We start from the raw sequence: 50490 nt of genomic DNA on the forward strand, positions 1-50490 counted from the left end.
CTGATGGTCCTGCCCCGGGGGCAGGGCGCGGTGGCCCTGGACGCGCTGGCGGTGTGCCGATGAGCGAGGTCGTGCACACCGTCTCGGACCAGGTCGCGTACCTCACCCTCAACCGCCCCGAGGCCATGAACGCGATCACCCCGCCCCAACGGGACCACCTGATCGCCCTGTTGACCGAGGCCTCGGCCGACCCTTCCGTACGGGCGGTGGTCCTCACCGGCACCGGACGCGGCTTCTGCGCGGGCGCGGACCTGAGGGGCGGCGGGGCGGCGAACGGCGAACGGGTGGCCGGAGACGTCGCCCGCACGATCCGCCTGGGTGCGCAACGCCTGATCGCCGCCGTCCTGGACTGCGAGAAACCGGTGATCGCGGCGGTGAACGGCACGGCGGCGGGCCTGGGCGCGCACCTGGCGCTCGCCTGCGATCTCGTACTGGCTGCGGAGTCGGCCCGGTTCATCGAGGTGTTCGTACGCCGGGGCCTGGTCCCGGACGGCGGCGGCGCCTACCTGCTCCCCCGCCTGATCGGACCGCAACGTGCGAAGGAGCTGATGTTCTTCGGCGACGCCCTGACCGCCACGGACGCGGAACGCCTCGGCCTCGTCAACCGGGTGGTGCCGGACGGGGAGTTGGAGAAGACGGCCCGCGAGTGGGCCCAACGCCTGGCCACCGGCCCGACCCGCGCCCTCGCCCTCACCAAGCAGCTCGTCAACGCCTCCCTGGACAGCGACCGCGCGACCGCGTTCGCGGCGGAGGCGGCGGCCCAGGAGATCAACATGACGACGGAGGACGCACAGGAGGGCGTGGCGAGCTTCGTGGAGCGGCGGAGTCCGGAGTACCGGGGACGCTGACGCCCGCGCCGCGGGCCTTGGTCTCTACGCTGTGTCGATGCTGTCGTACGAGGAAATGACCCCGCCCGAACGGGAGTTGTGGAACGCCTTCCCCGAAGGCCGCCTGGTGGACCTGCGCGTGGGCGCACCGGACGAGAACGATCCGGCGGAGGGGGCGGGCTGGGGACCCGAGTGCACGCTTCGGGCCGCTGTCGTGACGGCACTGGCGCGGGGAGCCAACGCCGCACCACCGGGGGCGGTCACCGCGCTGCGGGTCATCGGTGCGCGGATCACCGGTCGACTCGACCTGGCCGACGCGGAGATCGGGCACACGCTGCGGTTCGAGGGCTGCTGGTTCGAGGAGGGGCCGAGTCTCTACGGAGCCGCCACCCGGTCGATCGGGTTCGTCGGCTGCCAAGTGCCGGGCATCGACGCCGCGTTGGCCTCCGTCGAGGGCACCCTCGACCTGAGGCGTTCGGTCGTGCACGGCAGGGTTTCGCTCATGCGGGCGCGGATCGCGGGTGAACTACAGCTGGGCGGGGCGGCGTTGTCGGACCCGGAGGGCTGGGCGCTGTTCGCCGGCGGTCTGGTCATGGAGGGCGGGGTCTTCTGCCGTCGGGGATTCACGGCCCACGGAGGGATCAGGCTGCTGGGGGCCCACCTGCCCGGCGGCCTGTTCATGGAGGGCGCCCGACTCGACAATCCCGACGGCCCGGTGCTCGTCGCGGACAACGCCGTGGCCCAGACCCTGGTCTTCTCCCAGGGCTTCACCGCCACGGGGGCCGTGCAGCTGCGCGGCGCGCAGATATCCGATCAACTCACGTTCGACGGCGCCTTCTTGAACGGCGCGGACGTGGCGCTGGACTGCTCACGGATGCAGGCGGGCGAGCTCCACCTCACGCCCGCCGCACCCCCTTCCGGTGCGGTGGACCTGCGCGGGGCGCACGTCTCGGTGCTGCACGACGGCGAGGACAGCTGGCCGGGCGTCGTACGGCTCCAGGGGTTCGACTACGCCTCCATCCGGTCCGAGGACGGTCTGCGGGGGTACGACGTGACCCGCCGCGTCGAGTGGGTCCGCCGCGAGCCCGGCTACGCCCCGCAGCCCTACGAGCAGTTGGCGGGCTGGTACCGGCAGGTCGGCCACGAGGACGACGCCCGCAAGGTGCTGTTGGCCAAGCAGCGCCATCGCCGTAGCACCCTGCGTCCGGCCGGCCGGGTGTGGGGGCACGTGCTCGATGCCATGGTCGGCTACGGCTACCGGCCCTGGCTGGCCGGGGTGTGGATCGTGGCCCTGGCCGTCCTCGGCACGGCCGTCTTCGGCCACCAGAAGCCGATCCGGGTCCAGGCCGGGCAAGGACCGCCGTTCAACGCCCTCGTCTACACCCTCGACCTGCTGATCCCCTTCGGCGGCCTCGGTCAGCGCACCGCCTGGTACTGGGCGGACGGAAGCTCCGCGCAATGGCTCTCCTACGCCCTGATCGCGGCCGGCTGGCTGCTGACGACGGCGGTCGTCGCGGGCGTGACGCGGTCGCTGAACAAGAACTGAGACCCCCGCCGACGTGGTCGGCGGGGGTCCGCGCGTGCCGGGTGTGCGGCGCTCGTCAGTCCAACAGGCCGTCGTAGTCCGGGAGTTTGTACGTCGTGTCGGCGTAGCCGCCCGTCAGGTCGGTCGTGTTGTTGCCGATGTTGGCGATGATGTCGTAGCCGCTCGCCTCGATCGCCTTGCGCTGGGAGGTCTTGAAGTCGGCGACGCTCTCGCTCGCGATGTCGATGAGCGTGCGGGTGTAGAGGCCGTCGACGGTGTAACCGACGTTCGTCAGGTTGTACTTGGTGGCCACGTCGATCAGGTTGGTGCGGGCGCTGACGAAGAAGACGCTGACACCCTTGGCGTGCGCGTCCTTGGCCAGGGCGAGTACCGGTGCGGTGGCCGGGGTGGGGTAGCCGCCCTCGAAGTAGGACGCCAGCGAGGTGTTGTCGATGTCGAGGACGATCGCCTGCTTGGCGCCCGAGGTGTTGGCCGCGGCTCGGGAGTCGATGTAGGTCTGCGCGGGTCCGGTGACGGCGGCGACGTCGGTCAGCCACTGGGACTCGGTGACGGTCGAGTCGGCGGCCTGCGCGGGCAGGGCTGCGGCGAGGGTCAGGGCGAGGCCGGCCACGGCGGCAACTGCAAAGCCGCGTGCGGTGAGACGGTTCATCGGGTGGATGCTCCTCGGGGGTCGCGGCGGCCACCGGTTCCGTACCGGCGGCGGTCGTTGCGGAACTCTGCTGCGGGCGGGTGTGCGGGGAGTGACTCAGGGGGGTCCGTGCGGCGTCGTAACTCCCATGTTCTTCCCGGGAGTCTGTGAACCAGCCGTCAGAACCCCCGCCGCCCCGCGCCCCTTCCTATCTGATGACCCGTCAGCTTCAATGGGTGTGTGATGGGACACGCAGGAGCGGCTGCCGCCGCCGTCCGCTACCTCAGGTCGTCCGGAAGCGCTCCGGCCGCGCAGCCTGTCGAGGCGCTGCCGCGGCCGGAGCTCCGGTGCGTCGCGGACGACGAGCGCGCACCGGTCGGACAGGGCGAATTCCGGCACGTACTGGGCCACTTCGCGACCGGCGTGACGGTGATCACCGCCCCCGCGGTGGCCGACGGACCCGGCCCGGCCGGCTTCGCCTGCCAGTCGTTCTCCGCGCTCTCCCTCGACCCGCCGCTCGTCGTCTTCATGGTCGGCCGTACGTCCACGACCTGGCCCCGCATCGCCCGCGCCGGCGTCTTCTGCGTCAACGTACTCGGCGCCCACCAGGGCGAGTTGTGCCGCGGCTTCGCGGTCAGCGGCACCGACAAGTTCGCGGGCGTGTCCTACGACGCGTCCCCGGTCTCCGGTTCCCCCCGCCTCACCGGCGCCGCCGCGTGGATCGACTGCACGATCCACGCGGTGCACACCGGGGGCGACCATCTGATCGTGGTGGGGCGGGTGGACGCGCTGGGGACGCCGGACGACGGGGAAGACGGGGCGCCACTGCTGTTCCACCGGGGCCGGTTCCTCTGATTGTTCCTCAGTTCCCCTGAGTAACCCGCGCTCCGGTTCTGAGCCCCCGTACTCATGAAGGTCCGCCGCTCCTTCGACAGCCTTGCTCTCAGACAGATTCGAGCAACTGACCGGGGGACCTCAACCATGAGCAAGCACACGCGAGTCGCCGTTCTCGCCTCCGTCCTGATATCCACCGCCGGGCTGCTGTCCGCCTGCTCGTTCTCCATGGCGGACGCCATGTGCAGCTCGGGCGAGTACCCGGTCCTGGCCGTGGGCAGCACCTCGGGCGGCGCCTGCGTGAAGAACGGCGACACCCCGCCGAGCGGCTATGCGCGGTACCCGAAGGGGAAGGTGCCGCAGCACGTCGGGGACAAGTGGGACACCTACTGGGAGACCCACACCGTGGACGCGAAGGGGAACGTCACCTCGGCCCCGTAGCCGTCACGCCACCGCCACCGACCGCATCCCCACGACCGGCCGCCGCCGGATCACCAGCGCCATCAGCGCCGCCACCGCGCAGAGCGCCCCGGACACGTACCAGACCATGTCGTACGAGCCGAACGCGTCCCGTGCGACCCCGCCGAGGAAGGCCACCAGGGCCGCACCGATCTGGTGCGAGGCGAGGACCCAGCCGAAGACGATCGCGCTGTCCTCGCCGTACTGCTCGCGGCACAGGGCGAGGGTCGGGGGGACCGTGGCGACCCAGTCGAGGCCGTAGAAGACGATGAAGAAGAGCATCGGCGGGTGGACCGTCGGCGCCAGCAGCATGGGGAGGAACAGGAGGGAGATGCCGCGCAGGGCGTAGTAGACGGCGAGCAGGCGGCGGGGTTCGAAGCGGTCGGTGAACCAGCCGGAGGCGATCGTGCCGACGACGTCGAAGACACCGATCACCGCGAGCAGCGAGGCCGCCGCCGTGATGGGCATGCCGTGGTCGTGGGCGGCGGGCACGAAGTGGGTCTGGATCAGGCCGTTCGTGGACGCGCCGCAGATCGCGAAGGTGCCGGCCAGCAGCCAGAAGGGGCCGGTGCGGACCGCCTTGAACAGGACACCGATCGTGCGGCGGGCCGCGCCCTGCACGGGTTCCGGCTTCGGCACGAACTCGGTCGCGCCGTACGGCTTCGCGCCCACGTCGGCCGGGTGGTCGCGCAGCAGCAGCCACACGAAGGGGACGACGGCGAGGGCCGCGAGGGACACGGTCACGGCCGCCGGACGCCAGCTGTGCTCCTCGACTATCCAGGACAGCAGCGGCAGAAAGATCAGCTGGCCGGACGCCGAGGCGGCGGTGAGGATGCCGGTGACCAGGCCCTTCCGCGCGGTGAACCAGCGGTTGGTGACGGTCGCGGCGAACGCCAGGGCCATCGAACCGCTGCCCAGCCCCACCAACAGGCCCCAGCACAGCAGGAGTTGCCAGGGCGCGGTCATCCACACCGTCAGACCGGAGCCGAGCGCGATCACGGTCAGCGCGACGGCGACGACGCGCCGGATGCCGAAGCGGTCCATCAGCGCCGCCGCGAAGGGGGCCGTGAGTCCGTAGAGCGCGAGGTTGATGGAGGCCGCGGCCCCGATCGTGCCGCGCGACCAGCCGAACTCCTGGTGCAGCGGATCGATCAGCAGCCCGGGCAGCGAACGGAAGGCCGCCGCGCCGATGATCGTCACGAAGGTGACGGCAGCGACGAACCAGGCGCGGTGGATGCGAGCGGATCGGATGGGCCGGGCTTCGTTCACCGCGGTCGTCGGTTCGGTTGTCTGGGTCACGCCATACAGCTTCCGGCCTGCGGCGGATCCAATCCATTGGCCCGAAGGACAGCATTCGCTAGGATCGGGCCATACAATCGAGTCATGGCCACAGTCACCGCCACCACGACCGCCACCGACGGTTTCCGCCCGCACCGTGTCGTCGTGCTCGCCCTCGACGGTCTGCTCCCCTTCGAGCTGGGCATTCCGCACCGGATCTTCGGGCGCCCCAGGGACGCCGAGGGGCGGCTGCTGTACGAGGTCGTCACCTGCTCGGTCCGGCCGCCCGGGCCGGTCGACACCGACGCCGACTTCGCCATCCAGGTCCCGAACGGCCCGGAGGCCCTGGCCACCGCCGACACGGTGATCGTCCCGGCGTCGTACGAACTCGGCCCGGTCTTCGAGGAGGGCGTCCTCACCCCCGAACTCACCGCCGCCTTCGCCCACATCCGCCCCGGCACCCGCCTCGCGTCGATCTGCACGGGCGTCTACGTCCTCGCCGCCGCCGGTCTCCTCGACGGCCGCCCGGCGACCACGCACTGGGCGGACGCCGAGCGCTTCCAGCAGCTCTTCCCACGGATCGAGGTCGACGCGGACGTGCTGTTCATCGACGACGGCGACGTCCTGACCTCGGCGGGTGTCGCGGCCGGCATCGACCTGTGCCTGCACATGGTCCGCCGGGACTTCGGCACGGCGGTCGCCAACGACGTGGCCCGTCGCACGGTCGTACCGCCGCACCGCGACGGCGGGCAGGCACAGTACATCCACCGCCCGGTCCCCGACCCGCAGTTGGCGACCACGACCGCCGCCCGCGCCTGGGCGCTGGGCCGGCTGCACGAGCCGATCCAGCTGCGCGACATGGCGGAGCAGGAGGCGATGTCCGTGCGCACCTTCACCCGCCGCTTCCGCGAGGAGGTCGGCGTCAGCCCCGGCCAGTGGCTCACCCAGCAGCGCGTCGAACGCGCCCGGCACCTCCTGGAGTCCACCGACCTGTCCATGGACCAGGTGGCCACGGACGCGGGCTTCGGCACCGCCCAGTCGATGCGCCAGCATCTGCAGGCGGCGCTCGGCGTGACCCCGACGACGTATCGCCGCACGTTCCGCACAGGCACGGGCACGAGCACGGGCACGGGCCACGGGTCCGAGAGTTACGGCGATGTCGGCGCCGCACCCTGAACCCGTGCCCCGGGCGTCTCGCCCCCTGGCCGGTCAGCCCGCGACGATGCCCTCCCCGCCGACGGCACCCGGCACCACGACCGAGCCGATCGCGGTGAGCGACCCGCTCTTGTTGACCCGGAACTCGTCCACGATGCCCTTGATTCCGGTCTGGACGTAGAGGTATCGGCCGTCCGAGGAGGCCGCCGCGTCCACCGTGCCGGCGTCGGTGGCCGTGTTGCCCAGCGCGGTCAACTTGCCCTGGGGGCCCACCCGGTAGCCGGACACCGTGCCGCTGGCGGCGTTGGAGACGTACACGTTGCCACCCGCGGTGACCGCCCAGCAGGTGGCGGTCTGGCCGGTCGGGACCGTGCCCTTCGCCGTCAGTCCGCCGTCACGGGCGACGGTGAAGGTGCCCACCGAGTTCGTCCCGGCCTCCGTCACGTGTATCCGCCCGGCGGAGTCGAAGTCGAAGCCGAACGGCACGGCCCCCGGCAGCGTGGTCACCACGGGCCGCGCGGACGGCCCGCCGTGCCGGCCGACGGGGAAGACGTCGATGCTCTGCCCGGCGGCCTTGGTGGTGACCACGAGCTTGGAACCGTCGGGCGTGAAGGAGATCTGTCCTACGGCCGAAGCGGTCGCGCCCAGGCCGAGTTCGCGGTGCCAGGCGGGGACCTTGACCAGCCGCTCGCCGGTCCGCACGAAGCCCTGCACGGAACCGCCGCCGAGCGCGTTGGCGACGTAGACGCGGTCGCCGTGGAAGGTGACACCGACCGGGAACGTCCCGCCGCTGGAGATCTCCTGGACGCGGCGCAGGTGGGTGCCGTGCACGGCGAAGACGGTGACGGTGTCGCTGCCCGCGTTGACGGCGTAGAGCAGCTGGTTGTGCCGGTCGTAGGCGAGCGACCCCTGCGAGGCCAGGTGGTCGGCGACGGTGCCGGCCACGACGCCGCCCTTGCCCCCGGTGCGGTAGACGCCCTTCTGGCCGAGGGTGCCGTCGGCGGCGCGCTCGTAGGCGACCACGGAGTTGGCGGTCGTGTCGTCGGTCTGTACGAAGACGGCCGAACTGCCGTGGTGGGCGCGGGAGTCGGAGCCGCGGTGCCCGTCGGCGGCACTGGCGGCGGGCGCGGCGAAGAAGGCCGCGGCGGCGAGCGCGACGGCGCCCGTACCCGCCGTGCGGGCGATCCGGACGGTGCGGGAGACGCGGGAGGCGCGGGCCTTGGCGAGAGCCATGTGTGGGTACTCCTCTTGCGGAAAACGGCGCGCGGAAACGAAGCGCGGAACGCGGGATCAGGAGCCGGCGGAGCGACTCGCGCTCACCACCGGACGGCTGTAACGCTAGCCCGCAACCGAGGCGCATAAGCGGACAAAAAGCGCACCAAGACCCGACGTCCGAGCTTCGTAAGAATCACCGCCGACTGACCGCAGACGGACCACCGACCCATCGCCGACTCACTGCCAACTCCGCTTCGAGGCACCTGACTTCGCCGACCGCACTACGGCGACATCGACATCCCGCGCCGCCCGGCCCGCGCGCCGCACCTCGCCCCACCACCCGGTCACCGTCAGCAGCGCGGTCAGGCCCACCCCCGCCAGGATCGCCGTCGACGGCGCCGTCACCTTGAGCAGGGCACCGGCCAGCGACCCCGTCGCTGCGTAACCCGCGCCCGCCGCCGCGTACATGACCGAGTAACCGGCGGCCAGGGCGCCGGGCGGCAGCACCTCGCGCAGGGACAGGTTGCGGGTGATCATCGCGCCGGACTGGAGCATGCCGCCCACGACGAGCGCGACCGCGATCCCGGGCATCCTCGGTATCAGCGCGGCGAGCGTCACACAGACCGAGGTCCCGGCCGTCAGCACCAGGCTGCGGGTGCGCAGCAGCCCCGGCCAGCCGCGTAGGCCGTAGAGGAAGGCGCCGAGGCCGCCGCCCACCGCCATCCCGGCCAGCAGCGGACCGGACCAGCCGACACCGATGCCGCGCTGTTCGAGCAGGGCGGGCAGGACGAGTTCGGACAGTCCGAGCAGAGTCAGGCTGGCCGCGCCCGTGACATAGACCGGCCAGGCACCGACCAACACCCGGAGCAGCGGAGCGCCGGTCCCGCCCGCCCCGTCCGGGCCGCCCGCGTCCCACCCCGCCGGCAGCAGCCACAACCCCCCGACCGAGGACGCCATCAGACCGGCCGCGAGCAGCAGCGGTACGTGCGACGCGACGCCGAGCGCCAGCCCGGCCACGGCGGCCGGGGAGAGCGCCCAGACCCCGGCCATGAGTATCGACTCGGCGGACAGTGCCTGTGCCACGGACCGCTCCGGCACCAGCGAACTGAGCAGGGTGCGCAGCGCACCGGTCGCGGCCGACGGTGCGGCCCCGGCGAGGCAGGCGAACCCGACGAGGACGACGGGATGCGCGCCCGGAAACACCCCGAGCCCCAGGAAACCCGCCGAGCCGAGCGCGAGCCCGGCCGCCAACTGCCGCCGGGCCCGCTCCGGTCGCAGCCGCATCCCGAGCACCGGGGCGCCGACGATCTCCCCGAGGACGTACGCCGCCGCGATGATCGCGCCCAGCGAGTAGCCGCCGGGCCGCTCGCGCACCAGGAAGACCAGGGCGAGCGGCGCCATGGCCACGGGCATGCGGGCGCCGATGGTGGTGCAGGCCCAGGTCAGGACCTGTCGGGAGACGACATCGCGGTAGGTCATGCCGGCACGCTACGGGCCGTCACCGACAACGCCCCACGGGATTTTCCCCACCTGTGGACAACTCCCGTCATGCCACCGTCATGCACGGTCACGCCACCGCCGTGGGACCGTCAGAACGTCAGAACCCCCCGCGCGACCCGCCCCGCCTCCAGGTCCCCCACTGCCTTCTCGAAGTCCTCCACCGGATACGTCCTGGTGACCAACTCGTCGAGCAGCAGCAGCCCTTGGCGGTAGAGCTGGGTGTACAGCGGGATGTCCCGCTGGGGTCGTGACGATCCGTACCGGCAGCCGAGGATCGACTTGTCCAGGAACATCGACGAGACGAGGAAGGACGCCTCCGCCGTCGCCGGTGCCGTGCCGAGCAGGATCGCCTGGCCGTGGCGGTCGAGGAGGTCGACGGCCTGCCGGACCAGTTCGACCCGCCCGACGCACTCGAAGGCGTGGTCCGCCCCCGTGGGCAGCAGGTCACGCACCCCTTCCGTGGACTTCAGGAAGTCGGTCGCGCCGAACTTCCGCGCCGCCTCCTCCTTCGCCGGGTTCGCGTCGACCGCAACGATCCGCGACGCCCCCGCGATCCGGGCCCCTTGGATCACATTGAGCCCGATCCCCCCGGTCCCGATCACCACCACGCTGTCCCCACGGTCGACCCGCGCGCGATTGAGCACGGCGCCGACCCCCGTCAGCACCCCGCACCCGATGAGCGCGGCGGACGGCATCGGAATGTCCTTGGGAATCCGCACGGCCTGCACGGCCTTGACCACGGTCCGCTCGGCGAAGGCGGAGTTGGAGGCGAACTGGTAGACCGACTGCCCGCCCCGCGTGAACGGCTTCCCCGGCCGCCCGATGGCCTGCCGGCACATGGTCGGCCGCCCCCGGTCGCACTCGGCGCAGGTCCCGCAGTTGGCGAGCGTGGACAGGGCCACATGATCTCCGGGCACCACATGGGTCACGCCCACACCCACGGCCTCCACCACCCCCGCACCCTCATGCCCCAGAACCACAGGAACGGGAAAAGGTATGGTCCCGTCCACCACAGACAGATCGCTGTGGCACAACCCGGCCGCCGAAATGGCGACCAGCACTTCCCCCGCCCCCGGCTCCCGCACCTCCAGATCGTCCACGACCTGGATCTGCTTGCCGTCGAAGACCACACCGCGCATCAGACGACCCCCTTGGGTTCCCTGGGCAGACCGAGCACCCGCTCGGCGATGATCGTGCGCTGAACCTGGTCCGAGCCGCCGTAGATCGTGTCGGCCCGCGAGAAGAGGAACAGGTGCTGGAGCATGTCGAGTTCGTACGAGACGCTCGGCGACCAGTCCACCGGCCCCACCGCCGCAGCGGCCCCCCGCACCGACATCGCCAGCTCCCCGAGCCGCTGATGCCACCCGCCCCACAACAGCTTGGCCACACTGGGCGCCCCGGCGTCCCCGGCCCGCCCCAGCGTCCGCAGGGCGTTCCACCGCATGGTCCGCAACTCGGCCCACTGCCGCACGATTCGATCGCGTACGACGGGATCGAGCACCGCACCCGAAGCGACGGCGGCCTCGACAACCCGCCCCAACTCCCGTGCGAACCCCACCTGTTGGGCAAGGGTGGACACCCCCCGCTCAAACCCGAGCAGGCTCATGGCCACACTCCAACCGCCCCCCTCACCCCCCACAAGATGCTCGCCCCGCGCCAACGCCCCGTCGAAGAACACCTCGTTGAACTCACTGGTCCCGGTCAACTGCCGGATGGGCCGCACCTCGACCCGCCCCGGCTGATCCATCGGCACCAGCAGAAAACTCAACCCGTGGTGCCGCCGCGACCCCGCCTCGGTCCGCGCCAGCACAAAACACCAGTCGGCCTCGTGCGCGAGCGAGGTCCAGATCTTCTGCCCGGTGATCCGATATCCGTCCGCCTCCCGTACGGCGACGGTCCGCACCCCGGCCAGATCGGACCCGGCCCCCGGCTCGCTGTACCCCTGACACCACAACTCGTCCCCGGCGGCGATGGCAGGCAGAAAACGGGACTTCTGCGTGTCGGTGCCGTGCGCGATGAGAGTGGGCGCGAGCAAGTTCTCCCCGATGTGCCCGGACCGCGGAGGAGCGGAAGACCGGGCATATTCCTCAGCCCAGGCGACCTGCTGAGTGAGAGTCCCGGTGCGATTTCCATAGCCACCCTCGGGCCAACCCAGCCCGATCCAGCCGCTCTTGCCGAGAGTGCGTTCCCACACACGACGATCCTGTCCGTTTTCGGCATGCGCAGACAGCCAAGCCCGAGCTTCGACCCGGAACTCTTCATCCTCATCAGCGAATCCAAAATCCACAGGGGTCTCCTCAAAACACCGCTCAGACCAGCTCCGTCAGGGGCGCGGGGAACTGCGCGACCAGCCACAACGCACCCGCACCCGCCACACAACGCACCGCCCCACCCCCTTAGGCGTTGGGCCGATTCCCATCCCGCGCAGCCCTCTCCATCTCCTGCAACCGAGAAAGCATCGGCATCGGATCCACCCCCACAGACCCCGGCAAAAACTCCGCGATCTTTTCAGCCGTCCACCCGCCGGAGGCGTACCCCGCCCGCAATTCCCGAGGCTGCGCCCACACCGCGATCTTCGGCCCGGCAACGGTATAGACCTGCCCGGTGATCCCGACCTCCCGAGCCGAATCCGACAGCAGATAAACGACCATCGCCGCCACATCCTCCGGCGACCCGATCTCCGCCAACTCCATGGGAACGTTCGCCGACATCCGCGTACGAGCAACAGGCGCCACCGCGTTGGCGGTCACCCCGTACTTGTTCAGGCCCAGCGCAGCGCTCCGTACCAGCGAGATGATCCCGCCCTTCGCCGCGCTGTAATTGGCCTGCGAAACCGACCCTTGATGATTCCCACTGGTGAACCCGATCAACGTCCCACCCCGCTGCTTCCGCATGACGGCCGATGCAGCCCGAAAAACGGTGAACGTCCCCTTCAAATGCGTGGCGAGAACGGGATCCCACTCCTCCTCGGACATGTTGAAGAGCATCCGCTCCCGCAGAATCCCGGCAACGCACACCACACCGTCGAGCCGCCCGTACGAGGACAACGCGACGTCGACGACCCGCTGCCCACCCGCCATCGTGGAAATGTCATCGGCGACGGCGACGGCCTCGCCCCCCGCCGCCTCGATCTCCTTGACGACACCCTCGGCGATCTCGCTCGTCGGTGACGCGCCGTCCATGGAGACGCCGTAGTCGTTGACGACGACCCGCGCGCCCTCGGCCGCCGCCGCGAGCGCGACCGCCCGGCCGATGCCCCGGCCCGCGCCCGTGACGGCGACGACCTTGCCTGCCAAGAAGTTCCCCATGTCCGGCCCCTCCCGCAGTTTCTGACGGTCCGTTAGATTCGACTCAGATTCTACGACCCGTCAGATGCCTGAGGACAAGCCCCGGGGAGGCTCCGATGTCACTGCCGCCGTCACCACCGCCACCGCCGTCACTCGGTCCGGAGTTCCACGACATCGCCAAGCGCGTGAACAACTGGGGGCGTTGGGGGCCGGACGACGAGATCGGCACGCTGAACCTGATCACCGACGAGGTGGTCCGCGAGGCAGCCGCCGAGATCCGGACCGGCCGCCGTATCCCGCTCGCCCTCCCCCTCCAGGCAGACGGCGTCCAGACGGGGATGATCCCCGGCCGGGTCAACCCGCTGCACGCGATGGTTCAGATCAACCAGGAGCTCTTCGGTCCGGGCACGGTCGCGTGCAGCGACGACGCGGTGACCATGGGACTGCAGGCGGGCACGCACTGGGACGCGCTGACCCATGTCTCGCACTCGGGGAGGCTCTACAACGGCCGCCCGGCCGGCACCGTGACGCCGCACGGGGGCGCCGAGTTCAGCGGTATCGACAAGGCACGGCACATCGTCTCGCGCGGGGTGCTGCTGGACGTGGCGCGCGCGCGTGGCGTCGACCGGCTCGAAGGCGGTCACGCGGTGACCCCGGAGGACCTGGAGGCCGCCGAGCAACTCACCGGCACCCGGGTCCGATCGGGAGACATCGTGCTCGTACGGACCGGGCAGGTGCAGGTGTATCTGGCCGGCGACAAGCACGGGTACGGCTATCCGTCGCCGGGTCTGTCGGTCCGTACGCCGGAGTGGTTCCACGCGCGTGATGTCGCGGCGGTCGCCAACGACACCCTCACCTTCGAGATATTTCCGCCGGAGATCGAGGACTTGTGGCTGCCGGTGCACGCCCTCGACCTGGTCGAGATGGGGATGCTGCAGGGGCAGAACTGGAATCTCGAAGAGTTGTCCACAGCTTGTGGACAAGAGAACCGTTACGCGTTCTTCCTGTCGGCGATGCCCGAACCTTTCGTGGGCGCCACGGGAACCCCGGTGGCCCCGATCGTCATCCTCTAAGGCTCGGGGCCTGCCCGGTTTTGACGAGGGCCGGACTTACGGTCGGATGGCGGCGCGCTGCTGCCCGCCCCGAGCACGGCACCGCGCTGCCGCCATCCGACTCCGGCGTACCCGTCCCGGCCCCCCGCCCCGAGGGAACCCACGCCGAACACGACCCACACTCGCCGAGGGCTCCCGTCACCGAAGCCCTCGTCGTCCCCTCGCGGCGAATCGCTGCCCACAAGCGTGACCAAACGGTCACTTCACGTCAACGCCCATCCGGGGATTTGTTCCTTAAGCACCACTTTGCCGCAGGGCGCGCGCGGAAGCACGGCCCGGCGCATCTCCGCCGGGCACTTGCAGACAGCACCTACACGGCTTCGTACGCGAAGCCCTCGAACCCCCCGTACGCCGTGACACCGCCCCCGAACGCGGCTGCGGCGTCCCGGGGTTGGCTGCCCCGGTCCAGCTCGCACCAGATGCGCTTGCCGGTGCCCTCGGCGCTCCAGCCCCAGCGGTCGGCGAGGCCGTCCACCAGCGCCAGTCCGCGACCGCCGGTCTCGTCACCGTCCGCGCAACGCGGCACGGGAGCCGTACAGCTGGTGTCGGCGACCTCAAGGCGGACCGTGGCCGACTCGTCCGCCTCGTCCGGCAGGGAGAGCCGCAGCACGGCCGGACAACCGGTGTGCACCACCGCGTTGGTGACGAGTTCGGAGACGAGCAGGATCAGCGTCTCCGCAAGCGGTTCGTCTGCTTCTATCCCGGACCCGGCGAGCCGGGAGCGCGCCCATCTCCTGGCCCGCCCCACCTCTGCGGGGTCGGGCCGGATCTCCAGCTGCACTTGAAGCACCTGCACCGCTCACACCATCCGAACCGGCGGACACATAGCCTCGCGCCTCACGAGGGCCACGATCGTAGCCATTTTCTGCATGGCCAGAACAACGACCAGAGCCAGGGTCACGGAACGTGAATCCCTTGCGAGACAGCATGATTGACGTTCCGTCACCCCAACAAGCGCTTCGGGCATATTCCAGCGCGAAGGAGTACGCGTGCGGGATACTGTGCGACGCTCGCTGCGGGGAGTCGAACAGGCAGGGGTGAAAGCCCGTTCTGCCATACGAACTGCGGAGCGCACCGCCCGATCCGGAGCCGCCTCACAGGCAACACCGGCATGGCTCGTACCTTGAACCACTCGCATCCCACACAAGGTACCGGAGCCCCGAGACGACTCCGGGCCGTGACGAGTCACGCGTAGGACACAACCCGATATCAACGCTGCGTGATTCCGGTATGCCACGATCCGCGACACCGTTGTCGGAGCCGTCCCGGTCGCCGCAGGCAGGCGCCCCACTACACCGCTCCGCCCACCAGATCGGCCGCCAGCAACTCCTCACTCTCCGTGCCTCCACCGCCACGCCGAGCCCGCACCCACGCCCGTTTCAGATGCAGATGAACCTCGGACTCCCAGGTGAAGCCCATTCCGCCGTGCACCTGCAGACAGTCCCGGGCGCCACGCCCCGCGGCCTCGTCGGCCAGCAGCCGGGCCGCCGCGATGTCCACCGGGTCGCCGGTCACGGCCGCCGCGTACACCGCGGCCCGCGCCACCTCGACCCGTACCAGCGACTGCGCGCACAGCTGCTTCACCGCCTGGAAGGCCCCGATCGGCTGCCCGAACTGCTCACGGGTCCGGGCGTGTTGCACCGCGAGCCCACACACCCGCGAGGCCGTACCGAGCTGCTCGGCAGCGGTGAGAAGAACGGCAACGGGATCGGTACGCGCCGGCGCCGGCACCCGATGCAACGGCGTCAACGGATCCACCGACCGCAGCGCTACGGCCCCCTCGGCCCCCGGCAACACGACATCGGCCTCGTCCAGCCACTCCACGAGCCGACCATCGGCAGCGGCGACCACGGTCTCCCCGGTAGCGGCCCCTGGAACCACCCCGGCAGCAAGATGCGTAGCCACCAACGGCCCAGGCACCAAGGCCGACCCGACCTCTTCGAACACCAACACGGCCTCGGGCAGCCCGAGTCCGGCACCTCCATCGGCTTCGGGCAGTCGCAGCGAGAACAGCCCAAGGTCACCGAGGGCCCGCCACAAATCCCGATCGAGCCGGCACTTGGAATCGCCGGTCCCTGCAATACCGCCAAGGGGCGCGGGGAACTGCGCGACCAGCCCCCACGCGCCCGCAGCCGACGAACGACCGACCACATCCCGCACTGCAGCCCGCAACGCCCTTTGATCATCGGTGAGTTGAAACCGCACGTCAGCGTCCCTTCGGCAACCCGAGAATCCGCTCGGCCACGATGTTCTGCTGAATCTGCGAGGTACCCGCAGCGATCGTGTACGACAGCGACGACAGCCGATCGAGCACCCAAGGCCGCTCCAGATCCAGCGACTCCACCCCCAGAACCTCCGCCGCCGCGTCATACAGCTCCTGACGGGCGTGCGAGTAGCGGAGTTTGAAGACCGAGCCACCCACACCCGGGACGCCGCCGGAGGCCTCCGCCTCACTCACATTCCACTGCGTCAGCCGCCACAACGCCCGGAACTCGGCGTTCAACCGCCCCAGTCGGCGCCTGAGCACGGGATCGTCCCACCGCCCGTTCCGCCGCGCCTCGACGGCGAGTTCACCCAACACCCGCCGACAGGCGACGACCTCACCCACAAAGGCCGTACCGCGCTCGAAGGACAGCGTCACCATCGTCACGCGCCACCCGTCGTTCTCGTCCCCCACCCGGTTGCCGACAGGCACCCGCACCTCGTCGAGGAACACCTCGGCGAACTCGGCGGACCCGGCGAGCGTCCGCAGTGGCCGTACCGTGATGCCGGGCGCGTCCATCGGCATGGCGAGCCAGCTGATCCCGCGATGCTTCGGTGCCGTGGGGTCCGTGCGGACCAACAGCTCGCACCAGTCGGCGACTTCGGCATGCGAGGTCCAGATCTTGGAACCGGTGACCACGTAGTCGTCGCCGTCCCGCCACGCGCGCGTGCGCAGCGACGCGAGGTCGGAACCGGCCTCGGGTTCGCTGAACCCCTGGCACCACACCTCGTCGCCGCGCAGCACGGGCGGCAGCCACCGCTCCCGCTGCTCGGCACTCCCCTCCGCGGCTATCGTCGGCCCCGCGTGCAGCAGCCCGACGAAATTGGCCCCCACGTAGGGCGCACCCGCCCTCTCCGTCTCCTCCAGGAAGATCAAGCGGGTGGTCGGAGACGCGTCCCAGTGCACATCGGCGTACCCGGCGTCGTACAGCATCCGCTGCCAGCCGAGGTCGTAGACGCGCCTGCCCGGCCAGTCGTCCGGGGACGGTTTCGCGGGGAGGGTGGGAAGCACCTTGGCAAGCCACTCCCGCAGGCGGGCCCGGTACTCGTCCTCCTCAGCCGTGTACGAGAGGTCCATTACCGGTCGAGGTCCAGGCCCAGCATGCGGATCGCGTTGCCCCGCATGAGCTTGTAGACCGTCTCGTCGTCGAGGCCCTTGACGTGGTCGAGGGCGACCTCCTTGGTGTGCGGGAAGGTCGAGTCGACGTGCGGGTAGTCGGTCTCGAAGGTGGCGTTGTCGCGCCCCACCACGTCCAGCGAAGCGACCCCGTGCTTGTCGCGGAAGAAGCAGCAGAACATCTGGCGGTAGTAGTACGTGGAGGGCGGGTCCGGGATGAGGTCGCGGACTCCGCCCCACGCGCGGTGTTCCTCCCAGACGTCGTCGGCGCGTTCCAGGGCGTACGGGATCCAGCCCATCTGGCCCTCGGAGTACGCGAGTTTGAGGGTCGGGAACTTCACCAGGACCCCGCTGAAGAGGAAGTCCATCATCGAGGCCATCGCGTTGTTGAAGGAGAGCGAGGCCTGTACGGCGGGGGGTGCGTCCGGGGAGGCGGCGGGCATCTGGGAGCTGCTGCCGATGTGCATGTTGACGACCGTGCCGGTCTCCTGGCAGACGGCGAAGAAGGGGTCCCAGTAGCCGGAGTGGATGGACGGCAGTCCTAGGTAGGTGGGGATCTCGGAGAAGGTCACCGCGCGGACGCCGCGGGCGGCGTTGCGCCGGATCTCCTCGACCGCCAACTCGACGTCCCACAAAGGGATCAGGCAGAGCGGGATGAGCCGGCCGCCGCTGTCGCCGCACCACTCCTCGACCATCCAGTCGTTGTAGGCGCGGACGCAGGCGAGCGCGACCTCCTTGTCGTGCGCCTCGGCGAAGGTCTGGCCGCAGAAACGCGGGAAGGTCGGGAAGCAGAGCGAGCCCTCGACATGGTTGAGGTCCATGTCCGCGAGCCGTGCCTTGGGGTCCCAGCAGCCGCGGCGCATCTGTTCGCGGGTGATGCCCTCCAGGGTCATCTCGTCGCGGTCGAAGCCGACGGCGGCGATGTTGCGCTTGTACGGGAACTTGAGGTCCTCGTAGATCCACCAGTCGGTGGGCGGGCCGTCCGGGTCCATCGTGATCTGGTATTTGCCTGCCACGTAGGCGAGTTCACCGATTCCGGCGGTGAGCGGCTGGGGGCCGCGCTCGCGGTATTTCGCCGGCAGCCAGGTCTCGAAGAGGTGCGCGGGTTCGATCACGTGGTCGTCGACGCTGATGATGCGGGGCAGTTCGGTGGTCATGGGTTCCCCTCCGCCGGACGGTACTTATCTGATGACCCGTCAGATAGCATGTCACCTGACGAGTCGTCAGCCAAGGAGGGGGCACCATGAACGAGACGCCGCACTCCCTGAGTTCCGCCCCCACGCTGTGGGAACTGGTCGTCCGCCGCGCCCACCTGACCCCCGACCGGCCGGTCTTCCTCCAGGACGACCGGGCCCTGAGCTTCGGCGAGTTGCGGGACCGGTCGGAGCGGGTGGCGGCGGGCCTGTACGGCATGGGCGTACGGCCCGGCACGGTCGTCGCCTGGCAGCTGCCCACCCGGATCGAGACCGCCCTGCTCTCCTTCGCGCTGGCCCGCCTGGGCGCCGTGCAGACGCCGGTGATCCCCTTCTACCGGGACCGCGAAGTCGGCTTCGCGCTGCGGGAGTCGAAGGCGGAGTACTTCGCGGTGCCGGGCACCTGGCGCGGCTTCGACCACACGGAGATGGCACGGCGGCTCGGCGCGCGGGGGATCTTCGAGGCGTACGACGACGCCCAACTCCCGGACGGGGACCCGTCCTTGCTCCCCGCGCCGCCCGCCGACGGCACCTCGGTCCGCTGGATCTACTGGACCTCCGGCACCACCTCCGACCCCAAGGGCGTGCTGCACACGGACCGTTCGCTGATCGCGGGCGGCTCCTGCCTCGCGCACGCGCTACGGCTGACGGCGGACGACGTGGGCTCGATGGCCTTCCCGTACGCGCACATCGCGGGGCCCGACTACACGGTGATGCTGCTGCTGTACGGCTTCCCTGCCGTGATGTTCGAGCAGTTCGCGCTGCCGGACGCGCTGGAGGGCTACCGCAAGCACGGGGTGACGGTGGCCGGCGGGTCAACCGCCTTCTATTCCATGTTCCTTGCCGAACAGCGCAAGCAGCCCGGCACTCCCGTGATCCCCTCGCTGCGGCTGCTCGCGGGCGGCGGGGCACCGAAGCCGCCGGAGGTCTACCACTCCGTCGTACGGGAGATGGGGGTTCAACTCACCCACGGATACGGCATGACCGAGGTGCCGATGATCACCATGGGCGACCCGGAGGACACGACCGAGAACCTCGCCACGACCGAGGGACGGCCGCCCGAGGGGATGGAGATACGGATCGCGGAGGGCGGGGAGGTGCGGTTGCGCGGGGAGGCCGTGTGCCAGGGGTACTTGGACCCGGCGCAGACGGCGGAGGCCTTCGACGCGGACGGGTTCCTGCGCACCGGGGACCTGGGGGTCGTGACCGACAGCGGGCATCTCATCCTCACCGGGCGGCTCAAGGACGTGATCATCCGCAAGGGCGAGAACATCTCCGCGAAGGAGATCGAGGATCTGCTCGCCGCGCATCCGGACGTCGGTGACGTGGCCGTCGTAGGGCTGCCGGACGCGGAGCGCGGGGAGCGGGTGTGCGCGGTGGTCGAACAGCCGCCGGGGGCCGGGGAGTTGACCTTGACGGCTGTGACGGACTATCTGCGCGCGGAAGGGCTGTCCGTGCACAAGCTGCCGGAGCAGCTGGAGATCGTGGACGCCCTTCCGCGCAACGAGACGCTGCGCAAGGTGCTCAAGTACAAGCTGCGGGAGCGCTATTCGGGTTCCGGGGCTATTCCGGGACGGTGAAGTAGCGGGCGAAGGAGGAGATGATCTCCGCCTCGCCCACCTTGCCGTCGCTGTCCGTGTCGAGGGCGTCGGCGGCCATGGCGGCGATGTCGTCGGGCACGCCGAGGGCCTTGAGGACGCGCACGGTGTCCTCGATGGTGGCCGAGCCGTCGCCGTCCGGGTCGGCGACGTCGAGGGCCGCGTGCAGGAAGGGGCGGCCGATCTCGGCGAAGCGCTCCGGGTTGTCGCGCAGCCGCTTGACCGCGCCGTTGACGAACTCCTCGCGGCTGACCCGCTGGTCGCCGTCCCGGTCGGCGATTCCCGCCATGCCCTGCCAGAACGCCTCCGCGCCGATGTACAGGGCCTGTCCCTTGTCGGAGCGGGCCGCCGTGCCGAACTCCGCGAGCAGCGCCTTGGCCGCCGAGCTGAAGTCCTCCCGGTCGATGAAGCCGTTGCCGTCCTGGTCGAAGGTGGCGAACCGGGCGGCGATCCGTCGCTCGTACTCGGTGCTGACCATGTCTTTCGGGCCGCCTTACTCATGTGGGGGTGCACTTGGCAGGGAGCGTACGACGCCGGGGCGGGTCCGGGAGCAGGAAAACGTCGCTTGTACCAAGACCGGGGAAATTCCGAAACAACGGCGTCACCCCGGAAACCGACGCGTCACGCCGAGAGGGGGTCCGCCTCGTCCTCGGGCTCGTCCTCTGTGGCCGTCATCACATCTGGGTAGACGTCGAAGAGACGGCGCACCCCGAGGGCGCCGAGCACCCGGTTGACGTGCGAGCCGTCGACGGCTCCCTGCGCGGGCAGGATCAGCCGCAGATGCCCCTGGCAGGAGCGGATGAGGCGGCGGGCGGCGATCAGGACGCCGACCCCGCTGGAGTCGCAGAACAGCACCTCGGAGAGGTCCACGACCAGGCTGTGGTGACCGTCCGCCACCACGTCGTGCACCCGCTGACGCAGCACCGGCGAGGTCACCAGGTCCAATTCGCCGGACACGAGGAGCACGGACCAGCCGCCGCGCTCGCCGTCGTTCACTTTGAAGGCCACCATCGCGCCTCTCGCTAGCCGGAACTCCCGGAAACCGTCCGGAAACGGAAGCCCTACCTACGCTTCCTTGCAGCGCGGCTGCCCAGCGGCCGTTCCCTGAAACACGAGGACAGAAACGGAAACCGGTCCGAAGAGGCTTGTTTTAGTCGCCTTCGATCCTGTTCGATCAGTTGTGGACCGGGTAGGCACATGTCCGCTACCACCCGCGCCCCCTCGGGGGCGTGCAATTGCACGAAGGGGCGTGCGCTGTCCGAGGTGCCGACTACATTCGAAGAGACGGTGGGCGCACGCTTGACTTGGGCACGGACACGGTGAGGGGGCCGCATGGCGACAAAGGACGCACCGCCCCGTTGGGACCGCAAGATGCAGCAGCGGCTGGCCCGCGGCGAGGCGGCGGCCCTCGGTGAGCTGTACGACCGCTTCGCCTCCCTCGTGCACGCCCTCGCCCACCGCGTCCTCGGCGACGAGCGCGCCGCCGACGGCATCACCCGCGAGGTCTTCGCCCATGTGTGGGAACACCCCGACGACTACGACCCCAAGCAGGGCCCGCTGCGCTCCTGGGTGGCCGCGCTGACCGCCCGCCTCGCCGTGCAGCGGCTGCGCGCCACCGAGACCGCCGCCCTCGCCCAGGACGGCCAGGGCTCCACCGAGGAACTGGAGCGCAAGGTGCGCCGCGCCTCCGTCGCCGCCCGCGCCGACTACATCGTCACGTCCATGCCCGCCCCGCTGCGGGCCGCCCTGGAGCTGGCCTACTTCCAGCGCCGTGACTACCGCCAGACCGCCGTCGACCTCGGCGTCACCGAGGACGAGGCCCGCCGCCGGCTGCGCCTGGGCCTCCAACTCCTGTCCACCGCCCACGACACCGGCGCACCGCCGGAACCAGCGGGACCAGGGGGTGCGGTGTGAGCGACGCGAACGACGAGCACGACGAGCACGAGGCGTACGACGGGAGTCCGTCCGGGGAGGGCGGGAGTTCCTTCGGAAAGGGCGAGGGCGAGAGCGACGGCAGAGGTTCCGTGCCGCCTCGTATCCCCATGCCCCGGGCCTCCGTGGAGGACGGTGGGCGCCCGTTGCCCGAGCTCGACGAGTCGGCGTCCCGGCCCGCGCCGCTGGTGCTGGAGCACCCGGTGCTGAAGGCGCTGCTCGGCGCCTGGGCGCTGGCCGCGTGCTCGGCGGCGGAGACGACGGCCGTGGAGGAGCACCTCGGCGAGTGCGGCTCCTGCGCGGACGAGGCGCTGCGGCTGCGCGGAGCGGTCGGCCTCCTGCACCCCGTCGAACCCCTCGACCTCGACCCCGGGCTGCGCACCCGCGTCCTCACCGGCTCCTTCGACCGCCGGCCGCCGCGCATCCCGGTACCCGAGTGGGCGACGCCGTACGACGCCGAGACCGCGCGGTTGGACGCCCTGCTGCAGGACATAGGCGACGCCGAGTGGCACGCGCCCGTGCGGCTGCGGTAGTTCGACGGACAGGCCCCGACGAGCCGCCGTACGACCGTCGCCGGGGTCATCGCGCATCTGCTGACCGTCGACGGCCTGGTCGCGACGGCGCTGGGCCTGGACGACCCGCTGACCGGGGAGACGGCCGGCAAGGCCACGAATCCCGCCGCGCGCACCGAGGCCTACTGGCGGGCGTCGTACTTCCCGCCCACCCGCTCCATCCGCGCACCCTGGCGCGAGCAGAGCCACGACATCGTCCGCACGGTGTCGTTCACCGGCACCACCGCCGGCAAACGGGCCGTGTCCTACGGCGACTTCGAGCTGCCGCTGCACGACGCGATGCTCGACCGGGCCTTCGAGTGCTGGGTGCACGCGGAGGACATCGCGGAGGCGGTGGACTATCCCTACGAGCCGCCGTCGCCGCGCAGCCTGAACCGGATGATCGACCTCGCGGCGCGGATGCTGCCCGCGGTGCTGGCCGAGCGGCGGCGCCACGGGTTGGCTGCGCCGGCTGAGGGGCGGCACCTGGTCCCGGCCGGGGATCCCGGGCGCAGCCTGCGGCTGGAGATCGAGGGGCATGGCGGGGGTGAGTGGTTGATTCCGCTCGACTCACCCGGGGCGGTGGGGTCGGCTGAGCGGGAGGTGGCTCATATCGCCCTGGACGGGGTGGAGTTCTGTCACTTGGCCGCCGGGCATGTGTCGCCGGAGGAAGCGGCTGCGGGGCAGCTCGGTGATCGGGAGGCGATCAGGGATGTGTTGTTCGCGACAGCGTCGATGAGCCGGATGTAGGGGGCGGCTGCGGGTGCGTTGTGGTTGCTCGCCGCCCCTTGGAAACGCAGGCTCACTTTCAGAGGCGCGGGGCTGTGTCGATTTGCGGCTCCGTCGCGTGGGCGCGAACGGCCCCACCGGCCCGCAGCCGCCGCCCTCGAACCCGCGCCCCCGAGCTCCTAGGCGAACACAACCGTCCGGTGCCCGTTGAGCAGAATCCGGCGCTCCGCGTGCCACTTCACGGCCCGCGCCAGCGCCTGGCACTCCACGTCCCGGCCGATCGCCACCAGTTGGTCCGGGGTGACGTCATGTCCCACCCTCTCGACCTCCTGCTCGATGATCGGGCCCTCGTCGAGGTCGGCGGTCACATAGTGGGCCGTCGCGCCGATCAGCTTGACGCCCCGCGCGTGCGCCTGGTGATACGGCTTCGCGCCCTTGAAGCTCGGCAGGAACGAGTGGTGGATGTTGATGATCCGGCCGCTGAGCGCCTTGCAGAGGTCGTCGGAGAGGACCTGCATGTAGCGGGCCAGGACGACGAGTTCGACGTTCTCCTCGCGGACCAGGTCCAGGATCCGCGCCTCGGCCTCGGCCTTGTTGTCCTTCGTCACGGGGATGTGGTGGAAGGGGATGTGGTACGACTCCACCAGCTCGGCGAAGTCGGTGTGGTTGGACACCACGGCCGCGATCTCCACGGGGAGTGCCCCGATACGGGCGCGGAACAGCAGGTCGTTCAGGCAGTGGCCGAACTTGCTGACCATGAGGACGATGCGCATCTTCTCGTCGGCCCGGTTGAGCTGCCAGTCCATGTGGAAGGAGTCACCGATCGCCGCGAAGCTCGCGCGCAGCTTGTCCACGGTCACTGGGGGCACCTCCCGCGCTTTCGGCAGCGGGGGAGGCTCCGCCGAGAAATGGACGCGCATGAAGAACAGTCCCGTGTCGTGGTCGCCGAACTGCTGGCTGTCCTCGATGTTGCAGCCGGTCATGAAGAGGTAGCTCGACACGGCGTGCACGATGCCCTGCTTGTCGGGGCAGGACAGGGTCAGGACGTACTGGTCGGCGGGCGCCGCGGCTCGGGTGGACTGCGCGTTCATGCAGGACAGGGTCCCATATCCCCCTGGGAGGGGGGACCGGCGTCCGCCACCCGGACCGGCGGCGGACGGGCGGCCGTGACCGAGCCGCCGTGACCGAACCGCCCTACGCCGACCGCGTCATGATCTGCAGCACCTCAAGCGTGCGCGGCGGCGCGTCAGGGTCCTCGCCGTCGCTCGACGCCATCCGTACGTGCGCGTCACGTGCCGCCCGCACCGCCTCCGGCCACGCCTGGTGGTCGACGTACGCGGAGACCGGGGCGTCGGGACCGACCTGGTGCATGATCCGCAGCACGCGCAGGACGGCGGAGTCGACGAGGGCCGCCTCCTGGGAGTCGCGGAAGATCGTGCCGACGTATTTCTCGGCGGACCAGTTGTCCAGCCAGGTGTCCTCGACGAGGCGGTAGACGGCGTCGGTGACGTCCCCGTACCCGTCGACACCGGCCAGCCAGACGTTCTGCTGGAACACCGGATCGGAGAGCATGTGCAGCGCGGAACGCACGTTGCTGCGCCAGCGCCACCACGGCATGTCGTTCAGTGGCATGCCGCCCATGGTGAAGGAGCGACGGGGGCGACGGGAAGAGTTCTCCGGAGCTTGCACGGTCATCGATCGTACGTTCCTTGTCACACACACAGGAACGCCCCCCGTAATTCACCTCCAGGTCACCACTCGTTGACCGGGAGTCACTCCCGGGTTAGCGGTATGGCGGAAGCGTGTGTGTACATGACCGGCAGGCGGCGCAACCGCAGCACCTTCCTCCCCACGATCACCCGGCCCGTCAGCGCCACCGCCAGGTCGGCGGCGGCGCTGCTGGCGTTCGCGTCGCTCGCGGCCGGCTGCGGGGTCATACCCGGCACCTCGGGCTCCGCGGACGCCCCGATCACCGTCATGACCTGGGCGCCCTGGGACACCAACGCGACCAACAAACCCGGCATGCCCGCGATGGCGACGGCGTACGCGAAGTGGATCAACAAGCACGGCGGTCTCAACGGCCGCAAACTCAAGGTCCTGACCTGCAACGACCACAACGCCAGCGTCTCCGCGGCGAAGTGCGCCCGGCAGGCCGTCAAGGAGAACGTCGTCGCGGTCGTCGGCTCCTACAGCGAGTTCAGCGACTCGTTCTTCGCCCCGCTGGAGGGCGCCGGCATCCCGTACATCGGCGGCTACGGCGTGACGAGCGAGGAGTTCACCCGCGCGCTGTCCTACCCCGTCAACGGCGGCCAGCCCGCGCTGCTGGCCGGTCTCGGCAAGCAACTCGCCCCCGGCTGCGGCACGGTGACCCTGGTCCGGCCCGACTCCATCGCCGGCGACGACCTGCCCCCGCTGCTGAACGCGGGGCTCTCGGCGGGCGGGCACGCACCGGCCGTCGACCAGCTCGCGGCCGACAACGCCACCGAGTACTCCGGCCAGTCGACGCGCGCGCTGGAGAGCACGACCCGTGGCACGTCGTCGAAGGAGGGGTGCGTGGTGCCCTCGCTCGGGGACCGCACCGACACCTTCATGGACTCCTTCCGGCGCGAGCGCGAGGACTATCCCGCCGTGCACACCGCGACCGTGCTCGGCAGCGTCGACCAGACCGAGATCAACTCGACGGGCGGGCAGTCCGGTCCGTACGAGGGGTCGTACATCACCGGCTGGTACCCGGTCGCGGGCGACCCGCGCTGGGACCCGATGAAGAAGGCCGTCAACGAGGTGGCCTTCGGCGACAACCGCATCGACCCGGCGGACGCGGGTGTGGAGACGACCTGGATCGCCTACACCGCGTTCAAGACCGTCGTGAACTCGCTCGGCAACGGCGAGGTGAGCGCCGACACCGTGCGGCGCGCCCTCGACGACGGCGTCAAGGTCACCACGGGCGGGCTCACGCCGACGCTCCAGTGGAGCTCCACCGACGACGACGATCTCGCCTCGGTGGGCCTGTCCCGCCTGGTCAACGCCTCGGTGACCCTTCAGGTCGTACGGAAGGGCATTCTGGTGTCGGCGAAAAAGGGGTTCTTCGACATGACGGCGACACTGGAGAGCGCGAACCTCGACTGAGGTCCGCGCCCGTCGTCAGTTCCTGTTTCTCAGAGCTGGGTCGGCTGGCGCTGGGTCAGACCGTAGGTCTTCGCGATCGTGTTCCAGAGCGCGGCGGCCTTGGTCTTCTGGTTGCTGGCGACACCGCTCGCCGCGTTGCCTGCCGCGGTCTGGCCGGTGGTGCGGGCCTGGCCCTTCTTGCAGCCGTGCTTGCCGGCGGCCTGGTCGGCCCAGGCCGCGTAGTGGTTGTCGGCCGACGCGGACGCCTTCCACGCGTTGGTGAGGGCGGTCGTCAGGGCCGCGTTGTCCGGCAGCTTGTCCACCGTCAACTGCGAGAGTTTCGTGACCAGTTCGGCGCGCTGCTTGGCCGCGTCCCGCAGGTCGGAGGCGGAGTCGCCGAGGTTGTCGCAGGCCTTCACATTGCCCACGGCACGGATCACCGAGGCGCGGCTGCTGCCGCTGTCGGCCAGCAACTCGTCGAGCGCGACGGCCTGTTCCTTGGCCGCGTCGCCGCCCGCCGACGAGGAACCCCCGGTCGGGGCCGACGTCGCGGCGACGGTCTTGTTGTCGTCGCTCTTGCTCCCGCCACCGCTGAGCAGCGCCCCGGCACCGACCCCGAGGATCGCGATGACGATCCCGACACCGGCGATCAACGGCACCCGCGAACGACGCCCGCCCCGGCCGCCGTCGTCGTCCTGCCCGGGCGGGGCGTAGGACGGTTCGGCGTAGGGAGGCTGGGCGTAGGGGGGCTGGGCGTACGACGGCTGCGCGTAGCCCTGTTGTCCGTGGCCCTGTTGCCCGTAGCCAGGCTTCTCGGCCTGTGGCGGCGGCTGTTGGAAGCGCGGCAGCTGCTGCGTGGACCCGGCCGGTGCCTCGCCGCGGCCGGCGTCGCTGCGGAACAGGTTGTCGAACTCGGCGGGCGGCTGCCGGTCGTCCGCCCCGCCCGGCCGCGACCCGTACCCGGGGGCGCCGCCCTGCGCGGGCACCGGCGGGAGGAACTGCGTGGGCTGGGCGTCGGGATGCGCGGCCGGCGGCATCGGCCCGGCACCGCCGGACATCTCGGGCGGCAGCGCCCCGGGCAGCACGGGCGGGAGGAACTGCGTCGCCCCCTCGTCCATCGGCGCGGCCGGGACCGGCGGCAGGAACTGGGTGGCGCCCTCGTCGCCGGGCAGGTTGACCACCGGCGGGATGTACTGCGTCGCGCCCTCGTCGGCGGGCGGCAGCGGGGCGCTGGGGAACGCGGACGAGGAAGCGGACGTGGAGGCGCCGGGAGGCAGGGGTGCGCCGCCCGAACCGGAGGCTCCGTATCCGTAGCCGTAGTCCTGTGCGCCCGCTCCATAGCCCGGTGCGCCCGCCCCGTACCCGGCGGACTGCTCCGGGGCGTATCCCGGTGCCGGCGAGTACTCCTGGGCGTACGACTGCTGCTGGACGCCGTAGGCCGCGTGCTGGGCGCTCTCCTGGGGCAGCGCCCCCGGCTGGCTCGGGATGCCGTCCTGGGCGCCCCACGGGGAGGGCTGCTCGGGGGCGGCGCCCCACTGCTGCGACTGCTGTTGTGCGTCCCCCCAGCCCTGGCCCGGCGGCGGGGCCGGGGTCCGCTGCTCGTGGTGCTGGGGGTCCTGCTGCTGGTCCGGGCCCCATGACCCGCCCCAGGCCTGGCCGCCCGGGGGTGTGCTCGGCGGCTGCCCGACCGACTGCTGGTTACCGCGTCCGCCCGTCATACCCGGCAGGAGGGGTTCACCTCCGTCGGAGGGCAGCACGATGCCTTCGCGCGCGGGCCGCGCCGAGGGCTCCTCGCCCTGTCCACTCTGCGTCACCGGGACTCCTACGAATGGGGGACCTACGGGATCGTCGGTTCACGCTACCGGGTACCCCGAGCCCGGTGCCACGCAGCACTGGACTGGACCTCTCCACTTGTGACCCCGGTAACAACTCCGGCCCCTCATCCGCGCCAAATCCCGTTCTACGCCCTCCTTTCACCACCGGATCACCACCGGAAGCTTCCGTTCACTCCCCGTTCACGCCGCGGCCTGCAACTCCATCCGCGCCCCGAACTCCCGCACCACCGGCTCGTCCCGGTACGGCTCCAGGCGCTGCTGGAAGTCGTCCAGGTACTCGGCGCCCCGGTTGGAGCGCAGCGAACCGAGCAACTCCACTGCTTTCAGGCCCGTGTTGCAGGCCTGCTCGACCTCGCGCTGCTGCACCTGCACGCTCGCCAGCAGGACGTAGCCGATGGCCCTGCGGCGCGCCCGCGACTCCGGGTGCCCGTCCAGGGACTCCTGCGCGCACCTGGCCGCCGCCTCGGCCTGCCCCAGATCGCGGTGGCAGTGCGCCAACTCGTCGGCGAGATACGCCTCGTCGAAGTGTCCGATCCACGCCGGGTCGTCCCCGGACGACGGATCCGCCGCGTCCAGCGCGCTCACCGCGCGCCCCGACGCCAGCTGCGCCGACCGCGCGTCCCCCATCAGGGCGTGCCCGCGCGCCTCCGCCGCGTGGAACATCGCCTCGGCCCTGGGGGTCACGCGCCCCCGTGCGCCCTCCTGCGCAGCCCGCGCCAACTGCGCGATCTCACGCGGGTTTCCGAGCTGCGCGGCGAGGTGACTCATGGACGCGGCGAGGACGTACCCGCCGTATCCCCGGTCCCCGGCCGCCTGGGCGAGGCGCAGCGCCTGGATGTAGTACCGCTGGGCCAGGCCGGGTTGACCGGTGTCGACGGCCATGTAGCCGGCGAGTTCGGTCAACCGGGCGACGGCGGCGAACAGTTCACGCCCAACGGCCTCGCGGTACGACCCCGCGAGCAGCCCGGAGACGACGCTGTTGAGGTAGTGCACGACGACCGGACGGACATGCCCGCTGCCGTACTGGTGGTCCAACTCGCTGAGCGCCTGCGTCATCGCGCGCACGGCCGCCACGTCGGACTGGCCCACCCGCGGTCCCGCCGCGCGCGCGACCTGCGAGTCCGGCGAGGAGATCAGCCAGTCACGGCTCGGCTCGACCAGCGCGGACGCGGCGACCGACGAACCGGACAGGAAGTCCCGGCGCCCGACATCACTGCGCCACAGCTCACACACCTGCTCGATGGCCCCGAGGACGGTCGGCGAGAACTGCAGGCCCACACCCGACGCGAGGTTCTTGCCGTTGGCCATGCCGATCTCGTCGATCGTGACCGTACGGCCCAGTTTGCGGCCCAGTGCCTCGGCGATGATCGCCGGAGCGCGCCCGCGCGGCTGCTGTCCCCGCAGCCAGCGGGCCACGGACGTCTTGTCGTAGCGCAGGTCGAGACCGTGCTCGGCGCCGCACATGTTGACCCGGCGGGCCAGCCCGGCGTTCGAGCACCCCGCCTCCTGGATGAGCGCCTGCAGCCGTTCGTTCGGCTGCCGCGCGACAAGTGGCCTTGCGGCCATGGCGTACCCCCTGGGAACAACCCCTGAAGCGAAAAGATCCGGCCGAGAAGATCAATGCCCAGCGAACATGGCGAAAATGCGAAGCATGCGAGGAATGCCGGGGTAAAGGCTGGTGCCCGCCCCTCACGTGGCTACCCAGTTCCCGCCCTCGGCCCTCCCGCGCGCCCCCGCACATGCATCCATGCGCCCCAGTTGCGGAATCGATGCTCCTCCCCCGCGCGCGCTACAGCCGTAACCCGAGGTGGGTGCGGGAGTTGTGTTGGGCGTGGAAGAGACGATCGCGGGCACCGAAGCCGCTCAGATTCCGAAGCAGCGCGGGGAATCGCTGCTGGAGACAGCCGTACGCTACGCCGAGGAGCGCCACTGGGACGTCTTCCCCGGCACCTGGCTGGAAGCCGTCGACGGGGTGCAGCGCTGCTCGTGCGAGGACCCCGCGTGCGCCGCACCCGGCGCACATCCGGCGCGTGAGGACTGGGCGACCCAGGCGACGGGCAGCGCGACGGTCGCGCGGCGGATGTGGCAGAAGCAGCCAGGGGCATCGATTCTGCTGCCGACCGGGCGGACGTTCGACGCGATTTCCGTTCCGGAGACCGCGGGGTTCCTCGCGCTGGCCCGGATGGAGCGCATGGAGTTGACGCTGGGTCCCGTCACGTTGACGCCGGCGCGGCGGATGGAGTTCTTTGTTCTGCCGGGTGCCTCGGTGAAGGTGCCGGATCTGGTGCGGAAGATCGGCTGGTCCCCCGCCACTCTTGATCTCGTGGTGCTGGGTGAGGGTGGGTATGTGGCCGCGCCGCCCACGCGGTTCGGGTCTCGGGGGGCTGTGCAGTGGGCCTGCCGACCTACCGCTGCCAACCGGTGGCTGCCGGATGCGGAGGAGTTGATCTCGCCGCTCGCCTATGCGTGTGGGCGGGATCGGTAGATCTTGCGGGTGCGGGTCCGTTGTGGCTGGGCGCGCAGTTCCCCGCGCCCCTAGGGTGGGCTTCCATGACGTCGGCTGTGAGTGTGCGTGGGCTCTGGAAGCGGTTTGGGCAGCAGGTTGCTGTTGCCGGGATCGATCTGGAGTTGCCTGCCGGGAAGTTCATCGGGCTGGTCGGGCCCAATGGCGCCGGGAAGACCACCACCCTCTCGATGGTGACCGGGTTGCTGCGGCCCGATCAGGGGTCTGTCGAGGTGGTCGGGCACGACGTCTGGCGTGACCCCGTGGCCGTGAAGGCGCGGATCGGGGTGCTGCCCGAGGGTCTACGACTCTTCGAGCGGCTCTCGGGGCGTGAACTCCTCGGCTACAGCGGGCGGTTGCGGGGGCTGCCCGGGGCCGAGGTCGACAAGCGGGCCACGCAGTTGCTGGACGTGCTCGACCTCGCCGGTGCGCAGCACAAGCTCGTCGTCGACTACTCCACCGGTATGCGCAAGAAGATCGGGCTCGCCGCCGCTCTCCTCCACAATCCCGAAGTCCTGTTCCTGGACGAGCCGTTCGAAGGCGTCGACCCGGTCTCCGCGCAGACCATCCGGGGCGTCCTGGAGCGCTACACCGCCTCCGGCGCCACCGTCGTCTTCTCCTCCCACGTCATGGAACTCGTCGAGTCGCTCTGCGACTGGGTGGCCGTGATGGCCGCCGGCCGCATCCGCGCCCAGGGCACCCTGGCCGAGGTCCGCGGCGAAGCGCCCACGCTCCAGCAGGCGTTCCTCGAACTCGTCGGCGCGGGCGCCCGCGACCACGGCTCCGACCTCGACTGGCTGGGCGGCGGCACCCGATGAGCGACACCACGGCAGCCGCCTCGATCACTCCCGTCGTCGTACGCCTGAAGCTGTCGTTGTTGCGCAATGGTCTACGGCAGTCCGGGGGCCGACGGGCCGCGTATGTGGCGTCGGCGGTCGTGGCGCTGCTGTTCGCGGCGCTGCAGCTGCTCGGGCTGATCGCGTTGCGCGGGGACGCGCACGCCGACTCCGTGGTGGTCATCCTGGTGTCGGTGCTGGGGCTGGGCTGGGCGGTGATGCCGTTGTTCTTCCCGACCGGCGACGAGACCCTCGACCCGACCCGCCTGGTGATGCTGCCGCTGCGGCCCCAGCCTCTCGTACGGGCGCTGCTGGCGGCCTCGTTGGTCGGCATCGGGCCGCTGTTCACGCTGATGTTGCTGCTCGGTTCGGTGATCGCGGTCGCGCACGGCGCAGCCGCGTACGTCACGGCGATCCTGGCGCTCCCGCTCTCCCTGCTGGTCTGCGTGGCCCTCGCGCGGGCCGTCGCCACCGCCAACATCCGCCTGCTGACCAGCCGGAAGGGCCGGGACCTGGCGGTGCTGAGCGGGCTGGTGATCGCGGTCGGCGCGCAGTTGGTCAACTTCGGTGCGCAGCGCCTCGGTTCGTCCGGGCTGTCCCAACTCGACCCGGCGGCCGAGGTGTTGCGCTGGGTGCCGCCCGCGTCGGCGGTCGGCGCGGTGGACTCGGCGAGCAAGGGGGCGTACGGCCTCGCCGTCGTCCAACTCGCCCTTTCCGCAGGCGCTTTGGCGGCGCTGCTCGCCTTCTGGTCGCGCAGCCTCACCAAGTTGATGACCTCGCCCGACGGCTCCACCCTCCAGTCCGCCGAACCGGCCGCGAAGGACAGGGCGGCCACCGGCGGCCTGGCCCGTCTCCTCCCGGCCGGCCGCACCGGCACGGTCATGGAACGCAGCCTGCGCTATGTCTGGCGCGACCCCAAGACCAAGGCGGCGTGGGTGACTTCGCTGGCGATCGGTCTGATCGTGCCGGTGTTCAACGCGTTGCAGGGCACCGGCTCGGTCTACTTCGCGTGCTTCGCCGCCGGAATGCTCGGCGTCCAGATGTACAACCAGTTCGGGCAGGACACCTCCGCGTTCTGGATGGTCGCGATGACGATCTCCACGACCAGGGACGCCTACGTCGAACTCCGCGCCCGCGCGCTGGCGTTGCTGGTCATCACCGTCCCGTACGCGGCGCTGGTGACCGTCCTGACGACGGCGATGCTCGGCGACTGGCACCGGCTCCCGGAGGTCCTCGGCCTCTCCTTCGCCCTTCTCGGCGCGATGCTCGCGACCGGCGCCTGGACCTCGGCCCGCTTCCCCTACTCCATCCCCCAGGGCGGCCACAAGAACGTCGCTCCCGGCCAGGCGGGCCTGGCCTGGATCTCCATCTTCGGCGGCATGATCTCGGCGGCCCTGCTCTGCTCCCCCGTCATCATCCTCACGATCTGGTCCAACGTGAGCGCGAACGGCGACGAGTGGAGCTGGCTGCTGCTGCCGGTGGGGGCGGGGTACGGGGCGGCGATCACCTACGCGGGGCTGCGGCTGGCGGCACCGGGGACGGCGAGGCGCCTACCGGAGATCCTGGCAGCGGTAAGCAAGGGGTGACTTGTGGTGCTTCAGGGGCGCGGGGCCGGGCGGCCTCACACCAGCACCCCGTCAAGAAACGGCTCGATAGCGGCCCGCCAGGCCGACGGCTGGTCGTAGTGCACCAGATGCCCGGCGTCGGCGACCTCCGCATACTCCCCTCGCGGCAGCACCCGCACCATCTCCTGCGCCTCCGCCCGCCCCAACTCCCCGTCCAGCCCCCGCACCACCAGCGCGGGACACTGAACCTGGGCCAGCTCCTCCCAGTGCGCGTCGTACACCCACGTCTCCCGCGACTTCAGCATCTGCTCCGGCTCGAACACCGGCCGCCACCCGTCGGGAGACTCCTGCATGACCTCGGCGTAGAACTCCCCCCGGGACGGATTGGGCCGCTCCACCCACGGATCGTCCTCGCCGAACCACTTGCGGACATCCGCGAGCGTGGCGAAGGGCACGGGCCAGGACTTGAACCAGTCGGACCACTCCCGCTGCGAGGCCGCGCCCAGCGCGGACGCCCGCATGTCGCAGATGATCAGCCCCCGCACCAGATCGGGCCGCTTCGCGGCGAGCTGCCACGCGGTGAGCGCGCCCATCGCGTGGCCGATGAGGACGACCGGGGCGAGCCCCAGCTGTTCCAACGCGGCCTCCGCGTCCTCGACGTAGGCCTCACGGGTGAACGCCGCCTGCGGCGGCTTGTCGCTCTGGCCGTGGCCGCGCTGGTCGAGTGCGACCGCGCGGTGCCGTTCGGAGAGCCAGCGGGCGGTGGACGCCCAGTGCGAGGCGCGGCCCATCAGGCCGTGCAGTAAGAGAACTCCGGGTGCCCGCTCGATCTCCCCCGATTTGGGCGGGTCCGCGAACTCCCATGCGGCCAGGCGTACGCCGCCTGCTCCGGTCACGTCGATGCGCCGCGCCATTGGTCCTGGCACCCCCCTAGCCACGCTCTGCCGCTTGTGCCGTTCCTTCTTGCTGCTGTCTCTTCTCTTGCTCGTCTCTTCCTACAGGTCACGCCCCGCGCGTTTCATCACTCACAGGTTATCGAATACAGATTCGAAAATGCCGTCTCCGGCCGCAACACCCCTCGTTCGAGTGACCCCGCTCAAGGAATGATCGCCGCTGCCGAGGGGAGATCTTCAGCGGGAGGCGGACCGCTCGGGGAAACCGGTCCGCAGGGGATGACCTTGAGAGCTCGGGGCTCCGGGTCAGCACAGGGGAGGACAGGCCCCGGCGCCGCACGGCGCCGGGGCCACCCCCACGTTTGCGGCACATCCTCCCGCCCCCTCACGGTCATATGCCTCACGCGACAGCCTGGCACGCGAAGCGTCCCCGCGCTGCGATTCAGCGCACTGAATCTTGGAATCTCCGCGACCGACGGAACGGCACAACTGCCTCTCCAGCCCCACGAGTTGACGGCCCTGCCGGGCTCAGGCCGTGGTCAGCGCTTGGCGACGAACACATGCGAGGCGATGCCCGAGTCCAGCTCGGCCGCCTCGCCACCGCTGCCCACCAGCACCCCGCCCGCCGACTCCGTCACGCTCACCACCGAGCCGGGCTGCACACCCGCGCGGCGCAACGTGTACATCAGCTGCGCGTCCGTCTGGATGGGCTCGCCGATCCGGCGCACCACGACCGTCTTGCCGTCCAGGCCCGGGTCCAGCTCGGCCAGCGACACCATGCCCTCGTCGAGGAACGGGTCCGCCCCGTCCTTCTCGCCCAGCTCCTCAAGACCGGGGATCGGATTGCCGTACGGCGACTCCGTGGGGTGACGCAGCAGCTCAAGGACCCGCCGCTCCACAGCCTCGCTCATCACGTGCTCCCAGCGGCAGGCCTCGGCGTGCACCTGCTCCCACTCCAGGCCGATCACGTCGACGAGCAGACACTCGGCGAGCCGGTGCTTGCGCATCACACGCGTGGCCAGGCGCCGGCCCTCGTCGGTCAGCTCCAGATGGCGGTCGCTGGCGACGGCCACCAGGCCGTCGCGCTCCATGCGTGCCACCGTCTGGCTCACCGTCGGGCCGCTCTGGTCGAGCCGCTCGGCGATGCGGGCGCGCATGGGGACCACACCTTCCTCCTCCAGCTCGAGGATGGTGCGGAGATACATCTCCGTGGTGTCGATCAGTCCGGACATACGTGCCCCTCGATTACCTCTGCCCGAAGCTCGGCGGCTCCGCGGCGCGTGCGCTGGCCCTGGACTCAATTCTGACGCATCGCACTGACAACCGTGCCGCGCCGTTGAAACGAGCCGGTTACGGCGGTCCGCGAAGCCCCTCTCCGCCCGCCCCACGGCGTACCCGATCGCCCTCGACGCCGTATTGACATCCACTTGGTCCAGACCGCACGGTGATCCGCGACACAAACTCACCGAGGGGGCTCCCGCATGAGCGACCGTACGCCGGCCGGCCAGTTCTTCGACGCCGCGATCACCCTGCTCCAGCGGGTCAGCGACGAAGAGGCCGACTCCGTCGGGGCGGCCGGCACGCTCCTCGCGGACACCGTGGCCGACGGCGGGCGCCTCTTCGCCTTCGGCGCCGGGCACTCCTCGCTCGCCGCGCAGGACCTCGTCTACCGCGCGGGCGGTCTCGCCCTGATGAACCTGCTCGTGGTGCCCGGAGTCCTCGGCGTCGACGTCATGCCGGCCACGCTGGGCTCCGCCCTGGAGCGGGTCGACGGCCTCGCGGGCGTGGTCCTGGAGACGTCACCGCTGCGCTCCGGCGACGCCCTGGTGATCATCTCGCTGTCCGGGCGCAACGCGTTGCCCGTGGAGATGGCCATGAAGGCCCGCGCCCTCGGCGTCCGCGTGATCGGCGTGACCTCGGTGGCGTACGCCTCGGAGACGACGTCACGGCACACCTCGGGGACGTATCTCAAGGACCACTGCGACGTCGTACTCGACTCGAAGATCGCGATCGGCGACGCGGAGCTCACCCACGACGCCATCCCGGCCCCCTTCGCCCCCGCCTCCACGGTCGTCACCACGGCCCTCCTCCAGGCCGTCATGGCGACGGCGGCGGCGACCCTGGCCGACCGCGGCATCGAGCCGCCGCTGCTGCGCTCCGGGAACGTGGACGGCGGCCACGAGTGGAACGGCCGGGTCTTCGAGGAGTACCGGGACCGGATCTTCTACCAGTACTGAGGCACCCCTACTGCTTCTCGGCCGCCTCCCCCGCCAGGTCCAGGGCCGCCGCGATCCGTACGGCCACGTCCTCGGCGTAGATCGAGTCGGACCGTTCGAACTGGCTGCGGCCCGCCCCGCGCAGGAACGTCACCACACCCAGCGTCCGCCCCCGGCTGCGCAGTACCGCGCACAGCGCGTGCACGGCGTCCTGGGGCCACTGGCGGGCCCGGGCCCACTCCCGGGCCTGTTCGGGCGGGGCGGCGCCGATGCTGGCCCGCACGGAGCCGATGCGTTCGACGCACTGCAGGGCGGGATGCCCCTCTCCGTAGCGCACGGGCAGCCCGGCCGCGCCGCTGAGCAGGCTGGGCCCCGGCGCCCCCGTGGGCGTGGCGGCGACCCGGACGAGCCGTACGGCCACAGCCTGGGCCCCGTCACTGTCGTTCAACGATCCACCCACGACACGGTCGACGAGGGCGTGGTCGGCGAAGCCGGCGAGGGCGAAGTCGAGGTGGACGGTGGCCGCGTCGCGCGGGTCCTCGCACTCGGCGGCGGCGCGCGCGGCCCGGTGCAGCTGCTGGGCGCGGAAGCGCAGCAGGGAGGCCTCCTGCTCGATCTGCTTGGCCTCGGTGACGTCCTGGAAGAGCCAGCCGACGCCGAGCGGCACCGGTTCCTCGGTGAGCGGCGAGGCCAGCCGCAGGAACCCGCTCCGCCAGCAGCGCCGCAGATGCCCCTCGGGGGTCCGTACGCTCACCCAGATCTCGGCCGGCGCGGGCGGCGCGCCCTCGGCCAGCACATGCGTGAGCGCGGCCTCCAACTCCTCGACGCCCTGGGCCAGTAGTTCACCGAGGGGCCGCCCGAGGACGGAGGTGCGCCCGGTGCCGAGCGCCCGCGCGGCATGCGCGTTGACGACGGCGGGCCGCAGGTCGGCGTCGACGAGCACGACCCCCCAGGAGGCGTCCTCGAAGAGGGCCTCACTGAGGGCGATCGACCGCTCGAGGTCGATCTGGGCGTGCACTTCACTGAAGGCGCAGTAGACGCCGGCGGGCTTCCCGTCGGGCCCGCGCACGGCGGCGGACTGGGTCCGCACGAGCACCCGCCCACCGTCCTTCGTAAGGAGGGCGAACTCGTTGACCTGCCGCCCGGGCGCCTGCATGGCGGACATCAGCCGCGCCTCGACCTCCTCGGCGTCCGCGGTCCGTACGGCCCACCCGGCCAGCCCGTGCCGCCCCACGGCCTCGGCCGCGGTCCAGCCGAGGATGCGTTCCGCCTCGCGGTTCCAGTGGGTCAGCACACCGTCTGCGTCGAAGGCACACAGTGCCGCGTCCATCCCGTCCAGCAACGCGGCCAGCAGATCGGACCCGCCGACCGCCTCGGGACCACCGTCCCGCTCGGGCTCGTCGGGACCCAACTCGTCGGTGGTCCCACTACGCCGGGAAGCACTCACCTGGACCCCCTGCTGCAGGCTGCGTCCGCGGACACGGAGCGTCGGTTCACTCACTCACCATCATTCAACTCGAACGTGACGCAGCACACACCACGTTCCTAAAGATTGAGGGAATCGTTGTACGGCGCCGGTTCCGGCACCGGCGCGGTCCGCATCCGCAAAAAGCGGTTGATCGGAGGCCGACGGCTTCTTAGGGTGGCGAGTACTTCGGAAAGGAGGTGGTTCGGCAGATGTATGGATACCGGACGGAAGAGGTGACTGCGGGCTAGTGGCCCGCCGTCGTACTCGGTTCGGCGCCGGACCAGCGTGTGCGAGTCGCACGCAACCGGCCTAACCCAACGCAGTCACCCGACCCGCGAGCTCGCCGGTACGTCCGGCCGGCTCCCCCGCCGTCAGGCGGAGGGACCTGAGCTCGCGGGTCGCCTGCGTTTGCGGGCCCCTGCGGGTCAGGGGCTGAGGCGGTCCACCCGCCAGCTGCCGTCCTGCTCGGCGGTGTAGCGGAGGCGGTCGTGGAGGCGGTTCTCGCGGCCCTGCCAGAACTCGACCGTCCGGGGGGCGATGCGGAAGCCGCCCCAGTGGGGTGGGACCGGGACCTGTTCGCCCTCGGGGTAGCGGGCGGCCAACTCGGTGTACGACGACTCCAGTTCGGTCCGGGAACCGATCACCGAGGACTGGACGCTGGCCCACGCGCCGAGCTGGGAGCCGTGCGGGCGGGTGCGGAAGTACGCGGCGGTCTCGTCACGGCCGGTGCGGCGGGCGATGCCGGTGACCAGGACCTGGCGGGCCATGGGGTGCCAGGGGAAGAGCAGGGAGACGCACGGGTTGGCGGCGAGTTCGCGGGCCTTGCGCGACTCGTAGTTCGTGTAGAAGACGAAGCCCTGGTCGTCGTAGTCCTTGAGGAGGACCGTGCGGGAGCTGGGGCGGCCGTCGGCGTCGGCGGTGGAGACGACCATGGCGTTCGGTTCGTAGACGAGATCCTGGAGCGCCGCCTCCTCGAACCAGCGGCCGAACTGTGTCATCGGGCCGGCTGCCAGATCGTGCTCGTCGAGACCCGCCGCCCGGTACTGCTTGCGCATCGCGGCGGGGTCGAGGCGGGGATCACGGGCGGCGGTATCGCGGGCGGTGGCTTCGCCGTCGGTGGGATCGCGGTCGGTCACGGCGGTCATCTTGCCGTACGACGGGTGCGGCCACGAGTTCGGGTGGCACTCAGTGCCGCACACCCTCCCTAACCGTGGCACCCGGCGTTATGGTGCTGATGTCTCTATCTTCGGCCCGCGAGTCCCCGGCGACCGTGGAGCCACAGCATGAGGAGCCGCCTGATGTCCGACTTCGACCCCGGCTTTGTCCCTGGACTCGAAGGAGTCGTCGCGTTCGAGACGGAGATCGCCGAGCCGGACAAGGAAGGCGGCTCCCTGCGGTACAGGGGCGTCGACATCGAGGATCTGGTCGGCCATGTCTCGTTCGGCAACGTCTGGGGGCTGCTCGTCGACGGCGCCTTCAACCCCGGACTGCCGCCGGCCGAACCGTTCCCGATCCCGGTGCACTCCGGTGACATCCGCGTCGACGTACAGTCCGCGCTGGCCATGCTCGCGCCCGTGTGGGGCCTCAAGCCGCTCCTCGACATCGACGAGGAGCAGGCCCGCGACGACCTCGCCCGCGCGGCCGTCATGGCCCTGTCCTACGTCGCCCAGTCCGCGCGCGGGCAGGGCAACGCGATGGTGCCGCAGCGCGAGATCGACAAGGCGCAGTCCGTTGTCGAACGGTTCATGATCCGGTGGCGCGGTGAGCCCGATCCGAAGCACGTCGCCGCCGTGGACGCCTACTGGACGTCCGCCGCGGAGCACGGGATGAACGCGTCGACGTTCACGGCCCGGGTGATCGCGTCCACCGGAGCGGATGTCGCTGCCGCGCTGTCGGGGGCCGTGGGGGCGATGTCCGGGCCGTTGCACGGCGGTGCGCCGTCGCGTGTTCTCGGGATGATCGAGGAGATCGAGCGGACCGGGGATGCCGAGGCGTATGTCCGGCAGACGCTCGACAAGGGTGAACGCCTGATGGGGTTCGGGCACCGGGTGTACCGGGCCGAGGATCCTCGGGCTCGTGTACTGCGGCGTACGGCGCGGGAGTTGGGGGCGCCGCGGTTCGAGATCGCGGAGGCGTTGGAGAAGGCGGCGCTGGCCGAGTTGCACGCTCGTCGTCCTGACCGGGTGCTCGCGACCAACGTCGAGTTCTGGGCGGCGATCGTGCTCGACTTCGCCGAGGTGCCGGCGCACATGTTCACGTCGATGTTCACGTGTGCGCGGACTGCGGGGTGGTCGGCGCACATTCTTGAGCAGAAGCGGACGGGGCGGCTGGTGCGGCCGTCCGCGCGGTATGTGGGGCCTGCTACTCGGGGGCCCGAGTCGATCGCGGGGTTTGGGGATATCGCCCACTGAAGCGGGGCCTGAGGAGCGGGTGCGGGTGCGGGTGCGCTGTGGCTGGTCGCGCAGTTCCCCGCGCCCCTAAAGGGCGCCTTCCAGCAGGTGGGTCCATTGGGCGACGACCCTCTCCCTGCGTCCCCCGTCATCCGTGAGCAGGTTCGCCAGGCCCAGGCCCCTCGCCATGTCCAGGAGGCCCTGGACCGTTTCGCGCACCCCCGGCCGCGTCTCGTCGGCGTCCAGCAACTCCACCGCGATGCGGTGAGTCTCACGGCCCACCCTCGCCTCCAACTCCGTTACCCGGGGGCGGAGTTGGTCCTCGTTCGAGGCGGCTACCCAGAGGTGGAGGGCGGCGCGGAAGAGGGGGCCCGTGTAGAGGTCCACCAGGGCCTCGACCACTACGCGGCGGTCTTCCGCGCCCTCCGGGAACAGTTCCCGCAGAGCCGTGGAGCGTTCCTCCGCCACGTACTCGACGGCCGCCGTGAAGAGGTCCTCGCGGGTGGGGAAGTGGTGTTGGGCGGCGCCTCGGGAGACGCCGGCGCGTTCGGCCACGACGGAGACCGTGGAGCCTGCCCAGCCGTGTTCGGCGAGGCAGGACACGGCGGCTTCCAGGAGGCGCTGCCGGGTGGCCCGGCTGCGGTCCTGCTTGGGTCTGCGGTCGACCGTGCCCGTCGCGGGCGCCGCGCTCACACCAGCCATGCGGGATCCCGTCGTTCGAGGAAGGCCGTCATCCCCTCGCGGGCCTGCGCGGAGGCGAACAGCCGTGCCGAGAGCGCGGTCAGGTCGGCCGCGTCCCGGTCGAAGGTTTCCAGCACCCTAGCCGTGAGCAGCCGCTTCGTCTCGGCCAGGGCCTCGGGGGCGGAGCGGCGCAGGCCGTCGAGGATGGGGGCGAGGGACTCGTCCACGTCCTCTCCCGCTGCCGTGAGCAGGCCGATCCGGGCCGCTTCCGGCGCGTCGAAGCGCTCGCCGGTGAGGTAGTAGCGGGCGAGGGCGCGGGGGTCCGTGCGGGGCAGGAGCGGGAGGGAGATCACCGCCGGGGCGACCCCGATCCGTACCTCCGTGAAGGCGAAGGTGGCTTCCCCGGATGCCGCCGCGATGTCGCAGGCCGCCAGAAGGCCGAGGCCGCCCGCCCGTACGTGGCCGGTCACGCGGGCGACGACCGGCTTGGGTGTCTCCACGATCTGGCGGAGGAGACTCACCAAGGCGTCCGGGGGCGGCGGGTCCCGGAGGTCCGCGCCCGCGCAGAACGTGTTCCCCGTGTGGGTGAGGACGACCGCCCGTACATCCGTGTCCTTGGCGCACTCGGTGAGGGCGTCCGCCAACTCGGCCACCAGGGGCGCCGACAGCGCGTTGCGGGTGTCCGGTGAGTCCAGGCTCAGGGTCTCGATGCCACGTGTGCGTGTCCCGCCGATCAGTGTCATGAGCGGCCTCGGAGTTCGCGGCGCAGGATCTTGCCGGAGGCGGCGCGCGGGACGGCATCGATGAAGGTGACCCGGCGGACCCGCTTGTAGGGGGCGACGCGTTCGGCGACGTACATCATGACCTCTCCTTCAGTCATTTCGGGGAGGTCTGCGGCCGCCTTCTGGCGGACCACGTACGCGTGCGGGACCTCGTTGTTGTCCTCGTTGTACTCGCCCACCACGGCCGCGTCGGCGATGCCGGGGTGGGTGAGCAGGAGGGCCTCCAGTTCGGCGGGGGCCACCTGGAAGCCCTTGTACTTGATGAGTTCCTTGACCCGGTCGACGACGAACGTCCAGCCGCCGGCGTCCACATGGCCGACGTCCCCGGTGTGCAGCCAGCCGTCCTCGTCGATCATCGCGGCGGTGTCGTCGGGGCGGCCCAGGTAGCCCTTCATCACCTGGGGGCCGCGGATGAGGAGTTCGCCGGCCTCCCCGACGCCGAGGTCCTTGGCGGGGTCGTCGAGGGAGACGATCCGCATCTCGGTGCCGGCGATGAGTTTGCCGACCGTGCCGGGAGGTGCCGTGGGCATGTCCCGCACGGGGACCACATGGGTGCCCGGGGACAGTTCCGTCATGCCGTACGCCTGGCCCACGGGCGGCAGGCCCAGGCGCTGCGAGCAGGCGGCGGCGAGGTTCGCGTCGAGGGGGGCGGCGGCGCTGATGATGTACTTCAGCGACGAGAGGTCGTACTGCGCGACCGCCGGGTGCTTGGCCAGGGCCAGGACGATCGGCGGGGCGACGTAGAGGCCGGTGATGCGGTGGTTCTCGATGGCCGCGAGGAAGGTTTCGAGGTCGAAGCGCGGGAGGACGACGACTGCGGCGCCGTTCCGCAGCGGGGCGTTCATGAGGGCCGTGAGGCCGTAGATGTGGAAGAACGGCAGGACGGCGAGGATGCGGTCGCCGGGGCCGGTGGGGACCGCGGGCTCCAACTGGGCCAGATTCGTGGCTATTTGACAGTGCGTCAACATCACACCCTTGGGGACGCCGGTCGTTCCCGAGGAGTACGGGAGGGCCGCGACGTCTTCCACGGGGTCGATGTCGACCACCGGCTCGGGGGCCGTCGAGGCGAGCATGTCGGCCAGCGAACGGTGTCCGGGCGCGCTGTCGCAGACGAATATCTCCTCGACGCCGCCCGCGAGTTCGGCCGCCCGGCGGGCCGCCTCCAGGAGCGGTGACACGGTGACGATCCAGCGGGCCGCCGAGTCCCGCAGCTGCTTGGCGAACTCCTCCGGCGTGGCGAGCGGGTGCACCGTCGTGACGGAGGCACCCGCGCGCGTGGCGGCGTAGAAGGCCAGTGGGAAGGCGACCGTGTTCGGGCTGTGCAGCGCGAGGACGTCCCCTTTGCGCACGCCCGCGTCCGCGAGGCCCGCCGCGATGCTGCGGTGGAACCGGTCCACCTGCGCGTAGGTGAGGGTGGTGCCGTCCGTGCCGTCGATCAGCGCGGGCTCCTCCGCGAACTCCCCGGCCCGCGCCAACACCGCGTCATGGATGGGGAGTTCTACGGCAGGAACGTCGGCGTACTCGCTGCGGAACATGGTTCCTCCTGGCACGAACTGGCATGGGCCGCCGAGTGCCTAGTACGACTTGGGCAGGCCCAGGGTCTGGTGGGAGACGTAGTTGAGAATCATCTCCCGGCTCACCGGAGCAATACGAGCCACGCGCGCGGCGGTTATCAACGAAGCGAGCCCGAACTCACGCGTGAGGCCGTTCCCGCCGAGGGTGTGCACGGACTGGTCCACGGCCCGCACACACGCCTCCCCCGCCGCGTACTTGGCCATGTTCGCCGCCTCGCCCGCGCCGACGTCGTCACCGGCGTCGTACAGATACGCCGCCTTCTGCATCATCAACCGGGCGAGTTCCAGGTCGATGTGCGCCTGGGCGAGCGGGTGCGCGATCGCCTGGTGGGCGCCGATGGGGGCGTCCCACACGGTGCGTTCACGCGCGTACTCGATCGCCCGGGCAAGCGCGTAGCGGCCCATGCCGATCGCGAACGCGGCCGTCATGATGCGCTCGGGATTGAGGCCGGCGAAGAGCTGCAGCAGACCCGCGTCCTCGTCCCCGACGAGCGCTTCGGCGGGCAGCCGTACGTCGTCCAGGGTCAGCTCGAACTGCTTCTCCGCCGCCTGGAGTTCCATGTCTATCCGGCGGCGCGTGAAGCCGTCCGCGTCGCGCGGGACGATGAACAGGCAGGGCTTGAGGCGGCCGGTTCGGGAGTCCTCGGTGCGGCCGACTATGAGAGTCGCGTCGGCCAGGTCCACGCCGGAGATGAAGACCTTGCGGCCGGTGAGCAGCCAGTCCGTGCCGTCCCTGCGGGCGGTGGTGGTGATGCGGTGGCTGTTGGAGCCGGCGTCGGGTTCGGTGATGCCGAAGGCCATGGTGCGAGTGCCTTCGGCGATTCCGGGGAGCCAGTCACGCTTCTGTTCTTCCGTGCCGAAGCGGGCGATGACCGTGCCGCAGATCGCCGGGGACACGACCATCATGAGGAGGGGGCAGCCTGCGGCTCCCAACTCCTCCAGGACGATGGAGAGTTCGGAGATGCCGCCGCCTCCGCCTCCGTATTCCTCGGGGAGGTTGACGCCGAGGTAGCCGAGTTTGGCTGCCTCGGACCAGAGTTGTTCTCGGTCGTAGTCGCGGCCGTGCCTTTTGCCCAGGGCGGATACAGCTGCACGTAGGGCTTTGTGTTCGTCGGTTTCGGTGGTGGGCATGTGGCTCCTTCGTCGTGGCTGGTCGCGCAGTTCCTCGCGCCCCTAGGTCGGCTCTACTACTGCCAGTAGAGAGGCGACCCGTACCTGTTGGCCCAGTACTGCGTGCAGGGCCGTCAGCTTGCCTGTTGCCGGGGCTGTGATCTTGTGTTCCATCTTCATTGCCTCCAGCCACAACAGGGGCTCACCGGCCGTGACTTGGACTCCTACGGCCAGGCCCTCCGCAACTCTCACCACCGTGCCCGGCATGGGGGCCAGCAGGGAGCCGGGGGCGAGTTGGGCGGCGGGGTCGGGGAAGCGGGGGAGGGCGGTCAAGGTGGTGGTGTTCACGTACACCTGGTCGGAGTCGTATCTCGCGACCTCGAACTTCCGTCGTACGCCGTCCACTTCGAGTACGACCAGACAGGCGTCCGCGTGGATGACGCGTACCCCTTCCGCGGTCAGGCCGGCCCTCGTGTGGTGGTAGTGGACCTCGTGCTCCTCGCCTGCCATGGCGTAGCGCTTGGTCTGCGGCTGGGACGGGAGGTTGCGCCAGCCGGGAGCGAAGCGGGAGCGGCCGTGGGTGTCGGCGAGGGCCGCGGCGAGGGGGGCGTGCGGGTCGGGGGCCGAGGTGGTGAGTTCGGTGAGGTGGCGGTCGTAGAAGCCGGTGTCCATGTGGGCGGTGGTGAACTCCTTGTGGCGCAGGGAGCGTACGAGGAGGTCGCGGTTGGTGAGGGGGCCGTGGATCGTCGCCCGGGAGAGGGCTCCCGCCAGTTTGCGGACGGCTTCCCCTCGGGTGGGGGCGTGGGCTACGACCTTGGCGAGCATCGGGTCGTAGTGGACGCCGATGTCGTCGCCGTCGGTGTAGCCGGTGTCGAGGCGGACGCCGTCAGGGACTGCTATGCGGTGCAGGGTGCCGGTCTGGGGGGTCCAGTCGTGGGACGGGTCCTCGGCGTAGAGGCGGGCCTCGATGGCGTGGCCGTGGGGGTGCGGAGGGGTGCTTTCGAGGGGCCCGCCCTCCGCGATCCTCAGTTGCAGGGCCACCAGGTCGATGCCGAACACGGCTTCCGTGACGGGGTGTTCGACCTGGAGGCGGGTGTTCATTTCGAGGAAGTGCGGCCTGCCGTCGGGGGAGATCAGGAACTCGACTGTTCCGGCGCCCTCGTAGGCGACGGCACGGGCGGCTCGGATGGCCAACTCGCTCAGTTCCTGGGTGAGTTCTTCGGTGAGGCCCGGCGCCGGGGACTCCTCGATCACCTTCTGGTGGCGGCGCTGGAGGGAGCAGTCCCGGGTGCCGAGGGCCCAGACCGTGCCGTGGATGTCGGCGAGGATCTGTACCTCGACGTGCCGGCCGCCCTCCACATAGGGCTCGACGAAGACCTCGCCGTCACCGAAGGCGCTGGTGGCCTCGGCTCGGGCGGCCGTCAACTCGGCGTCGAGGTCGGCGAGTTGGCGTACGACGCGCATGCCGCGTCCGCCGCCGCCCGCCGCCGCCTTCACCAGGACGGGGAGGTCGGCCTCGGTGACGTGGTCCAGGGAGGCGATCCCCATGAGTTCCTTGGCGCGGGTCTTGGAGGCCATCGCCTCGATCGCCTCGGGGGGCGGCCCGATCCACACCAGGCCGGCGTCCAGGACGGCGCGGGCGAAGTCGGCGTTCTCGGACAGGAAGCCGTAGCCGGGGTGCACCGCGTCCGCGCCCGCCGCGACGGCCGCCTTCACGATCAACTCGCCGCGCAGGTAGGTCTCTTGGGGTGTCGCCCCGGGCAGCCGTACCGTCGCGTCGGCCACGCGTGCGTGGAGCGCGTGCTCGTCGGCGTCCGAGTGCACGGCGACGGTCCGGATCCCCAGTTCACGGCAGGTACGGAAGACCCGGCAGGCGATCTCGCCCCGGTTGGCGACGAGAACGGTCGCGATCATGTGGTCCCTCACGTCGGTCATGGGCCTCACATCCGGAAGACGCCGAAGCCACCGCGCGCGCCCTCGAAGGGCGCCGTGTGGAGGGCGGACAGGCACAGGCCGAGGACGGTGCGGGTGTCGCGCGGGTCGATGACACCGTCGTCGTACAACCGCCCCGACAGGAACATCGGCAGGGACTCGGACTCGATCTGCTGCTCCACCATGGCGCGCAGCGCCGCGTCCGCCTCCTCGTCGTAGGGCCGGCCCTTGGCCACGGCGGACTGCCGGGCGACGATCGACAGGACGCCGGCGAGCTGCTGGGGGCCCATGACGGCGGACTTGGCGCTGGGCCAGGCGAAGAGGAAGCGGGGGTCGTAGGCGCGCCCGCACATGCCGTAGTGCCCGGCGCCGTACGAGGCGCCCAGGAGCACGGACAGATGCGGTACGCGGCTGTTGCTGACGGCGTTGATCATCATCGCGCCGTGCTTGATGATGCCGCCCTGCTCGTACTCCTTGCCGACCATGTAGCCGGTGGTGTTGTGCAGGAAGAGCAGCGGGATGTCGCGCTGGTTGGCCAACTGGATGAACTGGGCGGCCTTTTGGGACTCCTGGCTGAAGAGGACCCCTTGGGCGTTCGCCAGGATGCCCACCGGATAGCCGTGCAGGGTGGCCCAGCCCGTCACCAGGCTCGTGCCGTAGAGCGGCTTGAACTCGTCGAAGTCGGAGCCGTCGACGAGCCGGGCGACGACCTCGCGCGGGTCGAAGGGGGTCTTGAGATCTCCCGGGACGATGCCCAGCAGCTCGTCCTCGTCGTACTTGGGTGGCTCGGCCGGGCCCGGATCGCCGTACGCCTTGCGGTGGTTGAGGCGGGCTACGACACGGCGGGCCTGCCGCAGCGCGTCCTGCTCGTCCACGGCGAAGTGGTCGGCGAGCCCCGACACGCGCGCGTGCATCTCGGCGCCGCCGAGCGACTCGTCGTCGCTCTCCTCACCGGTCGCCATCTTCACGAGCGGCGGCCCGCCGAGGAACACCTTCGCGCGCTCCTTGACCATGATCACGTGGTCGGACATGCCGGGGATGTACGCGCCACCGGCGGTCGAGTTCCCGAAGACGACCGCGATGGTGGGGATACCGGCGGCCGAAAGCCTGGTCAGGTCGCGGAAGACGGCGCCGCCGGGGATGAAGATCTCCTTCTGGGACGGCAGATCGGCGCCTCCGGACTCCACGAGGCTGATGCAGGGCAGTCGGTTGGCGAGCGCGATGTCGTTGGCCCGCAGCGCCTTCTTCAGGCTCCACGGATTGCTCGCTCCCCCGCGCACGGTGGGGTCGTTGGCGGTGATCAGACACTCCACTCCCTCGACGACCCCGATGCCGGTCACGAGCGCGGCGCCGACCGCGTAGTCGCTGCCCCAGGCGGCGAGCGGCGACAGTTCGAGGAAGGGGGTGTCGGGGTCGAGCAGCAGCTCGATGCGCTCACGGGCGAGCAACTTGCCGCGTTTGCGGTGCCGTTCGACGTACTTCGGCCCGCCACCCGCGAGAGCCTTCGCGTGCTCGGCATCCAGTTCGGTGAGCTTGGCGAGCATGGTCTCGCGGTTGGCCCGGTAGTCGGGACCGTTGATGTCCAGGGCGGACGGAAGGACGGTCACAGCAGGGCCTCCGGGATGTCCAGTCGACGGGAACGCAGCCACTCGCCCAGGGCCTTGGCCTGCGGATCGAAACGGTGCTGGGCGGCGACACCCTCGCCGAGAATGCCCTCGATGACGAAGTTGAGAGCACGAAGGTTGGGCAGCACATGCCGCGTCACTGCCAACTCTTCGGTCTCCGGCAGGAGTTGGCGGAACCGTTCGACGGTCAGCGCATGGGCGAGCCAGCGCCACGCCTCATCCGTACGCGCCCACACCCCCACGTTGGCGTTCCCTCCCTTGTCACCGCTACGGGCCCCGGCGACCAGACCAAGGGCCGCCCGCGCCGTGGGCCCGTCCGGCGGAGGCCCGGGGAGGGCAGGCTGTGGAACGTCTTCCAGTACGAGGGTGTCGTGGGCCGGGGCCACAGCAATCCGGCGCCCGTCGTGGAGGACGGCCACATGGTCGACGGCACCATGGGGGACATACACATCATCGAAGACGCCATAGGGCGCTCCCTTTCCAGGTGGGGTCAGCACATGGAAGCCCGGGTAACTGGCCAACGCGAGCTCGACGGCAGCCGCACTCAGCGCCCGCCCGACAACCTCCTGATCGGCATCCCGGACGACAAGCCGAAGCAGCGCACTGGCGGTCTCCTCGGTCGATGCGTCGGCGTGATCCGTACGGGCGAGATCCCAACGAAGTTCACCGGGCCGGGACTTGGCCGCGCTGAACGCGAGGTCCATCTGCCCCTGGACGAGAGCGGCCTTGCGCTCGATGTCGAGCCCGGTGAGCACGAAGGTGACCTCGTTGCGGAATCCCCCCAGCCGATTGAGACCGACCTTGAGACTCGGCGGTGGGGCCTCCCCCCGCACCCCTTCGATCCGCACCCGGTCGACACCGTCCGCCCCCAGCCGGACGGTGTCGAGACGGGCGGTGGCATCGGGACCGGCATACCGGGCACCCTGCGTCTCGTAGAGCAGCTGCGCGGTGACGGTACCGACGTCGACGACTCCCCCCGTGCCGGAGTGCTTGGTGATGACGGACGAACCGTCCTCATGGATCTCGGCGAGCGGGAAGCCGGGGTGGCGGAGCTTCTCCGCCGGGTGCTCGGTGAAGAAGGCGTAGTTGCCGCCGGTGGCCTGGGTCCCGCACTCCAGGACATGTCCGGCGACCACGGCACCCGCGAGGCGGTCGTAGTCGCCGACCCCCCACCCGAAGTGAGCGACCGCGGGACCGGTGGCCAGGGCCGCATCGGTGACCCGCCCGGTGACCACGACCTCGGCGCCCGCGCGCAGACAGGCAGCGATACCGAACCCACCCAGATAGGCATGGGCGGCGAGAGACCCCGGATACCGAGCGACGAGATCGTCCCCCTCGACGTGCGCGACCCGCACCGATATCCCCAGCCGGTCGGCCAACTTCCTTACGGCATCGGCGAGTCCGGCCGGATTGAGCCCACCGGCGTTGGTGACGATCCGCACCCCGCGCTCATGGGCGAGCCCGAGGCACTCCTCCAGTTGCTTCAGGAAGGTACGGGCGTACCCGGCGCTCGGGTCCTTGAGCCGGTCCCGTCCCAGGATGAGCATGGTGAGCTCGGCGAGATAGTCACCGGTGAGAACGTCGAGCTGCCCACCGGTGAGCATCTCGCGCAGGGCGTCGAAGCGGTCGCCGTAGAAGCCGGAGGCGTTGCCTATTCGGAGGGGCGCGGCGGGGTGGGACATGGGTGGGGGGCTCACTGGCCGGCCCCCTTCGACTTCGGCTGTCGCCCGGAGCCGGGCGGTCCCGCGAAGGCCTGGGCGATGTCGAGCCATCGACCGGCATCGGGTCCTACGGCCTCCACCGCGAGGTCGGCGCGGTGGGCTCGCTGGGTGACGAGAAGGCAGAAGTCGAGGGCGGGACCGGTGACGCGCTGCGGGGCGTCGTCCGGACCGTACGTCCACAACTCACCGGAGGGAGCGACGAGTTCGACCCGAAACTCCGCACTCGGCGCCGTCAGTCCATGCACACCGAAGGCGAAGTCACGCGCCCGCACACCGATGCGCACCACGTGCCGGAGCCGGTCCGTAGGTGTCCTGGCCGCACCTACCGCGTCCGCCACATCCTGGCCATGGGCCCAGGTCTCCATGAGCCGACCGGTTGCCATGGAGGCGGCGGACATAGGTGGCCCGTACCAGGGGAAGCGGGTCTTTGCGGGTGCGGCGTACAGAGCAGCCAACAGGGCCGTCCGTCCGGCCCGCCAGTCGGCGAGAAGCTGAGCGGGAGGCTTTGCGGCGCCCTCCTCCGCCCCCTGATCCACGAACGACTCGGGAGCGGCGAGCGCCTTCTCGACCAGCGCACCGAACGCTTCCTCGTCCGTCACGGCGAGCAGAGCCGAGTGGTCGGTCCAGGCCAGGTGGGCGATCTGGTGGGCGACGGTCCAGCGGGCGGCGGGAGTCGCGACCGCCCAGCCCTCCGGGCTCAACTCGGCGACTAGCCGGTCGAGTTCCTCGCTCTCCTCACGCAGGTCGTCGAACACGTGCGTCGGATCGGACATGGGGGGAGCATGGCAGGGCTGCCAGAAACAATCAAGCGTGCTTGCATTGTTCGTGTGGGGAGGCGCGGGGTGAGGGGGTTGGTCTGGCCGTGGGGCGGGTTGTGGGCGTTGGGCCACTCGCTTCTTTGTCAGTGTCGGGATTGCGCGAGCCGAGTAAAGGGCGCTCCCTGCGGTCGCGTCGGCTGCGCCGATGGCCCTCCGGGCCACCCTTGACTCGCCTCACACAATCCCGTTTCAGAAGCGAGCGAGCAGCCCGGA

44 protein-coding genes and 1 pseudogene (1 of these 45 cut by a window edge) are annotated in these 50490 nt (G+C 70.6%); 16 read left to right on the top strand and 29 right to left on the bottom strand.

What is annotated here, in order from left to right:
- The 3 genes in view from OC490_RS42470 to OC490_RS42480 are tightly spaced (at most 37 nt apart) and all read left to right on the top strand, a layout consistent with a single transcriptional unit that may run on beyond the window.
- A protein-coding gene (locus tag OC490_RS42470) for an acetate--CoA ligase family protein (protein WP_262063402.1) crosses the window boundary here: on the top strand, positions 1–63 show its final stretch. 2163 nt of this gene lie to the left of the window's left edge; 63 of the gene's 2226 nt are visible here — the last part of the coding sequence; its start codon lies off the left edge, out of view; the stop codon is at positions 61–63.
- Complete coding sequence (locus tag OC490_RS42475) at positions 60–848, top strand: enoyl-CoA hydratase/isomerase family protein (RefSeq protein ID WP_262063403.1); 789 nt, start codon at positions 60–62, stop codon at positions 846–848. Before OC490_RS42470 ends, OC490_RS42475 begins: the two co-directional genes overlap by 4 nt.
- Before the next feature lie 37 nt (positions 849–885).
- On the top strand, positions 886–2373 hold the full coding sequence (locus tag OC490_RS42480; RefSeq protein WP_262063404.1) for an oxidoreductase: 1488 nt from the start codon (positions 886–888) through the stop codon (positions 2371–2373).
- A 55-nt stretch (positions 2374–2428) separates the two neighbouring features.
- Here the strand turns inward: OC490_RS42480 and OC490_RS42485 are convergent, their stop codons facing one another.
- Positions 2429–3022, bottom strand: a complete 594-nt coding sequence (locus OC490_RS42485) for an HAD family acid phosphatase (protein ID WP_262063405.1) — start codon at positions 3020–3022, stop codon at positions 2429–2431.
- Between the two features lie 222 nt (positions 3023–3244).
- On the opposite strand from OC490_RS42485, the gene OC490_RS42490 reads away from it, so the two are divergent.
- Positions 3245–3856: a flavin reductase family protein gene (locus OC490_RS42490; protein WP_262063406.1), complete on the top strand. Its 612-nt coding sequence runs from the start codon at positions 3245–3247 to the stop codon at positions 3854–3856.
- Positions 3857–3982: 126 nt separating this feature from the next.
- Positions 3983–4276 carry an SCO0607 family lipoprotein gene (locus tag OC490_RS42495; RefSeq protein WP_262063407.1) on the top strand — a complete coding sequence of 98 codons (294 nt, stop codon included), beginning with the start codon at positions 3983–3985 and terminating at the stop codon, positions 4274–4276.
- A gap of 3 nt (positions 4277–4279) precedes the next feature.
- Here OC490_RS42495 and OC490_RS42500 read toward each other — a convergent pair whose 3' ends face one another.
- On the bottom strand, positions 4280–5593 hold the full coding sequence (locus tag OC490_RS42500) for an MFS transporter (RefSeq protein ID WP_262063408.1): 1314 nt from the start codon (positions 5591–5593) through the stop codon (positions 4280–4282).
- A gap of 84 nt (positions 5594–5677) precedes the next feature.
- Between OC490_RS42500 and OC490_RS42505 the strand changes: the two genes are divergently transcribed.
- Positions 5678–6748 (top strand): GlxA family transcriptional regulator, encoded by a 1071-nt coding sequence (locus OC490_RS42505; protein ID WP_262063409.1) that lies wholly within the window; start codon positions 5678–5680, stop codon positions 6746–6748.
- 33 nt (positions 6749–6781) lie between these two features.
- Here the strand turns inward: OC490_RS42505 and OC490_RS42510 are convergent, their stop codons facing one another.
- The 5 genes from OC490_RS42510 to OC490_RS42530 all read right to left on the bottom strand — a co-directional run bounded on the left by OC490_RS42510 (position 6782) and on the right by OC490_RS42530 (position 12750).
- Positions 6782–7960: a lactonase family protein gene (locus OC490_RS42510; RefSeq protein WP_262063410.1), complete on the bottom strand. Its 1179-nt coding sequence runs from the start codon at positions 7958–7960 to the stop codon at positions 6782–6784.
- Between the two features lie 219 nt (positions 7961–8179).
- Positions 8180–9421: an MFS transporter gene (locus tag OC490_RS42515; protein WP_262063411.1), complete on the bottom strand. Its 1242-nt coding sequence runs from the start codon at positions 9419–9421 to the stop codon at positions 8180–8182.
- A 110-nt stretch (positions 9422–9531) separates the two neighbouring features.
- Positions 9532–10581 carry a Zn-dependent alcohol dehydrogenase gene (locus tag OC490_RS42520; RefSeq protein WP_262063412.1) on the bottom strand — a complete coding sequence of 350 codons (1050 nt, stop codon included), beginning with the start codon at positions 10579–10581 and terminating at the stop codon, positions 9532–9534.
- On the bottom strand, positions 10581–11729 hold the full coding sequence (locus tag OC490_RS42525) for an acyl-CoA dehydrogenase family protein (RefSeq protein ID WP_262063413.1): 1149 nt from the start codon (positions 11727–11729) through the stop codon (positions 10581–10583). The genes OC490_RS42520 and OC490_RS42525 overlap by 1 nt, the downstream gene beginning before the upstream one ends.
- 109 nt (positions 11730–11838) lie before the next feature.
- On the bottom strand, positions 11839–12750 hold the full coding sequence (locus tag OC490_RS42530) for an SDR family oxidoreductase (protein ID WP_262063414.1): 912 nt from the start codon (positions 12748–12750) through the stop codon (positions 11839–11841).
- A gap of 95 nt (positions 12751–12845) precedes the next feature.
- On the opposite strand from OC490_RS42530, the gene OC490_RS42535 reads away from it, so the two are divergent.
- Positions 12846–13802: a cyclase family protein gene (locus OC490_RS42535; protein WP_262063415.1), complete on the top strand. Its 957-nt coding sequence runs from the start codon at positions 12846–12848 to the stop codon at positions 13800–13802.
- A gap of 349 nt (positions 13803–14151) precedes the next feature.
- On the opposite strand, the gene OC490_RS42540 is transcribed toward OC490_RS42535, so the two are convergent.
- The 4 genes from OC490_RS42540 to OC490_RS42555 all read right to left on the bottom strand — a co-directional run bounded on the left by OC490_RS42540 (position 14152) and on the right by OC490_RS42555 (position 18377).
- The gene (locus OC490_RS42540; protein WP_019075564.1) at positions 14152–14622 is read right to left on the bottom strand and encodes an ATP-binding protein; all 471 of its coding nucleotides are present in this window, start codon (positions 14620–14622) and stop codon (positions 14152–14154) included.
- A gap of 509 nt (positions 14623–15131) precedes the next feature.
- Positions 15132–16046 carry an acyl-CoA dehydrogenase family protein gene (locus tag OC490_RS42545; protein WP_262063416.1) on the bottom strand — a complete coding sequence of 305 codons (915 nt, stop codon included), beginning with the start codon at positions 16044–16046 and terminating at the stop codon, positions 15132–15134.
- Position 16047: 1 nt separating this feature from the next.
- Complete coding sequence (locus OC490_RS42550; RefSeq protein WP_262063417.1) at positions 16048–17181, bottom strand: acyl-CoA dehydrogenase family protein; 1134 nt, start codon at positions 17179–17181, stop codon at positions 16048–16050.
- Positions 17181–18377, bottom strand: a complete 1197-nt coding sequence (locus tag OC490_RS42555) for an amidohydrolase family protein (RefSeq protein ID WP_262063418.1) — start codon at positions 18375–18377, stop codon at positions 17181–17183. The genes OC490_RS42550 and OC490_RS42555 overlap by 1 nt, the downstream gene beginning before the upstream one ends.
- An 86-nt stretch (positions 18378–18463) precedes the next feature.
- Between OC490_RS42555 and OC490_RS42560 the strand changes: the two genes are divergently transcribed.
- A complete protein-coding gene (locus OC490_RS42560; RefSeq protein WP_262063419.1) occupies positions 18464–19993 on the top strand; it encodes a class I adenylate-forming enzyme family protein in 1530 nt (509 codons plus the stop codon).
- On the opposite strand, the gene OC490_RS42565 is transcribed toward OC490_RS42560, so the two are convergent.
- Both OC490_RS42565 and OC490_RS42570 read right to left on the bottom strand, forming a co-directional pair.
- Positions 19977–20489: an EF-hand domain-containing protein gene (locus OC490_RS42565; RefSeq protein ID WP_262063420.1), complete on the bottom strand. Its 513-nt coding sequence runs from the start codon at positions 20487–20489 to the stop codon at positions 19977–19979. The two genes, OC490_RS42560 and OC490_RS42565, sit on opposite strands and share 17 nt — an antisense overlap.
- A gap of 143 nt (positions 20490–20632) precedes the next feature.
- Entirely contained in the window at positions 20633–21022 is a 390-nt protein-coding gene (locus OC490_RS42570) for an STAS domain-containing protein (RefSeq protein ID WP_262063421.1), read from the bottom strand.
- 321 nt (positions 21023–21343) lie between these two features.
- Here OC490_RS42570 and OC490_RS42575 point away from each other — a divergent pair, with 321 nt between their 5' ends.
- A complete protein-coding gene (locus tag OC490_RS42575) occupies positions 21344–21925 on the top strand; it encodes a sigma-70 family RNA polymerase sigma factor (protein ID WP_262063422.1) in 582 nt (193 codons plus the stop codon).
- Positions 21922–23244 (top strand): annotated as a pseudogene (locus tag OC490_RS42580) (maleylpyruvate isomerase N-terminal domain-containing protein). Before OC490_RS42575 ends, OC490_RS42580 begins: the two are co-directional and overlap by 4 nt.
- 158 nt (positions 23245–23402) lie before the next feature.
- Here the strand turns inward: OC490_RS42580 and purU are convergent.
- Complete coding sequence (gene purU / locus OC490_RS42585) at positions 23403–24314, bottom strand: formyltetrahydrofolate deformylase (RefSeq protein WP_262063423.1); 912 nt, start codon at positions 24312–24314, stop codon at positions 23403–23405.
- A gap of 103 nt (positions 24315–24417) precedes the next feature.
- On the bottom strand, positions 24418–24918 hold the full coding sequence (locus OC490_RS42590) for an SCO4402 family protein (protein WP_200715011.1): 501 nt from the start codon (positions 24916–24918) through the stop codon (positions 24418–24420).
- 117 nt (positions 24919–25035) lie between these two features.
- Here OC490_RS42590 and OC490_RS42595 point away from each other — a divergent pair, with 117 nt between their 5' ends.
- A complete protein-coding gene (locus OC490_RS42595; protein WP_262063424.1) occupies positions 25036–26349 on the top strand; it encodes an ABC transporter substrate-binding protein in 1314 nt (437 codons plus the stop codon).
- A gap of 29 nt (positions 26350–26378) precedes the next feature.
- Here OC490_RS42595 and OC490_RS42600 read toward each other — a convergent pair whose 3' ends face one another.
- Both OC490_RS42600 and OC490_RS42605 read right to left on the bottom strand, forming a co-directional pair.
- A complete protein-coding gene (locus OC490_RS42600; RefSeq protein ID WP_262063425.1) occupies positions 26379–28142 on the bottom strand; it encodes a hypothetical protein in 1764 nt (587 codons plus the stop codon).
- 201 nt (positions 28143–28343) lie between these two features.
- Positions 28344–29729: a transcriptional regulator gene (locus tag OC490_RS42605; protein WP_262063426.1), complete on the bottom strand. Its 1386-nt coding sequence runs from the start codon at positions 29727–29729 to the stop codon at positions 28344–28346.
- A 265-nt stretch (positions 29730–29994) separates the two neighbouring features.
- On the opposite strand from OC490_RS42605, the gene OC490_RS42610 reads away from it, so the two are divergent.
- The 3 genes from OC490_RS42610 (at position 29995) to OC490_RS42620 (ending at position 33088) form a co-directional block, all read left to right on the top strand.
- The gene (locus OC490_RS42610) at positions 29995–30648 is read left to right on the top strand and encodes a bifunctional DNA primase/polymerase (protein ID WP_201051988.1); all 654 of its coding nucleotides are present in this window, start codon (positions 29995–29997) and stop codon (positions 30646–30648) included.
- A gap of 65 nt (positions 30649–30713) precedes the next feature.
- Positions 30714–31484, top strand: coding sequence for an ABC transporter ATP-binding protein (locus tag OC490_RS42615; RefSeq protein WP_262063427.1), 771 nt, complete (start codon positions 30714–30716; stop codon positions 31482–31484).
- The gene (locus OC490_RS42620; protein WP_262063428.1) at positions 31481–33088 is read left to right on the top strand and encodes a transporter; all 1608 of its coding nucleotides are present in this window, start codon (positions 31481–31483) and stop codon (positions 33086–33088) included. Before OC490_RS42615 ends, OC490_RS42620 begins: the two co-directional genes overlap by 4 nt.
- A gap of 35 nt (positions 33089–33123) precedes the next feature.
- On the opposite strand, the gene OC490_RS42625 is transcribed toward OC490_RS42620, so the two are convergent.
- Together OC490_RS42625 and OC490_RS42630 are read right to left on the bottom strand one after the other, a co-directional pair.
- Positions 33124–33981, bottom strand: a complete 858-nt coding sequence (locus tag OC490_RS42625; protein ID WP_262063429.1) for an alpha/beta fold hydrolase — start codon at positions 33979–33981, stop codon at positions 33124–33126.
- Between the two features lie 518 nt (positions 33982–34499).
- Positions 34500–35192, bottom strand: a complete 693-nt coding sequence (locus OC490_RS42630) for a metal-dependent transcriptional regulator (protein ID WP_262063430.1) — start codon at positions 35190–35192, stop codon at positions 34500–34502.
- Positions 35193–35441: 249 nt separating this feature from the next.
- Here OC490_RS42630 and OC490_RS42635 point away from each other — a divergent pair, with 249 nt between their 5' ends.
- On the top strand, positions 35442–36197 hold the full coding sequence (locus tag OC490_RS42635; protein WP_200715393.1) for an SIS domain-containing protein: 756 nt from the start codon (positions 35442–35444) through the stop codon (positions 36195–36197).
- A 7-nt stretch (positions 36198–36204) separates the two neighbouring features.
- On the opposite strand, the gene OC490_RS42640 is transcribed toward OC490_RS42635, so the two are convergent.
- Positions 36205–37623, bottom strand: a complete 1419-nt coding sequence (locus tag OC490_RS42640; protein ID WP_262063431.1) for a PAS domain-containing protein — start codon at positions 37621–37623, stop codon at positions 36205–36207.
- Positions 37624–38069: 446 nt separating this feature from the next.
- Entirely contained in the window at positions 38070–38789 is a 720-nt protein-coding gene (pdxH, locus tag OC490_RS42645; protein ID WP_410099251.1) for a pyridoxamine 5'-phosphate oxidase, read from the bottom strand.
- A 153-nt stretch (positions 38790–38942) separates the two neighbouring features.
- On the opposite strand from pdxH, the gene OC490_RS42650 reads away from it, so the two are divergent.
- Positions 38943–40055, top strand: coding sequence for a citrate synthase 2 (locus tag OC490_RS42650; RefSeq protein WP_262063432.1), 1113 nt, complete (start codon positions 38943–38945; stop codon positions 40053–40055).
- Between the two features lie 66 nt (positions 40056–40121).
- Here OC490_RS42650 and OC490_RS42655 read toward each other — a convergent pair whose 3' ends face one another.
- Genes OC490_RS42655 through OC490_RS42690 form a run of 8 tightly spaced genes read right to left on the bottom strand, consistent with a single transcriptional unit; the run spans position 40122 to position 50232 of the window.
- Complete coding sequence (locus tag OC490_RS42655; RefSeq protein WP_262063433.1) at positions 40122–40736, bottom strand: TetR/AcrR family transcriptional regulator; 615 nt, start codon at positions 40734–40736, stop codon at positions 40122–40124.
- Entirely contained in the window at positions 40724–41458 is a 735-nt protein-coding gene (locus OC490_RS42660; RefSeq protein ID WP_262063434.1) for an enoyl-CoA hydratase family protein, read from the bottom strand. The genes OC490_RS42655 and OC490_RS42660 overlap by 13 nt, the downstream gene beginning before the upstream one ends.
- The gene (locus OC490_RS42665; protein ID WP_262063435.1) at positions 41455–43032 is read right to left on the bottom strand and encodes a 4-coumarate--CoA ligase family protein; all 1578 of its coding nucleotides are present in this window, start codon (positions 43030–43032) and stop codon (positions 41455–41457) included. The genes OC490_RS42660 and OC490_RS42665 overlap by 4 nt, the downstream gene beginning before the upstream one ends.
- A 39-nt stretch (positions 43033–43071) precedes the next feature.
- The gene (locus OC490_RS42670; protein WP_262063436.1) at positions 43072–44202 is read right to left on the bottom strand and encodes an acyl-CoA dehydrogenase family protein; all 1131 of its coding nucleotides are present in this window, start codon (positions 44200–44202) and stop codon (positions 43072–43074) included.
- A gap of 42 nt (positions 44203–44244) precedes the next feature.
- The gene (locus OC490_RS42675) at positions 44245–46095 is read right to left on the bottom strand and encodes an acetyl/propionyl/methylcrotonyl-CoA carboxylase subunit alpha (RefSeq protein WP_262063443.1); all 1851 of its coding nucleotides are present in this window, start codon (positions 46093–46095) and stop codon (positions 44245–44247) included.
- 26 nt (positions 46096–46121) lie between these two features.
- Positions 46122–47720: an acyl-CoA carboxylase subunit beta gene (locus OC490_RS42680; RefSeq protein ID WP_262063437.1), complete on the bottom strand. Its 1599-nt coding sequence runs from the start codon at positions 47718–47720 to the stop codon at positions 46122–46124.
- Positions 47717–49420, bottom strand: a complete 1704-nt coding sequence (locus tag OC490_RS42685; RefSeq protein WP_262063444.1) for an acyclic terpene utilization AtuA family protein — start codon at positions 49418–49420, stop codon at positions 47717–47719. The genes OC490_RS42680 and OC490_RS42685 overlap by 4 nt, the downstream gene beginning before the upstream one ends.
- Before the next feature lie 11 nt (positions 49421–49431).
- Positions 49432–50232 (bottom strand): TIGR03084 family metal-binding protein, encoded by an 801-nt coding sequence (locus OC490_RS42690; RefSeq protein ID WP_262063438.1) that lies wholly within the window; start codon positions 50230–50232, stop codon positions 49432–49434.
- Between the last annotated feature and the right edge of the window lie 258 nt (positions 50233–50490).

This window comes from Streptomyces sp. STR69 (genome assembly GCF_024519455.1).
Classification (GTDB): domain Bacteria; phylum Actinomycetota; class Actinomycetes; order Streptomycetales; family Streptomycetaceae; genus Streptomyces.

What these genes read in the sequence shown, in the direction of transcription:
- OC490_RS42475 (WP_262063403.1), top strand. Translation starts at nt 60, where the DNA reads ATGAGCGAGGTCGTGCACACCGTCTCGGACCAGGTCGCGTACCTCACC.
- OC490_RS42480 (WP_262063404.1), top strand. Translation starts at nt 886, where the DNA reads ATGCTGTCGTACGAGGAAATGACCCCGCCCGAACGGGAGTTGTGGAAC.
- OC490_RS42485 (WP_262063405.1), bottom strand. Translation starts at nt 3,022, where the DNA reads ATGAACCGTCTCACCGCACGCGGCTTTGCAGTTGCCGCCGTGGCCGGC.
- OC490_RS42490 (WP_262063406.1), top strand. Translation starts at nt 3,245, where the DNA reads ATGGGACACGCAGGAGCGGCTGCCGCCGCCGTCCGCTACCTCAGGTCG.
- OC490_RS42495 (WP_262063407.1), top strand. Translation starts at nt 3,983, where the DNA reads ATGAGCAAGCACACGCGAGTCGCCGTTCTCGCCTCCGTCCTGATATCC.
- OC490_RS42505 (WP_262063409.1), top strand. Translation starts at nt 5,678, where the DNA reads ATGGCCACAGTCACCGCCACCACGACCGCCACCGACGGTTTCCGCCCG.
- OC490_RS42510 (WP_262063410.1), bottom strand. Translation starts at nt 7,960, where the DNA reads ATGGCTCTCGCCAAGGCCCGCGCCTCCCGCGTCTCCCGCACCGTCCGG.
- OC490_RS42515 (WP_262063411.1), bottom strand. Translation starts at nt 9,421, where the DNA reads ATGACCTACCGCGATGTCGTCTCCCGACAGGTCCTGACCTGGGCCTGC.
- OC490_RS42520 (WP_262063412.1), bottom strand. Translation starts at nt 10,581, where the DNA reads ATGCGCGGTGTGGTCTTCGACGGCAAGCAGATCCAGGTCGTGGACGAT.
- OC490_RS42530 (WP_262063414.1), bottom strand. Translation starts at nt 12,750, where the DNA reads ATGGGGAACTTCTTGGCAGGCAAGGTCGTCGCCGTCACGGGCGCGGGC.
- OC490_RS42535 (WP_262063415.1), top strand. Translation starts at nt 12,846, where the DNA reads ATGTCACTGCCGCCGTCACCACCGCCACCGCCGTCACTCGGTCCGGAG.
- OC490_RS42550 (WP_262063417.1), bottom strand. Translation starts at nt 17,181, where the DNA reads ATGGACCTCTCGTACACGGCTGAGGAGGACGAGTACCGGGCCCGCCTG.
- OC490_RS42555 (WP_262063418.1), bottom strand. Translation starts at nt 18,377, where the DNA reads ATGACCACCGAACTGCCCCGCATCATCAGCGTCGACGACCACGTGATC.
- OC490_RS42560 (WP_262063419.1), top strand. Translation starts at nt 18,464, where the DNA reads ATGAACGAGACGCCGCACTCCCTGAGTTCCGCCCCCACGCTGTGGGAA.
- OC490_RS42565 (WP_262063420.1), bottom strand. Translation starts at nt 20,489, where the DNA reads ATGGTCAGCACCGAGTACGAGCGACGGATCGCCGCCCGGTTCGCCACC.
- OC490_RS42570 (WP_262063421.1), bottom strand. Translation starts at nt 21,022, where the DNA reads ATGGTGGCCTTCAAAGTGAACGACGGCGAGCGCGGCGGCTGGTCCGTG.
- OC490_RS42575 (WP_262063422.1), top strand. Translation starts at nt 21,344, where the DNA reads ATGGCGACAAAGGACGCACCGCCCCGTTGGGACCGCAAGATGCAGCAG.
- purU (WP_262063423.1), bottom strand. Translation starts at nt 24,314, where the DNA reads ATGAACGCGCAGTCCACCCGAGCCGCGGCGCCCGCCGACCAGTACGTC.
- OC490_RS42590 (WP_200715011.1), bottom strand. Translation starts at nt 24,918, where the DNA reads ATGACCGTGCAAGCTCCGGAGAACTCTTCCCGTCGCCCCCGTCGCTCC.
- OC490_RS42595 (WP_262063424.1), top strand. Translation starts at nt 25,036, where the DNA reads ATGACCGGCAGGCGGCGCAACCGCAGCACCTTCCTCCCCACGATCACC.
- OC490_RS42605 (WP_262063426.1), bottom strand. Translation starts at nt 29,729, where the DNA reads ATGGCCGCAAGGCCACTTGTCGCGCGGCAGCCGAACGAACGGCTGCAG.
- OC490_RS42615 (WP_262063427.1), top strand. Translation starts at nt 30,714, where the DNA reads ATGACGTCGGCTGTGAGTGTGCGTGGGCTCTGGAAGCGGTTTGGGCAG.
- OC490_RS42620 (WP_262063428.1), top strand. Translation starts at nt 31,481, where the DNA reads ATGAGCGACACCACGGCAGCCGCCTCGATCACTCCCGTCGTCGTACGC.
- OC490_RS42625 (WP_262063429.1), bottom strand. Translation starts at nt 33,981, where the DNA reads ATGGCGCGGCGCATCGACGTGACCGGAGCAGGCGGCGTACGCCTGGCC.
- OC490_RS42630 (WP_262063430.1), bottom strand. Translation starts at nt 35,192, where the DNA reads ATGTCCGGACTGATCGACACCACGGAGATGTATCTCCGCACCATCCTC.
- OC490_RS42635 (WP_200715393.1), top strand. Translation starts at nt 35,442, where the DNA reads ATGAGCGACCGTACGCCGGCCGGCCAGTTCTTCGACGCCGCGATCACC.
- pdxH (WP_410099251.1), bottom strand. Translation starts at nt 38,789, where the DNA reads ATGACCGCCGTGACCGACCGCGATCCCACCGACGGCGAAGCCACCGCC.
- OC490_RS42650 (WP_262063432.1), top strand. Translation starts at nt 38,943, where the DNA reads ATGTCCGACTTCGACCCCGGCTTTGTCCCTGGACTCGAAGGAGTCGTC.
- OC490_RS42655 (WP_262063433.1), bottom strand. Translation starts at nt 40,736, where the DNA reads ATGGCTGGTGTGAGCGCGGCGCCCGCGACGGGCACGGTCGACCGCAGA.
- OC490_RS42660 (WP_262063434.1), bottom strand. Translation starts at nt 41,458, where the DNA reads ATGACACTGATCGGCGGGACACGCACACGTGGCATCGAGACCCTGAGC.
- OC490_RS42665 (WP_262063435.1), bottom strand. Translation starts at nt 43,032, where the DNA reads ATGTTCCGCAGCGAGTACGCCGACGTTCCTGCCGTAGAACTCCCCATC.
- OC490_RS42670 (WP_262063436.1), bottom strand. Translation starts at nt 44,202, where the DNA reads ATGCCCACCACCGAAACCGACGAACACAAAGCCCTACGTGCAGCTGTA.
- OC490_RS42675 (WP_262063443.1), bottom strand. Translation starts at nt 46,095, where the DNA reads ATGATCGCGACCGTTCTCGTCGCCAACCGGGGCGAGATCGCCTGCCGG.
- OC490_RS42685 (WP_262063444.1), bottom strand. Translation starts at nt 49,420, where the DNA reads ATGTCCCACCCCGCCGCGCCCCTCCGAATAGGCAACGCCTCCGGCTTC.
- OC490_RS42690 (WP_262063438.1), bottom strand. Translation starts at nt 50,232, where the DNA reads ATGTCCGATCCGACGCACGTGTTCGACGACCTGCGTGAGGAGAGCGAG.